Annotated in this window: 50 protein-coding genes, 1 other RNA gene and 1 pseudogene (2 of these 52 cut by a window edge); 15 read left to right on the top strand and 37 right to left on the bottom strand. The window is 65.7% G+C overall.

The genetic code is table 11. From position 1 onward, the window contains the following. On the top strand, positions 1-71 hold the 3' end of the coding sequence (locus AC1PLS_RS00970) for an indolepyruvate ferredoxin oxidoreductase family protein (protein WP_481104095.1). 3637 nt of this gene lie to the left of the window's left edge; only the last 71 of its 3708 coding nucleotides appear in the window; its start codon lies beyond the left edge, outside the window; the stop codon is at positions 69-71. Positions 72-324: 253 nt separating this feature from the next. Here the strand turns inward: AC1PLS_RS00970 and AC1PLS_RS00965 are convergent, their stop codons facing one another. The 3 genes from AC1PLS_RS00965 to egtB are packed head-to-tail and all read right to left on the bottom strand — an operon-like array spanning position 325 to position 2882. Next, positions 325-594: a DUF3253 domain-containing protein gene (locus AC1PLS_RS00965; RefSeq protein WP_166771503.1), complete on the bottom strand. Its 270-nt coding sequence runs from the start codon at positions 592-594 to the stop codon at positions 325-327. A gap of 15 nt (positions 595-609) precedes the next feature. Continuing rightward, positions 610-1596: an L-histidine N(alpha)-methyltransferase gene (egtD, locus tag AC1PLS_RS00960; protein ID WP_104576570.1), complete on the bottom strand. Its 987-nt coding sequence runs from the start codon at positions 1594-1596 to the stop codon at positions 610-612. Further along, positions 1593-2882, bottom strand: coding sequence for an ergothioneine biosynthesis protein EgtB (gene egtB / locus AC1PLS_RS00955; RefSeq protein ID WP_164740847.1), 1290 nt, complete (start codon positions 2880-2882; stop codon positions 1593-1595). The genes egtD and egtB overlap by 4 nt, the downstream gene beginning before the upstream one ends. Before the next feature lie 65 nt (positions 2883-2947). Between egtB and AC1PLS_RS00950 the strand changes: the two genes are divergently transcribed. Further along, complete coding sequence (locus AC1PLS_RS00950) at positions 2948-4129, top strand: aminotransferase class V-fold PLP-dependent enzyme (RefSeq protein WP_481104094.1); 1182 nt, start codon at positions 2948-2950, stop codon at positions 4127-4129. A gap of 9 nt (positions 4130-4138) precedes the next feature. Here AC1PLS_RS00950 and AC1PLS_RS00945 read toward each other — a convergent pair whose 3' ends face one another. The 4 genes from AC1PLS_RS00945 to AC1PLS_RS00930 are packed head-to-tail and all read right to left on the bottom strand — an operon-like array spanning position 4139 to position 7990. Then, a complete protein-coding gene (locus AC1PLS_RS00945) occupies positions 4139-5611 on the bottom strand; it encodes an ABC transporter permease/substrate-binding protein (RefSeq protein WP_481104093.1) in 1473 nt (490 codons plus the stop codon). Beyond that, positions 5608-6345, bottom strand: a complete 738-nt coding sequence (locus tag AC1PLS_RS00940) for an ATP-binding cassette domain-containing protein (protein ID WP_481104092.1) — start codon at positions 6343-6345, stop codon at positions 5608-5610. The genes AC1PLS_RS00945 and AC1PLS_RS00940 overlap by 4 nt, the downstream gene beginning before the upstream one ends. 48 nt (positions 6346-6393) lie before the next feature. Then, complete coding sequence (locus tag AC1PLS_RS00935) at positions 6394-6738, bottom strand: EF-hand domain-containing protein (protein WP_080689449.1); 345 nt, start codon at positions 6736-6738, stop codon at positions 6394-6396. 46 nt (positions 6739-6784) lie between these two features. Continuing rightward, entirely contained in the window at positions 6785-7990 is a 1206-nt protein-coding gene (locus AC1PLS_RS00930) for a DesA family fatty acid desaturase (RefSeq protein ID WP_016901218.1), read from the bottom strand. 153 nt (positions 7991-8143) lie between these two features. Between AC1PLS_RS00930 and AC1PLS_RS00925 the strand changes: the two genes are divergently transcribed. The 3 genes from AC1PLS_RS00925 (at position 8144) to AC1PLS_RS00915 (ending at position 11551) form a co-directional block, all read left to right on the top strand. Then, positions 8144-8989, top strand: coding sequence for an ABC transporter ATP-binding protein (locus AC1PLS_RS00925; protein ID WP_016901219.1), 846 nt, complete (start codon positions 8144-8146; stop codon positions 8987-8989). Between the two features lie 189 nt (positions 8990-9178). Beyond that, on the top strand, positions 9179-10189 hold the full coding sequence (locus tag AC1PLS_RS00920) for a TIGR00266 family protein (protein ID WP_184432601.1): 1011 nt from the start codon (positions 9179-9181) through the stop codon (positions 10187-10189). 324 nt (positions 10190-10513) lie between these two features. Further along, positions 10514-11551 (top strand): patatin-like phospholipase family protein, encoded by a 1038-nt coding sequence (locus tag AC1PLS_RS00915; RefSeq protein ID WP_184432603.1) that lies wholly within the window; start codon positions 10514-10516, stop codon positions 11549-11551. A gap of 444 nt (positions 11552-11995) precedes the next feature. Here the strand turns inward: AC1PLS_RS00915 and AC1PLS_RS00910 are convergent, their stop codons facing one another. Together AC1PLS_RS00910 and AC1PLS_RS00905 are read right to left on the bottom strand one after the other, a co-directional pair. Next, positions 11996-14212: a TonB-dependent siderophore receptor gene (locus tag AC1PLS_RS00910; RefSeq protein WP_184432605.1), complete on the bottom strand. Its 2217-nt coding sequence runs from the start codon at positions 14210-14212 to the stop codon at positions 11996-11998. Between the two features lie 222 nt (positions 14213-14434). Next, a complete protein-coding gene (locus AC1PLS_RS00905; RefSeq protein WP_016901223.1) occupies positions 14435-14917 on the bottom strand; it encodes an Lrp/AsnC family transcriptional regulator in 483 nt (160 codons plus the stop codon). 127 nt (positions 14918-15044) lie between these two features. Between AC1PLS_RS00905 and phhA the strand changes: the two genes are divergently transcribed. Continuing rightward, positions 15045-15935, top strand: coding sequence for a phenylalanine 4-monooxygenase (gene phhA / locus AC1PLS_RS00900; RefSeq protein WP_039814301.1), 891 nt, complete (start codon positions 15045-15047; stop codon positions 15933-15935). Positions 15936-16003: 68 nt separating this feature from the next. Beyond that, the gene (locus tag AC1PLS_RS00895) at positions 16004-16648 is read left to right on the top strand and encodes a DMP19 family protein (protein WP_184432607.1); all 645 of its coding nucleotides are present in this window, start codon (positions 16004-16006) and stop codon (positions 16646-16648) included. Positions 16649-16734: 86 nt separating this feature from the next. Here AC1PLS_RS00895 and AC1PLS_RS00890 read toward each other — a convergent pair whose 3' ends face one another. The 10 genes from AC1PLS_RS00890 to AC1PLS_RS00845 all read right to left on the bottom strand — a co-directional run bounded on the left by AC1PLS_RS00890 (position 16735) and on the right by AC1PLS_RS00845 (position 27888). Then, positions 16735-17853: a cupin domain-containing protein gene (locus AC1PLS_RS00890; protein ID WP_184432609.1), complete on the bottom strand. Its 1119-nt coding sequence runs from the start codon at positions 17851-17853 to the stop codon at positions 16735-16737. Between the two features lie 275 nt (positions 17854-18128). After that, positions 18129-18791: an RpiB/LacA/LacB family sugar-phosphate isomerase gene (locus AC1PLS_RS00885; RefSeq protein WP_184432611.1), complete on the bottom strand. Its 663-nt coding sequence runs from the start codon at positions 18789-18791 to the stop codon at positions 18129-18131. A 217-nt stretch (positions 18792-19008) separates the two neighbouring features. Then, a complete protein-coding gene (gene kduD, locus AC1PLS_RS00880; protein ID WP_016901228.1) occupies positions 19009-19764 on the bottom strand; it encodes a 2-dehydro-3-deoxy-D-gluconate 5-dehydrogenase KduD in 756 nt (251 codons plus the stop codon). Between the two features lie 146 nt (positions 19765-19910). Beyond that, the gene (gene kduI, locus AC1PLS_RS00875) at positions 19911-20765 is read right to left on the bottom strand and encodes a 5-dehydro-4-deoxy-D-glucuronate isomerase (RefSeq protein ID WP_016901229.1); all 855 of its coding nucleotides are present in this window, start codon (positions 20763-20765) and stop codon (positions 19911-19913) included. Between the two features lie 430 nt (positions 20766-21195). Beyond that, positions 21196-22254 carry a LacI family DNA-binding transcriptional regulator gene (locus AC1PLS_RS00870; protein WP_024939515.1) on the bottom strand — a complete coding sequence of 353 codons (1059 nt, stop codon included), beginning with the start codon at positions 22252-22254 and terminating at the stop codon, positions 21196-21198. A gap of 141 nt (positions 22255-22395) precedes the next feature. Continuing rightward, a complete protein-coding gene (locus tag AC1PLS_RS00865) occupies positions 22396-23979 on the bottom strand; it encodes a family 43 glycosylhydrolase (RefSeq protein ID WP_053051811.1) in 1584 nt (527 codons plus the stop codon). A 236-nt stretch (positions 23980-24215) separates the two neighbouring features. Then, positions 24216-25499, bottom strand: coding sequence for a TRAP transporter large permease (locus tag AC1PLS_RS00860; protein ID WP_016901232.1), 1284 nt, complete (start codon positions 25497-25499; stop codon positions 24216-24218). Further along, on the bottom strand, positions 25499-26020 hold the full coding sequence (locus AC1PLS_RS00855; protein ID WP_016901233.1) for a TRAP transporter small permease: 522 nt from the start codon (positions 26018-26020) through the stop codon (positions 25499-25501). Before AC1PLS_RS00855 ends, AC1PLS_RS00860 begins: the two co-directional genes overlap by 1 nt. Before the next feature lie 10 nt (positions 26021-26030). After that, positions 26031-27029 carry a TRAP transporter substrate-binding protein gene (locus tag AC1PLS_RS00850; RefSeq protein WP_047124526.1) on the bottom strand — a complete coding sequence of 333 codons (999 nt, stop codon included), beginning with the start codon at positions 27027-27029 and terminating at the stop codon, positions 26031-26033. A gap of 37 nt (positions 27030-27066) precedes the next feature. After that, positions 27067-27888 (bottom strand): 2-keto-4-pentenoate hydratase, encoded by an 822-nt coding sequence (locus tag AC1PLS_RS00845; protein WP_039514172.1) that lies wholly within the window; start codon positions 27886-27888, stop codon positions 27067-27069. 140 nt (positions 27889-28028) lie between these two features. Here AC1PLS_RS00845 and AC1PLS_RS00840 point away from each other — a divergent pair, with 140 nt between their 5' ends. The 3 genes from AC1PLS_RS00840 (at position 28029) to AC1PLS_RS00830 (ending at position 31816) form a co-directional block, all read left to right on the top strand. Then, positions 28029-29099: an alpha/beta hydrolase gene (locus AC1PLS_RS00840; RefSeq protein ID WP_481104091.1), complete on the top strand. Its 1071-nt coding sequence runs from the start codon at positions 28029-28031 to the stop codon at positions 29097-29099. Then, positions 29096-30718 (top strand): carboxylesterase/lipase family protein, encoded by a 1623-nt coding sequence (locus AC1PLS_RS00835; protein WP_481104090.1) that lies wholly within the window; start codon positions 29096-29098, stop codon positions 30716-30718. Before AC1PLS_RS00840 ends, AC1PLS_RS00835 begins: the two co-directional genes overlap by 4 nt. Before the next feature lie 165 nt (positions 30719-30883). Continuing rightward, on the top strand, positions 30884-31816 hold the full coding sequence (locus AC1PLS_RS00830) for a rhamnogalacturonan acetylesterase (protein ID WP_481104089.1): 933 nt from the start codon (positions 30884-30886) through the stop codon (positions 31814-31816). Between the two features lie 78 nt (positions 31817-31894). Here the strand turns inward: AC1PLS_RS00830 and AC1PLS_RS00825 are convergent, their stop codons facing one another. The 9 genes from AC1PLS_RS00825 to AC1PLS_RS00785 all read right to left on the bottom strand — a co-directional run bounded on the left by AC1PLS_RS00825 (position 31895) and on the right by AC1PLS_RS00785 (position 45273). Continuing rightward, positions 31895-33043, bottom strand: coding sequence for an aldo/keto reductase (locus tag AC1PLS_RS00825; RefSeq protein WP_104543656.1), 1149 nt, complete (start codon positions 33041-33043; stop codon positions 31895-31897). A gap of 253 nt (positions 33044-33296) precedes the next feature. Further along, a non-coding RNA gene (locus AC1PLS_RS00820) (sX9 sRNA) lies at positions 33297-33373 on the bottom strand. 106 nt (positions 33374-33479) lie between these two features. Then, positions 33480-33947 (bottom strand): metallophosphoesterase family protein, encoded by a 468-nt coding sequence (locus AC1PLS_RS00815; protein WP_184432620.1) that lies wholly within the window; start codon positions 33945-33947, stop codon positions 33480-33482. Positions 33948-34102: 155 nt separating this feature from the next. After that, a complete protein-coding gene (locus tag AC1PLS_RS00810) occupies positions 34103-35668 on the bottom strand; it encodes a PepSY-associated TM helix domain-containing protein (RefSeq protein ID WP_184432622.1) in 1566 nt (521 codons plus the stop codon). Continuing rightward, positions 35665-35937: a hypothetical protein gene (locus AC1PLS_RS00805; RefSeq protein WP_026064062.1), complete on the bottom strand. Its 273-nt coding sequence runs from the start codon at positions 35935-35937 to the stop codon at positions 35665-35667. The genes AC1PLS_RS00810 and AC1PLS_RS00805 overlap by 4 nt, the downstream gene beginning before the upstream one ends. Beyond that, complete coding sequence (locus AC1PLS_RS00800; RefSeq protein WP_184577775.1) at positions 35927-36226, bottom strand: hypothetical protein; 300 nt, start codon at positions 36224-36226, stop codon at positions 35927-35929. The genes AC1PLS_RS00805 and AC1PLS_RS00800 overlap by 11 nt, the downstream gene beginning before the upstream one ends. Before the next feature lie 388 nt (positions 36227-36614). Continuing rightward, positions 36615-38798, bottom strand: a complete 2184-nt coding sequence (glgB, locus tag AC1PLS_RS00795) for a 1,4-alpha-glucan branching protein GlgB (protein WP_102250732.1) — start codon at positions 38796-38798, stop codon at positions 36615-36617. 11 nt (positions 38799-38809) lie between these two features. Continuing rightward, positions 38810-42160: a maltose alpha-D-glucosyltransferase gene (gene treS / locus AC1PLS_RS00790; RefSeq protein WP_054592003.1), complete on the bottom strand. Its 3351-nt coding sequence runs from the start codon at positions 42158-42160 to the stop codon at positions 38810-38812. Beyond that, positions 42157-45273 carry a maltotransferase domain-containing protein gene (locus AC1PLS_RS00785; protein ID WP_481104088.1) on the bottom strand — a complete coding sequence of 1039 codons (3117 nt, stop codon included), beginning with the start codon at positions 45271-45273 and terminating at the stop codon, positions 42157-42159. Before AC1PLS_RS00785 ends, treS begins: the two co-directional genes overlap by 4 nt. A 350-nt stretch (positions 45274-45623) precedes the next feature. On the opposite strand from AC1PLS_RS00785, the gene AC1PLS_RS00780 reads away from it, so the two are divergent. After that, positions 45624-45878: a hypothetical protein gene (locus AC1PLS_RS00780; RefSeq protein ID WP_481104087.1), complete on the top strand. Its 255-nt coding sequence runs from the start codon at positions 45624-45626 to the stop codon at positions 45876-45878. A 173-nt stretch (positions 45879-46051) separates the two neighbouring features. On the opposite strand, the gene AC1PLS_RS00775 is transcribed toward AC1PLS_RS00780, so the two are convergent. Beyond that, on the bottom strand, positions 46052-46672 hold the full coding sequence (locus AC1PLS_RS00775) for a DUF4142 domain-containing protein (RefSeq protein WP_184432628.1): 621 nt from the start codon (positions 46670-46672) through the stop codon (positions 46052-46054). A 284-nt stretch (positions 46673-46956) separates the two neighbouring features. Here AC1PLS_RS00775 and AC1PLS_RS00770 point away from each other — a divergent pair, with 284 nt between their 5' ends. The 3 genes from AC1PLS_RS00770 (at position 46957) to AC1PLS_RS00760 (ending at position 50129) form a co-directional block, all read left to right on the top strand. Then, positions 46957-47622 (top strand): hypothetical protein, encoded by a 666-nt coding sequence (locus AC1PLS_RS00770; protein ID WP_184432630.1) that lies wholly within the window; start codon positions 46957-46959, stop codon positions 47620-47622. Positions 47623-47926: 304 nt separating this feature from the next. Next, positions 47927-49162 carry a hypothetical protein gene (locus AC1PLS_RS00765; RefSeq protein WP_481104086.1) on the top strand — a complete coding sequence of 412 codons (1236 nt, stop codon included), beginning with the start codon at positions 47927-47929 and terminating at the stop codon, positions 49160-49162. Between the two features lie 235 nt (positions 49163-49397). Beyond that, entirely contained in the window at positions 49398-50129 is a 732-nt protein-coding gene (locus AC1PLS_RS00760; RefSeq protein ID WP_184432632.1) for a carbon-nitrogen hydrolase family protein, read from the top strand. 124 nt (positions 50130-50253) lie between these two features. Here AC1PLS_RS00760 and AC1PLS_RS00755 read toward each other — a convergent pair whose 3' ends face one another. Next, positions 50254-50823 carry a hypothetical protein gene (locus AC1PLS_RS00755; RefSeq protein ID WP_260300074.1) on the bottom strand — a complete coding sequence of 190 codons (570 nt, stop codon included), beginning with the start codon at positions 50821-50823 and terminating at the stop codon, positions 50254-50256. A gap of 361 nt (positions 50824-51184) precedes the next feature. Between AC1PLS_RS00755 and AC1PLS_RS00750 the strand changes: the two genes are divergently transcribed. Continuing rightward, entirely contained in the window at positions 51185-51430 is a 246-nt protein-coding gene (locus AC1PLS_RS00750; RefSeq protein ID WP_172454355.1) for a hypothetical protein, read from the top strand. A gap of 492 nt (positions 51431-51922) precedes the next feature. On the opposite strand, the gene AC1PLS_RS00745 is transcribed toward AC1PLS_RS00750, so the two are convergent. The 7 genes and pseudogenes from AC1PLS_RS00745 to AC1PLS_RS00715 form a co-directional block, all read right to left on the bottom strand. After that, positions 51923-52312 (bottom strand): DUF6869 domain-containing protein, encoded by a 390-nt coding sequence (locus AC1PLS_RS00745; RefSeq protein WP_102255345.1) that lies wholly within the window; start codon positions 52310-52312, stop codon positions 51923-51925. 98 nt (positions 52313-52410) lie between these two features. Beyond that, entirely contained in the window at positions 52411-52728 is a 318-nt protein-coding gene (locus tag AC1PLS_RS00740; RefSeq protein WP_481104085.1) for a MafI2 family immunity protein, read from the bottom strand. Positions 52729-53409: 681 nt separating this feature from the next. Next, positions 53410-53919 carry a hypothetical protein gene (locus AC1PLS_RS00735; protein WP_184432634.1) on the bottom strand — a complete coding sequence of 170 codons (510 nt, stop codon included), beginning with the start codon at positions 53917-53919 and terminating at the stop codon, positions 53410-53412. 529 nt (positions 53920-54448) lie between these two features. Continuing rightward, complete coding sequence (locus AC1PLS_RS00730) at positions 54449-54649, bottom strand: hypothetical protein (protein WP_221237732.1); 201 nt, start codon at positions 54647-54649, stop codon at positions 54449-54451. A 555-nt stretch (positions 54650-55204) separates the two neighbouring features. After that, positions 55205-55531, bottom strand: a complete 327-nt coding sequence (locus tag AC1PLS_RS00725) for a DUF2283 domain-containing protein (RefSeq protein WP_102255349.1) — start codon at positions 55529-55531, stop codon at positions 55205-55207. A gap of 146 nt (positions 55532-55677) precedes the next feature. After that, positions 55678-56484 (bottom strand): annotated as a pseudogene (locus tag AC1PLS_RS00720) (RHS repeat-associated core domain-containing protein); the annotation flags it as partial. Position 56485: 1 nt separating this feature from the next. After that, on the bottom strand, positions 56486-56703 hold the 3' portion of the coding sequence (locus AC1PLS_RS00715) for a hypothetical protein (protein ID WP_146010772.1). It continues 220 nt past the right edge of the window; 218 of the gene's 438 nt are visible here — the last part of the coding sequence; its start codon lies beyond the right edge, outside the window — the gene reads right to left on this strand; the stop codon is at positions 56486-56488.

The raw sequence follows: 56703 nt of genomic DNA, 5'->3' as shown, positions 1-56703 counted from the left end.
AGGCACGCGAAGCGGCGCTGCTGGTGCAGTGGCGCAATCCCAAGGCCTTGCATGTGGTGCAGGCGGCGTAGGTCTGCGGATCGGCGTTGCAGCGTTAAAGCGTTGCGCGCCGATGATGGGGCGTTGCCGGTAGTGCGGCAGTGACGGGCTGGTGGGTCGTGGCACAGACGCCGCGCAACGGCCGCTGCTGCGGCGACTGATCACGTTTGCCGCATGACGGCGGTCAGTGCCGGCTGGGGCGATAGGCTGCCGGCGTTACGATCGGCCAGCCAAGGCGCTCCTGCCGCGCACGCGAGCGGTGCTGCACACGCAGCGCCCCACCCGTCATTCGAAATGCAGACCGCGTTTCAGGCGGACCGGCCCACGCACAGTTCGCACATCGACCACGTCACCACGTTGGCTGATCTGCACCACGTCGCTGCCGGCCAGATCGGCAGCAACGCTGCGGATCTGCGGCATCAGCGCGCGCCAGCGCGCTTCGTCGCCGCTGAGTGCGCGCGCGACCTCGGACGGGCAAATCGATTGCTCCGGCCGCCGGCGCGCCAGCAGCGCGCGGATGGTCGCGACGATCTGCGCATCGTCGATCCGTTGCACGCCAGAGGCCAGAACTCAGAGCGGGCGCAACACGCGCAGGCCGAACCAGTCCTTGGCATCGTTCCAGCCGTGGGTGACCTTCAGCCCCGCAGCGGCGGCAAGTTCGGCAAAGCGCGCGTCGGTGTACTTGTAGCTGTATTCGACCTGCATCGCCTCGCCTTCGGCAAATTCGAATGCCTTGCCGCCCACCTGCACGCGCTGGGCGCGCTGGCTGATCAGGAAGGTCTCGATGCGGCCGCGTTCGCGCGCATACACCGCGTGGTGGCGGAAGCCGTCCAGATCGAAGTCGCTACCGATCTCGCGGTTGAGCCGCGCCAGCAGATTCAGGGTGAACTCGGCAGTGACGCCGGCCGCATCGTTGTAGGCGGCCTCGATCAGTCCGGCATCCTTGTCCAGATCGATGCCGATCAGGGCGCACCCGTCGCTGCCCATGGTCTGGCGCATCGCATCGAGCAACTCGACGGCGGCATCATCGGTGAAATTGCCCAACGTCGAACCGGGGAAGAACACCAGATGCCGGCGCGCCGGGCGCTGCGCCTGCGGCAGCTGCAGCGGCTTGGTGAAGTCGGTGCATACCGGCAGCATCTGGATCTGCGGGAACTGCTGCGCCAGCCGCGCGGTGCTCTCAAGCAAGGCCGTGCGCGAGATTTCCAGCGGCGTGTAGGCCACCACATCGCGCAGGCCCTGCAGCAGCAATTCGGTCTTGCGCCCGCTGCCGCTGCCGTATTCGACCACGTGCACGCCAGCGCCGATCGCCTGCGCGATCGAGGTCATGCTGGCCTCCAGCAAGGCCAGTTCGGTGCCGGTGAGGTAGTACTCCGGCTGCCGGGTGATCGCCTCGAACAACTGCGAGCCGTGCGCATCGTAGAAATACTTCGACGGCAGCGTCTTGGGCGTTTGCGACAGCCCGGCCAGCGCGTCGGCGGTGATGTCATCCGGTTGCGGGCGCAGGTCGGTCAGCGCGGCGTGCGCGCGTTGCATGGCATGGGCGGCGGCGTTCAAGGCAGATCCTTGGCAAGGCGCACGCCGGCAAACTGCCAACGCGCATCGGAGGGAAAAAAGTTGCGGTAACTGGCGCGGACGTGGCTGGCCGGCGTGGCACAGCTGCCGCCGCGCAGCACCCATTGCGCATTCATGAATTTGCCGTTGTATTCGCCCAGCGACCCGGGCCACGGCGCAAAGCCGGGATACGGCAGGTAGGCGCTGCCGGTCCATTCCCAGACATCGCCGAACAACTGCTGCAGGCCGGTATCCACCGCGTCGGCGCCGCGCGGATGCAAGGCGTCGCTATCGACGAAATTGCCCTGCACCGGCACACCGGTGGCGGCCTGTTCCCACTCGGCTTCGGTGGGCAGGCGTGCGCCGGCCCAGCGCGCGAACGCATCGGCTTCGAACAGGCTCAGATGGCATACCGGCGCATGCGCGTCGCGCGGGCGCCAGCCATCCAGGGTGAACTCGCGTCCGTCCGCGTCCCAATACAGCGGGTGCTGCCAGCCTTGCGCCTGCACCATCGCCCAGCCATCGCTGAGCCAGGCACCGGCACTGCGGTAGCCACCGGCGTCGATGAACTGCTGGAACTCGGCGTTGCTGACCACCCGATGCGCCAACGCATGCGCACCGACCAGCACGCGATGACGCGGCGACTCGTTGTCGTAGGCGAAGGTGTCGGCCTGCGGCCATGCCGCTGCGCCGATCTCCACGATCTGTTCGTCGCGTGCCTGCCAGCGCAGCGTGCTGGCGACGGCCGCAGGCGGTGCCGGCGCATCGCGGTACGCCGGCTGCAGCGGATTGCTCCACAGCGCGTGCTTGATATCGGTCAACAGCAATTCCTGGTGCTGCTGCTCGTGCTGGATGCCGAGCTGCACAATGGTGCAAGCCTGCGCGTCCAACACCCCGTCACGCAGGCGCTGCTGCATCTGCGCATCGACTGCGGCCCGGTAGTCGCGCACCTGCTGCAACGACGGCCGCGACAACACTCCGCGACGCGCGCGCGCGTGCATCGGGCCCACGCTCTGGTAGTAGCTGTTGAACAGGAAATCCCAGGCCGGGTCGAACACACGGTAGGCCGGATCGGCCTGCAGCACGAAGCGTTCGAAAAACCAGGTGGTGTGCGCCAGATGCCATTTGCTGGGGCTGGCGTCGGGCATGCTCTGCACCATCGCGTCTTCAGCGCTCAGGGGTGCGGCGAGGCGATCGCTCAGCGCGCGGGTCTGCGCGTAGCGTTCCAGCAGCGTCAGCTGCTGTTGCTGGTGGTGGCCCAGCAGAGATGAGAGTGCAGACATCGCCATATGCTTGAGGAGCGCCTGTGAACGCGCCGTGTCGGCAGCGTGGCAGCCAGCGGTAAGCTGTCGCCATGCCTTCTTTTTCCCTGTCCAGCCTGCTCCCCGCGCCCGTCGAATGGGAACGCCGCCAGCAGGCATTTGCGTTACCTGCCGACATCACCTATCTGGATGCCGCCTCGCGCGGCCCGCTGCTGCGCGCGGTGCAAGCGGTCGCGCATCAGGCGGTGGATGCGCTGGCCACCCCGTGGCAGCTGTCGTTCGATGCCTGGCTGCAGGACATCGAGCGTTTGCGCACGCTCGCTGCAGGCCTGTTCGACGTCGATGCCGACGGCGTGGCGATGCTGCCCTCGGCCGCGCACGGCCTGGCGACTGCCGCACGCAACCTGCCGCTGCAACGTGGCGAGGCGGTGCTGCTGCTGGAAGGCCAGTTCCCCTCGAACCTGCTGATCTGGCAACGCCGCTGTGCCGAGATGGGCGCGCACATCGTGGCGGTGTCCACGGCCAGTGGCGATGCCTTGACCGCGGCGGTGCTGCAGGCCATCGCCCAGACACCGGCCTTGCGCATCGTGACGTTGCCGCATGCGTACTGGCTGGATGGACGACAGCTCGATCTGGACCGCATCAGCGCCGCGGTGCACGCACGCGGTGCGGCGCTGGTGCTGGATCTGAGCCAGAGCCTGGGCGTGCTGCCGACCGACCTGCCGCGCTGGCGGCCGGACTTCGTGGTCAGCGTCGGCCACAAATGGCTGCTGGGGCCGATGGGGCTGGCCTGGCTGTGGGTGGCCCCGCAATGGCGGGCGCACGGGGTGCCGATCGAGGAACACTGGATCGGCCGCGATGCCGGCAGCAGCTGGGAATTTCCGGTCGCCCAGGCGCCGTCCTATCGCAGCGGTGCGCGCCGGTTCGATGCCGGCGGCGTTGCCGATCCAATGAGGATCGCGATGGCGACGGTGGCCTTGCAGCAGGTAGCTGCCTGGCAACCGGCGCGCATCGCGCAGGCGCTGGGCGCGCTCACCGCGCGCTGGGATGCGGCGCTGCAGGCACGCGGTCTGGGCAGTTGGTGCGCGCCCGCCCACGCGGCGCATCTGACCGCGTTGCAGCCGCCAGCCAATCAGCTGGATGCGGTGGCGACGGCGTTCGGCGCGCGCGGGGCGATCTGCACGCGCCGACACGGACGTCTACGTATCGCACCGCACCTCAATGTCACCGAGGATGCGCTCTCAGCCCTGATCGCAGCGCTGCCAGCCGCGTAACCGTCGGGCTCAGCCGCGCTGGCGGATGCGCAGTCCACGCGGGGTGACCCAGCGCTCCAGACCTTCGAACACCGCCTGCACGATCAATGCGAGCACCGCCGCAGGAATCGCGCCTTCCAGGATCAGGCCTATATCGTCCAGGCGGATGCCGGTGAGGATCGGCTGGCCGTAGCCGCCTGCGCCGATCAACGCGCCCAGTGTGGCGGTGCCCACGTTGATCACCGCCGCGGTCTGGATGCCGGCCACGATGGTGCGACGCGCCAGCGGCAGTTCCACCCGCCACAGGCGCGTCCATGCCGGCAGCCCGATCGCCTCGGCGGTCTGGCGCAACTCGCGCGGGATCGAGGTCAGCCCGGCATGTGTGTTGCGCACGATCGGCAGCAGGCTGTAGAGAAACAACGCGGCAATCGCCGGTTTGGCGCCGATGCCGAACAACGGAATCATGAAGACGAACACCGCCAGCGACGGCAAGGTCTGCAGCACGCCGGTCAACGACAGCACCACCTGCCCGAGCCGCGGCCGCCGGGCCGCCAGCACGCCCAGCGGCAACGCGATCAGCAAGGCAAAGCCCAACGAGATGCCGACCAGGGCCAGATGCTCGCGCGTATGCCGCAGCAGACGCGCCACACGCGAGTCGGCTGCCGATGCCGGCGCAACGCCCAGCCACTGCGCAGCCACCGCCGCCTCGGACTGACGCTCCAGCTTCACCTGTGCGTTGAGCCGCTGCATGGTCGCCTCGTCGATGCGCCCCTGCAGCCCCTGCAATGCCATGAGCATCGCCGGTGAGCGCTGCGCCAGGTCCTTGCGATACAGGAACACTGCCTGGTAATCGGGAAAGTAATGGCGGTCGTCGCGCAGCACCTGCAGCCGGTAATACGGAATTTCCGCATCGGTGCTGTACAGATCGGTGACCTCGATCGCCCCGCTCTGCAGCGCGCGATAGGCCAGATCGTGATCCAGCCCGGTCGCGGTCTGCGGCAGTGCATAGGCGGCGCGCACGCCCGGCCAGCCATCGGCGCGCTGCATGAATTCGTTGCTCAGCCCGATCTTGAGCGATGGATGCCGTGCCAGATCCGACATCGATGCGATGCCAAGCGCCTGCGCGCGCTCGACGCGCATGCCGAAGGCATAGGTGTTCTGGAAGCCGAGCGAGTCGGTCATCGCCAGCCCGCGCGCATCCAGTGCGGCACGCAGTTCGGCCTGGCTGGCCTTGGGCAGCTGCAGCAGTTCCTGCGCCAGCGTGCCGGTGTATTCGGCGTACGCATCGATCTGCCCGGTCTCCAGCGCGCGCCACAGGATGCGCGTGCCACCGAGCTGCGCGCGGTGTTGCACGTCCACGCCGTCGCGCTGCCCGGCGGCGGTGGCGATCTCGCCCAACAGCACGGCCTCGGTGAAGTTTTTCGAGCCGATCGTCACCTGCGCAGCCTGCGCACCGACGCTTGCGATCAGCAGGGCAACGGCCAGCAGCACGCGCGCGATCATGCGGCGTCGCCGATGCTGCGCTGCGCAGTGAGAAAGCGCTGCACGAACGAATCGGCCGGCTGTTCCAGCAAACTGCGTGCACTGCCCTGCTGCACCACCTGGCCGGCCCGCATCAGCACCAGGGTGTCGGCCAGGTAGGCGGCTTCGGCAACGTCGTGCGTCACCAGCACCACGGTCTTGCCGAGCTGGGCGAACAGCGCGCGCATCTGCGCCTGCAGGTCGTAACGCACGATCGGGTCGAGCGCGCCCAGTGGCTCGTCCAGCAGCAGGGCCGGTGGATCCAGCATCAGCGCACGGATCAAGCCCACGCGCTGGCGTTGACCGCCAGACAGTTCGGCCGGATAACGCGCCAGCAACTCCGGCGGCAACTGGCAGAGCGCGCACAGGGTCTGCAGGCGTTGGTCGATACGCTGCCGCGTCCAGCCCAGCGTCTGCGCCAGCAACACCACGTTGCTGCGTGCATCCAGATGCGGGAACAGCCCGCCCTCTTGAATCACATAGCCGATGCGCTGGCGCTGCGCCTGCAGGCCGGCGCGTTGCAGCGGCGCGCCATCGAAGGCGACCGTGCCGCTGTCCGGCCACTCCAGCCCCACCAGCATCCGCAGCACGGTGGACTTGCCAGCGCCGCTGGGGCCGATCAAGGCGGTGGTGATGCCGCTGGCGAACGGCAGGGAGACGGAGTCGAGGGCAATGGCCTGGCCGTAGCGCCGGCTGACCTGGTCGAGAGTGAACATGCGCTCGAGCTTGCCGAACGCAGCGTCAGACGCGCGCGAAGGTACGCATCAGCGCGGCGGCGCCAGCAACTCGCGCGCGCTCAGGTAGCCGTCGCCGTTGGCATCCTGCCGCGCGAAGCGCTCGATCAGCGTGGCACGATGCGCGGCACGGGTAATCGGCTTGCCGCGTCGGCCAGGCAGCTCGTCGCCCTGCAGCACGCCGTCATGGTCCAGGTCGCGCTGCTCGAAGGCATAGCTCATCCAGGCCAGATATTCATCGCGGCTGACCCGGCCATCGCCATCGGTATCCATGCGTTGCAGATACTGCTGGCTGTCCTGCACCTGGGCGTGCGCCTGCGCGAACACAGCCGGCCCGCACACACAACATGCCAGCAGCAGGCCGCGCGCGATCAAGCCATACGATCCACGCACACGCACAGCAGCACGCGTGCCCCGACGATTACGACCCACTCAGCGCATAACCCTTCAGCCGCGCCGCATAGGCCTGCAAGGCGGCATTGCCGCTGGCTTCGGCTTCGTGACACCACTGCTGCAGGTGCTTGAGCCGTTCGGACGCATCGTGGCTGCGCGCCTCCAGCACCGCAGTCAGGCGTGCGCGGTACTCGACCAGCGTGCGCATGCGCGGGCGCTCGGCCACCCAGTGCTGCAGTTGCGCGCGCGCATCGGGCTTGAGCCACCGCCCGTCGTCGACCAGGCCCTTGCGCAGCCGCCGCGGCAACAGCTGCCGCAACTTGGCGCCGGTGGCCGCGGCCTCTTCGCGCAGCGCCGGGGTGAACACATTGCGCTGGTAATCGGTCATCGCCTGGAAGCGATGCGAGAGCAGGGCCTTGAGCGTGTCGGCATCGGGCACGGCGATGTTGGGGCGGATGTCCAGCGACGGCGCCACCCGCAGCACCTTGGCCAGGCCGATGGCCTGCAGCCCGCGGATGGCGACCCAGCCGATATCCAGCTCCCAGCGCCGCATCGAAAACCGCGCCGAGCTCGGGAACGCATGGTGGTTGTTGTGCAGTTCTTCGCCACCGATCCACAGCGCCCACGGCGTCAGGTTGGTGGAGGTGTCGGCCGACTCGAAATTGCGATAGCCCCACCAGTGGCCCAGGCCGTTGACCACGCCGGCGGCCCAGAACGGAATCCACGCCATCTGGATCGCCCACAGCGCGATGCCGGGCAAACCGAACAGCACCGCGTTGATCACCAGCAACGCGATCGGGCCGGCATTGGCATGCGGGGTGTACAGATGCCGCTCGATCCAGTCGGTGGGCGCGCCCTTGCCGTATTGCTCGATGTCGGCACGCTGCGCACGCGCTTCGCGGTACAGCTCCACGCCACGCCAGAACACCTGGCTGATGCCCTTGGTCTGCGGGCTGTGCGGGTCTTCCTCGGTCTCGACCTTGGCGTGATGCTTGCGATGGATTGCCACCCATTCGCGGGTGATCATCGAGGTGGTCAGCCAGGTCCAGAAGCGGAAGAAGTGCGCCACCACCGGATGGAAGTCCACACCGCGATGGGCCTGGCTGCGATGCAGGTACAAGGTCACCGCGAAGATGGTGAGCTGGGTGAACACCAGCAGCACCGCCAGCATGCCCCATACGCCCAGCCCGGCCACGCCGGAAGTCAGAAGGTCGATGATCGGGTCGGACAACATCGGCATTTCCACAGCGGCGCCATCGGGTTGGGTCGATGGAGACATGATGGGGGCGATGGCGGCAAACTTCACCCTCCGGATGCGTAGGGTGCGCCCTACATTTCTAAAGCGGTTCACACGCTCCCCTTCCCCACTGCGCCTGATGTCACCCGTATGACGGTTACTGCCGAGATGTCCACCGATCCTGCTGCTGTTGCCAACGCCATCCCGTTGATCGAGCTCGACCAGGCCAGCGTGATGCGCGGCCAGGTGCGCGTGCTGCATGCGCTCAGCCTGCGCATCGCGCTGGGGCAGCACACCGCCATCCTCGGCCCCAACGGCTGCGGCAAGTCCTCTTTCATCAAGCTGATCACCCGCGAGCTGTATCCGCTGGTGCGCGCCGACGGCCAGGCCGCGGTGAAAGTGCTCGGGCAGGTGCGCTGGCAGGTGGATCGCCTGCGCTCGCAGCTGGGCATCGTCACCGGCGACCTCAGCGTCAACCTGGCCGACATGCCGGGGCTGGATGTGGAAAGCGCGGTGCTGTCCGGTTTCTTCGCCAGCTATGTGGTGCCACCGCATCGCGAGATCAGCGACGACATGCGCGCGCGGGCACGGGAGGCCTTGGCCCTGGCGCGCGCGCTGCCGTTGCTGGACCGGCAATTTGCCGAACTGTCGGCCGGCGAAACCCGCCGCGTGCTGATCGCGCGCGCATTGGTCAACCGCCCGCAGGCGCTGCTGCTGGACGAGCCGTCCACCGGCCTGGACCTGGTGGCGCGACAGCACCTGCTCGACACCATGCGTCACCTGGCCCGGCAAGGCATCACGCTGATCCTGGTGACCCATCACATCGAGGAAATCGTGCCGGAGATCGCGCGGGTGATCCTGCTGCGTGCCGGCACCGTCGTGGCCGATGGTCCGCGCGATGCGCTGCTCACCGACGCCAGCCTGTCGGACGTGTTCGGTGGCCCGGTGCGGGTGCAGCGCGACGGCGAGCGCTATTGGGCGACGGTGGGCGAGTAAGCGCCATCCGCCCCACCGCGCACGCAGCCCGGAGTCTTGCGCAAGCTGCGCGACGACAGCCGGCAGCCACGCGCTCCTTACAGCCCACAACCGCGCCCGACCGCACCTTCCGGGCATGACCTTGGACACGGGACGCCGTCACCGCGGCTGCGCTTAGACTCGGCGCACGCACAGACAGGAGTCGTCCCGATGGCCCAGTGGTATTTCCATGTTCCCGGACAGGCCGATCGCATCGGCCCGCTCGACGATGCCAGCGCCCGCGCGCATGCCCAGCGCCAGCCCGACGCGCTGGCCTGGCGCGACGGACTCGATGACTGGACGCCGGCCCGCCAGCTGGCCGAGCTGCAGGGCGGCAGCGGCCTGCCGCCGCCGCTGACCGGCGCGGCCGGGCGCGCCGACGAGATCGACTACCGCATCGTCGGCAACGACATGCAGTTCGTCGAGGTCGAGCTGGACCCGGGCGAAAGCGCCATCGCCGAGGCCGGCGCGCTGATGTACAAGGACGCCGCGGTGCAGATGGACACCGTGTTCGGCGACGGCTCGCATGCCGGCCAGAGCGGCGGCGGCGGGCTGATGGGCAAGCTGCTGTCGGCCGGCAAACGCGTGGTCACCGGCGAGAGCATGTTCACCACCGTGTTCACCCATGCCGGCAGCGGCAAGGCCAGGGTCGCATTCGCCGCGCCCTATCCGGGCACGGTGCTGGCGCTGCGCCTGTCCGAGCATGGCGGGCAACTGATCTGCCAGAAGGACAGCTTCCTGGCCGGCGCGCGCGGCGTGTCGCTGGGGATCGCGTTTCAACGCAAGATCCTCACCGGCCTGTTCGGCGGCGAGGGCTTCATCATGCAGAAGCTCGAAGGCGATGGCTGGGTCTTCGTGCATGCCGGGGGCACCGTGGTGGAACGCGAACTCGGCCCCGGCGAACGCATCGATGTGGACACCGGCTGCGTGGTCGCCTACCACGCGGGCGTAGACATGGACGTGCGCCGCGTCGCCGGGCTGAAGAGCATGTTCTTCGGCGGCGAAGGCGTGTTCCTGGCCACCCTCACCGGCCCCGGCAAGGTGTGGCTGCAATCGCTGCCGTTCTCGCGCATGGCCGGCCGCATGCTGCAGGCCGCCCCGCAGGCCGGTGGACAGCAGCGCGGCGAAGGCTCGGTGCTGGGCGGCCTGGGAAGGTTGCTGGATGGCGACAACCGGTTTTGATTTGGTGATGCGGCAGGCGGGTGTGCGGACACCCTTCTCCTGCCGGGAGACGGTGGCGCGTCGCGCCGGATGAGGGGACCGGCGAAGCCTGCTGCGATCCCATGTGGCCTCGCTCCTTACCCTCACCCCCCGCTCCGCGCCCCCGGCCCGTGCAGGTGGCTGCGGTCATCGCCCGAATGAACGGCTCGCCCTTCTTGCCGGGACAAGGCAGTGCAATGCCTGCAAACGATGCCGTTCTGAACAATCTCCACGCACGCCAACCATCAGCGCCACCGTGACGGCACGCGTGTATTCTCCCTCGCCTTTCCCATCGACGTTTTCGCCATGACTGCGCTCCGCCGCCCACGCTCGCTTGCCCTGTTGTCCATGCTCGGTCTGCTCTCGGCCTGCGGTGGCGAGCCGCGCCCGGCAGCACCGCCGCCGGTGGTGCAGGCACCGTCTGCCGGCGCGGTCAAACCGGTGAAGATCGGCGTGGCGCTCGGTGGCGGCGCGGCCAAGGGCTTTGCGCATATCGGCGTGATCAAGATGCTCGAGGCCAATGGCTTTGCGCCGGTGGTGGTGTCGGGCACCAGCGCCGGCAGCGTGGTCGGGGCGCTGTATGCCAGCGGCATGGATGCGTTCCAGATGCAGGAAAAGGCCGTCGCGCTCGACCAGACCAGCATCCGCGATGTGCGGATCTTCTCCGGCGGCCTGGTGCAGGGCCAGAAGCTGCAGGACTACGTCAACGAACAGCTCGGCGGCAAGCCGATCGACAAGTTGCGCAAGCCGTTCGCGGCGGTCGCCACGCGGCTGGAAGACGGCGAACGCACCGTGTTCGTGCGCGGCAATGCCGGCCAGGCGGTGCGCGCATCCAGCAGCATTCCCGGCGTGTTCGAGCCGGTGACCATCGGCCAATACCACTATGTGGACGGCGGCGTGGTCAGCCCGGTGCCGGTGGATGCCGCGCGCCAGCTCGGTGCGGAATTCGTGGTGGCGGTGGATATCTCCAGCAAGGCCAGCGGCAAGAATCCCGGCGATCTGCTCGGCACCGTCAACCAGTCGATCTCGATCATGGGCCAGCGCCTGGGCGAGGCCGAACTCAAGCGTGCCGATGTGGTGATCCGCCCCAAGGTCAACGACATCGGCTCGGCCGATTTCAACCAACGTGGCGCGGCCATCCTGGAAGGCGAGCGTGCGGCGATGGCGGCGATGCCGCAGATCCGCGCCAAGATCGCGCAGTTGCAGGCGCAGCGCAGCAGTGCCACCCGCACCGCCGCCGAGCAGGCTGCCGCCGCCAAGGCGGAAGCGTATCGGCGCTGCCTGCAAGAGCGCTCGCGCTGGCAGAAACTGCGCGGCAAGGACGAGGCCTGCGTGGCGCCGTGAGGCAAAGGCGGTGCGAGGCGATGTGCAGCTGATGCGCAGCTGATGCGGGTGCCGCGCGAGGTCATGCGGAGCTGAGCGGGCATGGGCGCATGTTTCGAGACGCGCGCGTTTTTTAAAGCCGATGCGTAGGGCGACTGCGTTGTTGATGCCTTGGGTTGATGCACCGAGGGTGTGCCGGACAAGGTCGCGGCCGGGGCGGCGGTTCTTTTCGGGTGCACTGAGATGTGCCGCGGAGGGGGGCGCGGCCTGGGCCGCTCCTACGACGGCGGGGCATTTTTTTCAGGTGCGCTGAGGCGGGATGGGGTCGCGGCCGGGTCCGCTCCTACGATGGCGGGGCGGTCTTTGGGTGTATTGGGTAACGTCGGCGCGGCCAGCACCGCTCCTGTAGGAGCGGCCCTGGCCGCGATGCCTTACCGGTAACGCATCCGCTTCATCGGCAACGCCTCAATAGCGCCAACGCAACGACAGGCTGACAAACCGCGGCTCGCCGTAGTTCTGGTAATCCAGGTTGGCCCAGTAGGTCTTGTCGAAGGCGTTGCGTACCGCCAGCGTGGCGGTCCATTGCTCGCTGATGAGGTAGTTGGCGTTGAAGTGCACCAGTGCATACGGGTTCTGCACCACGGTCACCGGCGTGGTGGCGCCGGTGCCGTCGCCGGTGGGGCGCTGGATATTGAAGCCGCGCACCGCGCTCTGCCAGCTGACGCCGCCGCCGATGCTCAGGCGCTCCCAGGCGCCGGGCAGGCGCAGCTGCGTGGACAGCTGCAGGTAATCCTCGGGCAGGTTGGCGTAGATCGCATCGGTGGGAGGGCGCGTCACCTTGACGTGGGTAAAGCCGGCATTGACGGTCCAGCCGGGCAGGAGTTCGCCGTTGAAATCCATTTCCCAGCCCCGGCTCTTGGTGCCGTTGATACCGATGTAGGCCGAATTGCCGTCCGGCAGCGAGGATTCCGGCTGGGTCATGTCGCGCACGGCGAAGTTGTCCTGCTTGGCCTCGAACACGGCGGCGGTGGCCATCGCACGGCCGTCGAACAACTGCGCCTTGATGCCGGCTTCCAGGTTGGAACCTTCCACCGGGGCGAGCAGGTTGTTGTCCTTGTCGCGGTAATTCTGCGGGTTGAAGATCTCGGTATAGCTGGCGTAGAGCGACACATCCGGCACGATGTCGTAGACCAGTCCCACATACGGGGTGACTTCGTCGCTCACCTCGTACCGGCCGCTGGTGCCGGTGTAGGCGCCGCTGGCATTGAAGGCCTGGGTGCGGGTTTCCCAGGAGCTCAGGCGTGCACCGGCGATCAGCGACAGCGGGTCGGCCAGACGCAACCGGGTGGAGGCATACACGCCGCGCTGCGTGGTGCGCGCTTCGCTGCGGCGGCCGGTCCGCGCATAGGTCACTTCGGAAATATCGCCATCCCAGTTGCGGATATTGGGGATGAAATAACAGCGCTCGGGCGGGCCAAAGTCGTTAGGGCAGCTCGCCCAGTCATCGGGATAGGTCTGCGCGACGCCGTAGGAGGTCGACTGCAGATCCTGCCAGCTGCCGCCGACCACCACATCGTGCTGGCGGCCGAACAACGAGAAACCGCCGGACAGGTACACGTCCACGCCATCGCGCGCGTCGCTGGTTTCGCCGGCGCCGGTGCGCAGAAAGATGCCGCTGCCATCGGCGGCCGGATAGCCGGTGCCGTAAACGCGCAGGCTCTGCACATCGCCCTTGGTATGCGCGTAGTTGACGCGCAGCAGCCAATCCTCGCCGAAGCGTTGTTCGAGGTTGGCGAAGGCGGTGCTGGTCTCGCGCTGCCAGCGGCTCCACTTGGCCGCCATGTTGGTCGAGCGCGGCAGGTTGGCCGGCGAACCGTCGGCGGCGAAGAACGGCACCGTGCCCCAGGTCGAGCCGACGGGGGTGTTGTCCTGGCGCTGATAGCCGACGGTGAGCGTGGTGCTGTCGGTCAGGTCGCCTTCCAGCACCGTCATGCCCGACATCTTGTTGTCGTGGTAACGGTCGTAGTAGTAATCGCGGTCCTGCCAGGCCGCGACCACGCGGCTGCGCCAGCGCCCGTCTTCGGTCAGCGGCGCATTGACGTCGGCCTGCATGCGGCGGAAATCCCAGGTGCCGGCACTGACTGCGAACGAGGCATCGAAGTCCTTGCCCGGGCGCTTGCGCAGCAGGTTGACCGTGGCCGAGGGAATGCCGGCGCCGGTGAGCAGGCCGTTGGCGCCGCGGATCACCTCGATGCGGTCGTAGAAGACCGTGTCGTATTCCTGGTTGGTCGCACCGCTGTAGGTAGGCAGGCCATCGACCTGGAAGTCGGTGATCTGGAAGCCGCGCGCGAAATACAGCGGGCGCTGGGTGTCGTAGAACGACACGTTGACGCCGGTGACGTTGCGCATCACATCGTCGATGCTGAACAGCGATTGCTCTTCCAGCCGCTGCAGCCCGATCACGCTCACCGACTGCGGCGTTTCCTGCAAGGTCAGCGGCAGGCGTGTGGTGGTGGCCGGCTGCGCGCGGCTCACCGCACCGTTGACGTTGACCTGGTCCAGCGTCTTGGCATCGCGTGCATCGGCGGCGGCATTGTCGGCACGGGCAGCGCTGGGCGTCAGCGCCAACGCGCATAGCAAGGCAGCGGACAACGTGGCCAGGGGGGCGGAAATCGCGGGCATTGGAGGGTTCTCGTCGATCGGTGCGGGACGCGCGGCGTCACCGGGCAAAAAACGCAGGCATGCGCGGCGCGTCCCACTCGGGCGACGAGCTGGCTGGCCCTGTCGGGCTGGCGGATCGACGAGAAGACATGCCGGGCGCAGCCGGATGTTACGCAAATGTAAATCGTTATCGTTTGAGAGGCAAGTCACAGTGCACGCGTGCCTGCCTCGCAGCCCGCCGGATCAGCCCAGATGCGAGAGCGGCAGGCCTTCCGGTGCCTTCACCGTGCGCAGCACGAAGCTGGAATTGACGTCGGACACGCCGGTCGCATTGAGCAGGCGGTCGAGCAGGAAGCGCGAGAAATGCTCCAGGTCGCGCACCTGCACCTGCAGCAGGTAATCCATGTCGCCGGTGAGCGCCCAGCAGGCCACCACCTCGTCCCAGCCGCGCACGCCGTCGGCAAAATGTTCGATATCGGCCTGGCCGTGCTGCTCCAGCTGCACGCGCACGAAGGCCTGCAGCCCCAGCCCCAGCGCCTTGGCATCCAGGCGTGCGCCGTAGCCGGCGATGATGCCGGCCGCCTCCAGCCGCTGGGTGCGGCGCAGGCAGGCCGAGGCCGACAGATTGACCTGCACCGCCAGCTCCGCATTGCTGCTGCGGCCCTGCGTCTGCAGCAGGGCGAGCAGGCGTAGATCGGTGCGGTCCAGGGCGATTGGCTGGTCCATATGTTGCGCAGCAGCAGAGGATGACGCACGAATCTTGCGCCCGGAAGCATCGGACACGCAAGATTCGCAATCCCGTTGCGCGACCATCCGGCTAAGGTGAGCGCTGATCATCGGGAACCGCCGCCGCATGAACATCGCACCGCAACGCGTCGAGAATCAGCTCACCGACAAGGGCTATGTGCCGGTCTACACCACCGCCGTGGTCGAGCAGCCGTGGGATGGCTACAGCGCCGACGACCATGCCACCTGGGGCACCCTGTATCGCCGCCAGCGCGCGCTGCTGGTCGACCGCGCCTGCGACGAGTTCCTGCAGGCGCAGGATGCGATGGGCATGGGCGAGACCCACATTCCGCGTTTCGATGCGCTCAATGCGGTGCTGCAGGCGGCCACTGGCTGGACCCTGGTCGGCGTGCAGGGCCTGCTGCCGGAGCTGGATTTCTTCGAGCATCTGGCCAACCAGCGCTTCCCGGTGACGTGGTGGATCCGCCGCCCCGATCAGATCGACTACATCGCCGAACCGGACCTGTTCCATGACCTGTTCGGGCACGTGCCGCTGCTGATGAATCCGCTGTTTGCCGACTTCATGCAGGCCTATGGCCGTGGCGGGGTCAAGGCGCACGGCATCGGCGCGGACGCGCTGCAGAACCTCACCCGCCTGTACTGGTACACGGTGGAATTCGGCCTGATCGCCACACCGCAGGGGCTGCGCATCTTTGGTGCCGGCATCGTGTCGTCGAAGGGCGAATCGCTGCATTCGCTGGAATCGCTGGCGCCCAACCGGATCGGCTTCGACCTGCAACGCATCATGCGCACGCGCTACCGCATCGACAGCTTCCAGAAGACCTACTTCGTCATCGACAGCTTTGCGCAGTTGATGAGCGCCACCGCGCCGGATTTCACCCCGATCTATGCCGATCTTGCGCAGCAGGCGCAGGTGCCGGCCGGCGAGGTGCTGGACACGGATCGGGTCATCCAGCGCGGCAGCGGCGAAGGCTGGAGTACAGACGGCGACGTGTGAGGCCGCACCGACTCGACACCATCGCCGACGCAGACTATGGTCAAACCTCCCCATACCGCCTTCGCTCAATGGACCTGACGCAGCTTCGCATCCGGCGCTTGGAGCTGGACGACACCCGCCTGCTGTTCACCCTGGCCAACGGCATCCGTATCGACGAGCCGATCAAGGCGCAGCGGCTGTTGTTGAAGGCAACGCCGCCGCAACGCGCGCAATGGCAGCTCACCGACGACGGCTTCGGGGTGAACTGGCCGGCGGTGGCGCCGCCCACGGATGAGGGGCTGCTCAACATGCCCGATTTGCTGTGGCGCCGACGCAGCGCACGCGCGCAAACCAAACTGACCGCGCTGCGCGGACGCATGGATGCCTTGTCACCGGGCGAGCGCGAACTGGTGGCATTGGCGCGGCTGGATGCGGACATGAGCGAGAGCGGCTATGCACGCTACTTCGACCGCTGGGACGCCGCTACCCGGCGTGACGCATTGCAGGGGCTGGGCGCGATGGGCGCGGTGCAGGCGCGCCAGGCGATCGAAGGCCTGGGCACGGTATTCGAACGCCTGGAAGAAGACCCCAACCTGCTCAGCATCGAAGACATTCTCGACGCGATGAGCGAGACCGATCGCCAGCGCGTGGATGGCTGGGAAGAGGTCTACTACCGCCGCTCCGGCGAACTGGCCCGGCTGGGCCTGACCCACTACGGGGTCGACAAGGCGTAAGCACGCGTGCAATGACGCGCATGGCTCACAGCCGGCATCGCGCATCGTCCACACCCGCAACGCGCTACCGACGCACCGGGCCTATCTCAGCCTGCCGGCTTGGCGAGATAGGCCAATAGCAGCACCAGTGGCTCATCGCCGGTCTGCTGCAAGGCATGGGTGCTGCCCGGGCGCGTCAGCAGCGCATCGCCGGCAGTGACCTGGTACTGCTTGCCATCCAGCGCGTACAGCCCGCGCCCGCTGACGATGTAATAGATCTCGTCCTTGTCGTGCAGATGCAGGCCGATGCCGGCGCCCTTGTGCAGCACGCGCTTGCGCAGCACGAACGGCAACTGCGGTGCGTCGGCGAAGAACGGATACGCCATGGTCGGCCCGGCGCCGCCGTGCGGGCCGGGTTGCGGGCGTGCGAGATCGCGTTCGTGCACCACCAACGAGGGATGCGCCTGCGCCGCGCGTTGGATGGCGGTGTCGGGAGCGGCGCCGCAATCGGCATCGCGGCGCAGCTGTGGCGTGAGAGCGGGTTGCAGCTGCATCCAGCCATGCACGACCAGGCACGCCACGGCAGTGGCGCCGGCGCGGCTGAAGTGGGTGCCGTCGGCTTTGCCTTGTTCGGGAACGAACAGGAAGTACGGCCTGGCCGCCTGTTCGCCGAGGGCGCGGATCCAGTCGCTGGAACTGGCGTTGAGATCGATCAGGCCCACGTGTTCCTGCGCGGCGAGTTGCTGCATGGCCAGGGTGTAGCGGCCGTGGGTGTCGAGCAGCGCGCCGAAGTCGTAGAGCAGACGGGCGGCCGGCGTGATCAGGATCGGCGTGGCGCCCTTGTCGCGCGCGGCGATGATATAGCGGCGCAGGAACTGCTGATAGTCGCCCTGCGGGTCGGTGTAGCGGGTTGGATCTTCGTGTTTGGCGTCGTTGTGGCCGAACTGGATCAGCAGCACGTCGCCGGCACGGAGGTCCTTGGCGATGGCGTCCAGGCGCCCTTCGGCGATGAAACTGCGGGTGCTGCGGCCGCCCTTGGCGTGGTTGCGCACCTGCCATTGCGCCGGGTCGAACCACTCCTGCAGCATCTGGCCCCAGCCTGCCTGCGGCGCACGTTCGGCACCGTATTCGGCGGCGGTGGAATCGCCGGCGATGAAGATGCGGTGTGGGTCGGCGCGGGCGCCATTTGCGCAGAGCAGCAGCAATGCGAACAGCAGCAGACGCATGGTGGGCTCCGGTAAAAATGCTGAGTGCGCGACGCTGTTCCTTCTCCCATCGGGAGAAGGTGCCCGAAGGGCGGATGAGGGTGCGGCGGCACAGGAAATGTTGGACGGCCGTACTGTCGTCTCAAGCCTTTCAAGCCTCCCCTTTCAGGGCAGGCCGCGGCCTCACTTCCCCGCTCCGCGCCCCGGCCCGCGCCGGCAGCGCGGGCTCCAAGGCACGCGCGCCAGTGGCGCGCGAACAGTGCCCTCTCACCCCGCGGGAGGAGGGCTTTAGGCCGTTATGCTGCTGCGGCGGCGGCTTCGGGCTTGCCCAGCACGCCGGCGACGAAGTTGCGGATCTCGGCGTCCTGCGCATTGTCGAAGAAGCACTGCTGGAAACGCTCGCCGCCCACGGCCTGCTTGATCAGCTCCGGGTCGATGGCGCGCAGGCCGTCGAGGTAGGACTTAGCGGTGGCCTGCTTGACATGGGTCAGGATGCCGGCATTGGCGGCCTGCGATTCGCGACGCTCGGCCGGGTAGCCCATGCCGCGCTCGCCGCTGAAGGCCTTTTCGAAGATGTAGCGCACGTTGATTTCCGCGCCCCAGCCGTAGCCCTTGGCGAATGCCAGCGACAGCGCGTTGCCGTTGTTGACCTGGGCGAACAGGTAGGCGTCGGTCGGCTCGATGCAATAGCCGCAGAACACGCCCGGATGCGCGTTGAGCGACATCATCGCGCCCTGGCCGGTGCCGCAGCCGGCGACGACGAAGTCCACGGCCTTGGAGTTCAGCAGCAGGCTGGCGACGATGCCCAGGTGGATGTAGGTCAGGCGGTGGTCGTCGTCGCCGTCCATGCCGACGTTGAAGACGCTGTGGCCCTGCTCGCCGGCGACGTCGTTGAGCTGCTGCAGGATCACCGGGTTCTTGCCGGCCTGACTGAACTCATTCATGAGTGCGATTTTCATGGGGATGCTCCGATTGGTTTGGGGAAGTTGTGTCGACTGTGGAGTTGATTGGTGTGCGCGCCTGGATGCGGTCTTGCTTCGCTTTTCAGGTGCCTTGTCGGTGAGCGATCAGGTGCTGAAGGTCTTGTCGGAGCTGCGGCACGCGTCTGGTCATGTACGTGCCTGCCGGCCCTCATCCGCCCTTCGGGCACCTTCTCCCTGAGGGAGAAGGTTTGACTCAGCGTGCCAGCCAGCCGCCGTCGACCGGGATGATGGCGCCGTTGACGTAGTCCGAGGCGCTGCTGGCCAGGAACACCGCGGTGCCGCCGAGGTCGGCCGGCACGCCCCAGCGCGCGGCCGGGATGCGGTCCAGGATGGCCTTGTTGCGGTCCTGGTCGGCTCGCAGCTGGGCGGTGTTGTCGGTGGCCATGTAGCCGGGCGCGATGGCATTGGTGGTCACGCCCTTGCTGGCCCATTCGTTGGCCAGCAGGCGGGTGATGCCGGCGATGCCGGACTTGCTGGCGGTGTAGGACGGCACGCGGATGCCGCCCTGGAACGACAGCATCGAGGCGATGTTGATGATCTTGCCGCTGCCCTGGGCGATGAAGTGGCGGCCGGCGGCCTGCGCCATGAAGAAGGCCGATTTCAGATTGACGTTCATCACGTCGTCCCAATCCTGCTCGCTGAAATCCACCGCGTCGGTGCGGCGGATCAGGCCGGCGTTGTTGACCAGGATGTCCAGGCGACCCAGGCCGTCCAGCGTTTCCTTGAGGATGCGCTCGACCGGTTCGACGCTGATCAGGTTGGCCTGGATGGCGACGAAGCGGCGGCCCAGTCCCTTGACCAGTTCCTCGGTCTCGGTCGGCGCCTGGATGCCGGCGGCGGCGATGTCGGCGCCGGCCTGCGCCAGTGCCAGCGCGATGCCCTGGCCCAAGCCCGTGTTGGCACCGGTGACCAGTGCGACCTTGCCTTCGAGACTGAACGGATTGCTCATTACCTTATCGCTCCTGCTGGGTGTGCCACGTTGGATGAGTGCGTGCGTCCGCGCGATGCGCGGCCGCTGGCATGGGGTGGAACTGGCGCGTCGATGGCGCTAGCGCATCGACGCGGTGAGTGCGGTGCTGCCCGGCACGCATGGCCTTACTTGAGCTGGCAGATGTCCAGCACGTGCATGTCGGTGTAATCCAGGTTTTCGCCGCCCATCGCCCAGATGAAGGCGTAATTGCTGGTACCGGCGCCCATGTGGATGGACCATGGCGGCGACACCACCGCTTCGTTGTTCTGGATCACGATGTGGCGCTGCGCGTCCGGCTCGCCCATGAAGTGATAGACGCGGTCATTGGCGCCGAGATCGAAGTAGAAATACACCTCGCTGCGGCGGTCGTGCAGATGCGGCGGCATGGTGTTCCAGACGCTGCCCGGCTTGAGCACGGTCAGGCCCAGCAACAGCTGCGAGGACTGGCAGGTGGTCGGCACGATGTACTGGTAGATGGTGCGCTCGTTGCTGGTTTCCAGCGCGCCGCGCTCCAGCGCCACGGCATCCTTGATCGACAGTTGCTTGGTCTCGAAACGCGCATGCGCCGGTGTCGAGGCCAGATAGAACCTGGCCGGGTTGGCGGCATCGTCAGAAGCGAAGCTGACATCGGTGCTGCCCATCGCCACGTACAGGCCGTCCTTCGGCCCGAGCGTGTAGACGGTGCCGTCCACGGTCACGCTGCCGGTGCCGGCGCCGACATTGAGGATGCCCAGCTCGCGGCGCTCCAGGAACGGATGGCCGGCGGCAGACGCCGGTTCGGTCTGCCTGGGCAGTTCCAGCGTGGTGCCGAGCGGTGCTGCGCCACCGAGCACGAAGCGCTCGTAGTGGGTGTATTTGAGCGTGACCGCATCGTCGACGAACAGGCCATCGAGCAGATAGAGCTCGCGCAGGTCGTCGTTGCTGGCGCCCTTGATGGCGTCGGGATGGGTGGCGTAGTGGGTCTTGCAGTACAGGGACATGCGCGATCTCCGGTGCCAAGCGCGGGGGGATTGGCTTGCACCGGGCCATTCTACCGACTCTGGTTAACCGGTGTCATTGCGCAGTGCACGATAGCCGCATGGCGGCGTGGCAGCGTGGGAATCCCTTCTCCCCTCTGGAGAAGGTGGCGCATTGCGCCGGATGAGGGGACGAGGCTGCGCGCGGTGTTGGATGCGGGGCTTGATTGGTCGGGTGGAGGCTTATGTGCCCTCAGCTCATGGCTGAGCTTTCTCAGATGGCTGTCTGCCGCCCCAACCCCCGCCCCGCCCCGCCCCGCGCCCCGGCCCGCGCTGGCGGCGCGGGCGCTCCAAGGCACGCGCGCCCATGGCGCGCAAGCCGTGCCTTCTCGCCCCGACGGGAGAGGGGCTTTGTTGCTCGCCTGGCGTCCCCTTGCCTGGGCTTTGACCTCGCTCAATCCTCCGGCGGTTGGCAGGAGTCGCGCACGATCAGGTGCGGGCGCACGCTGGCGGTGGGCAGTTGCGGGGCGTTGTCGGGCTGGATCAGCATCGCCGCGGCGGTGCGGCCGGTGTCGCGGGTGTGGCGGCGCACCGAGGTCAGCGGCGGCCACAGGCGGGAGGCCAGCGAGCTGTCGTCGTAGCCGATCACCGACAGCTGGCGCGGGATGCTGATGCCGGCGCGCAGCGCGACCTTGTAGATACCGGCGGCCATTTCGTCGTTACCGGTGAAGATGGCGGTGGGGCGCTTCTTGCCCAGCAGCAGCTTTTCGGCCGCGGCCACGCCCGATTCGAAGGTGTAGCCGGCTTCGACGATGCGCTCGGGCGGCAGTTCGATGCCGCGCCGGGTCAGCGCGTCGGCAAAGCCGGAGGTGCGCTCGATCGAGGAACGGTAGGCACTGGGGCCGGTGACCAGGGCGATGTCACGGTGGCCGAGCGAGAGCAGGTAATCGGCGGCCTCAGCGGCGCCGTCGCGGTCGTGGGTGATCACCGTCTGCGAGGTGGTGTCCAGCGCGACCGAAGCGATGCGGGTGTAGCGGCAGCCGATCTCGGCCAGCATGTCGGCCAGCGCCTGGTCCTCGGAGGCGCGCGGCACCAGGATCACGCCATGCAGCTTCTGCGCCTGGGCGAAGCGGCGCACGCCTTCGATGTAGCCGGGGCTGCGGCTGTCGCAGGGGTGCACCACCAGCTCGAAGCTGGAGCCGCGCAGCGCGTCCAGCGCGCCGTACTGCATGTCCACGATGTACTGCGCGGTGGGGTTGTCGTAGACCATGCCGATCAGGAACGAGCGCCGGAACGCCAGCCCGCGCGCCAGCGGGTCGGGCGCGTAGCCGACCTCGCGCATCAGCGCCTCGACCTTTTCGCGGGTGTCCTGCCGCACCAGCGGCGAGTTGTTGATGATTCGCGACACGGTCTTCTTGGACACGCCCGACATCCGCGCGATGTCGTTGATCGTGGCTACCTTGCCCTTCGGCAGGCCGGGCATTCCCTCTTCAGGCATCTTGCGGGCGGGCATAGCGGTCAACCAGTGAAGTTGATTGGATTCTACCGGCCAGACGGCCGGCAGACCTGAGCGAAGCCTGCCGCCACCCCGAACCCGCCGTGCAGGACGCGCCGCAGCCGGCAGCACGGCGGCATGCCCGGCGATGCAGAACGGTCAGTCCAGGGCGCGGTAGCGGAAGTTGCGGAACTCCACCTGGCCCTGCCCGGCGGCATACAGCGCCGGCTTCAAGGCCAGGAACTTGCCGGCCACGTTGTGGTGGTAGCCGGACACTTCCATCTGCACCGGGTACTTGGTCCAGGTGGTGCCGTCGGTGCTGCTATGGATGGTGACGATGTGGCGGTTGTTGGTGACCCGCAGCCACAAGGTGCCACCGGTCGCACTGGGGGCCAGCGTGCCGGGGCGTTCCTCGCCGTAGCGGTGCATGACGAAGTTCTCGCCATTGCTGCCCACGCCGGCATAGAGCTTGTCGCTGTAGAACAGCAGCGCCCCGCCCTGCCCGCCCGGTGCCACGGTCATCTGCACCTCGAACTGGTAGGCCTGGTCGGTGGCGATCACCGTCAGCGGCGAGGCGTTGCGCGGGGCGCTGCCCTTGCCCTGCAGGCGCAACACGCCATCGCCGACCTGCAGCCGCTTGGCCTCGTCGGCGGCCGGGTTGAAGAACGCCCACTGCGGGCCCAGCGTGCTGGCGCGGAAGTCGTCCGACAGCGCCAGCCCATGCGGCAAGGCCTGCCCGCTGGGCTTTTTCAGCGGCGTGCCCAGGTCGCCACCCTTGGCGACGAACCAGCCGTCCGGGGTCCACTCGATCGGGTCCAGCAAGGCCTGCCGGCCCAGGGTCCAGTAGCCGTGTTCGTAGCCGTGGTAGAGCATCCACCAGCGCTGGTCGGTGCCTTCCACCAGGGTGGCATGGCCGCGCGACCACCACGGCTCGTCAGCGCTCCTGGTACGGGTGATCGGGTTGTTGGGCGCGTTCTGCCAGGGGCCGTGGATCGAGCGCGAACGCGCGGTGATCACCATGTGTCCGGTCGGCGGGCCGGCGGTGCCGCCGACGGCGGTGGTCATGTAGTACCAGCCGTTGTGGCGGGTGATCTTGGGGCCTTCCTGCGCGTAGCCTTCCACGTCCCAGCTTTCCGGGTATTTCCAGCCGTCGTAGACGTGCTTGGGCGTGCCGACCACTTTCAGGCCGTCATCGGAGAGCTGCACGTAATCGCCACCGCTCAGGAACAGATAGCGCTTGCCGTCCTCGCCCACTGCGTGGCCCGGGTCGATGTACTTGCCCAGGCCGATGTCGATCGGCGCGCTCCACGGGCCCTTGATGTCGTCGGCCCAGACCACGAAGTTGCTGCGCTCGCCCTGGTCGCCACGGCGCGCCGGGAAGTAGATGTAATAGCGCTTGCCGTGCTTGATCAGGTCCGGCGCCCAGATCGCGCCGACGTTCTGGGTGATGGCATGGCCCAGCGGCTGCCAGTTGACCAGATCGCGCGAATGCCAGATCGGTAGGCCCGGGTAGGCATCGAACGAGGACAGCGTGAGGTAGTAGTCCTGCCCGTCCTTGAGTACCGACGGGTCGGGGTGATCGCCGGCCAGCACCGGGTTGAGGAAGGTGCCGTCGCCCTGGTCGGCGATGCGCTGGTGCTCGATGCCGCGCTTCCAGTCGGCCGCGGCAGCGAGCCCGGCACACAGCAGCAGGCCGCCGGCCAGCAGCCAACGCAAACGGGTTGAAGCGATACGCACACGCATGCTTGCTCCTAGTCCCCGCTCGGCGGGGCGATACGACGGCCAGCGCCTGGAGCGTCGGCCGCCTGGATGAGGGCGGAACTACCTGCCAGCAGCAACGCCGGGCAGCGCGCCGGTAACGTCGCCAGGCGTTTGTCGGGCGAGGCGCGGCGCGCGGACATCGCATCGCACGCGCCGTGCAGGCCGCTGCCACGCATCGACCACGCCCACCTGACGGACGCAGTCGGGATCGCGGGCACTTACGCGCGCAGCGCGCGTGGCAACCACAGCGACAGTTCGGGGAAGAACGCCACGATCAGCAGCACGCCCAGGGCCGCCAGCCAGAACGGCCAGATGGTGCGCATGCTCTGGGCGATGGTGATCTGCCCGATCGAGGTGCCGATGAACAGCACCGAGCCGATCGGCGGGGTGATCAGGCCGATGCCGCCGGCCAGCACCATCACCAGACCGAAATGGATCGGGTCGATGCCGTAGGCCTTGACCACCGGCAGGAAGATCGGCGTGCAGATCAGGATCTTCGGCGCCAGGTCCATGAACATGCCCAGCAGCAACAGCATCACCACGATCATCAACAGCACCGTGTTCTTGCTGTCGGCGATGGCCTGCAGGAACTTCACCGCCGCCGCCGGCACCTGCAGGTAGGCCAGCAACCAGCCGAACACCGCCGCAGTGGCGATCACGAACAGGATCACGCCGGTGGTGCGCGCCGCATGCGTCACCGCGGCGAAGAACTCGGCCCACCGCAGCTGCCGATACAGCAGCGCGGTGACGATCAAGGCGTACACCACCGCGATCGCCGCGCTCTCCACCGCGGTGAAGATGCCGGCACGGATACCGATGAAGATCAACGCCACCAGGCCCAGGCCCGGCAACGCGCCGATCAGGCGCAACGCCACTGCGCGCCAGCCGGGGAACGGCTCGGTGCCGTAGCCGCGATGGCGGGCCACCGCATAACCGGTGACCATCATCGCCGCGGTCATCAACAGCGCCGGGAAGATACCGGCCGCGAACAGATCGGCGATCGACAGCCCGCCACCGGCCGCGGCAGAGAACAGGATCAGGTTATGCGAGGGCGGCACCAGCAACGCCACCAGCGCGGCGGTCATGCTTACGTTGACCGCGTAGTCGCGGTCGTAACCGCGCTTGATCATCTGCGGGATCATGGTGCCGCCGACCGCCGAGACGTCGGCGATCGCCGAACCGGATACGCCGCCGAAGAACAGCGACGACAGCACGCTGACCTGGCCCAGGCCGCCACGCACGCGCCCCACCAGCGAGGAGGCCAGCGCGATCAGGCGTTCGGAGATACCGCCGCGCAGCATCAGCTCGCCGGCGAAGATAAACAACGGGATGGCGATCAACGAGGCCGAGCCGCTGCCGGCGGAAATCTGCTGCACCAGCACCACCGTGGGCAGGTCCAGATACAGCAGCGTGGCCAGTGCGGCCGCGCCCAGCGCATACGCCACCGGCACGCCGATCAGCAGCAGCACCACGAAGGTTCCCAACAACATCGCAATGCCCATCAGCGCACTCCTCCGGCCTGGATCGGGCGCAGCACACGCCACAGCTTGTACAAGGCAAAGATCACCATCAGCGCACCGCCGATCGACAGCGGCAGGTAGTTGATGCTCTGCGGCATCTGCGCGCCGGCCATCTTGATATCCAGGCCATCGAGCAGCAGCGCTGCGCTCCACCACGCCAGCACCGCACCGATGGACATGATCATCAACGGGCGGATCAGGTCGAACACCCTGCGCACCAGCGGCGGCACGTGTTCGCCCAGCAGGTAGAAGCCGAAGTGGCGGTTGGTATGCACGCCGGCGGCCGCGCCCAGGCTCAGGGCGGTGCTGAGCAACAGCAGCGTCACCGGCTCGGTCCAGCTGGGCGAGTCGTTGAGCACGTAGCGGGTGAACACCTGCCAGCCCTGCACGACCACCAGGCCCAGCAGCGCGATGGATGCCACGCCAACGGCGGTATCGGAAACGCGGTCCAGCGCGCGCTGCAACGGCGCGACCGGGACGGCGACGGTCTCGGGTTCGGTCATCGGGTCACCTCTATGCAAAATCGCGGATGCGGCGGTAAAGCGCTTCGATCTCCGGCTGCTTGCGGTATTCGGCCAGCAGCGGCGCGGCGGCGGCGCGGAACGCCGGCATGTCGACCTGATTGAGCTTGACGCCGTAATCGATCACCTGCTTGCGCGCGACGGTCTCCGAGGCATCCCACAGAGTGCGCATCACCGGTACCGAGGCGCGTGCCAGTTCCACCACCAGGGCGCGATCGTCCGGACGCAGCGATTCGAAACTCTGCCGCGACATCACCAGGATGTCCGGCGCATAGGAATGCTCGCTCTGCGACCAGTAATGCGCGGCTTCGAAATGCCGGCTGGACTGGAAGCTGCGCATGTTGTTTTCCGCACCGTCGATCATGTGCGTTTCCATCGCCGAGAACGTCTCGCCCAGCGACATCGGGGTGGGATTGGCACCCAGCATGCGCATCAGCTTGAGGAAGATGTCCGACGAGGCCACGCGCAGTTTCAGGCCCTTGAGATCTTCCGGGCGGTGCAGCGGGTGCTTGGTGTTGTAGAAGCAACGCGCACCGGAATCGTAGATCGCCAGGCCCACCAGGTCGCGCTGCTCGAAGCTGCGCAGCACGCTGTCGCCGACATGGCCGTCGATGGCGCGGCGCAGATGCGGCACCGAGTCAAACACGTACGGCAGGCACAGCGCCTGGGTCAGCGGAAAGGTGTTGTTCAACGCGCCCGAATACACCCGGGTGATGTCGATGGCGCCAAAGCGCGCCATGTCGATCGCCTCGGACTCGCGGCCCAGCTGGCCGGAGTGGTACTGGCGCAGCTTGAGCCGGCCGTTGCTGCGTTGCTCCAGCTGCTTGCCGAACCACCGCACCGCCTCCACGGTGGGGTAGTCGCCGACATGCACATCGGTGGCGGTCAGCAGCTGCCCGCCGGGAATCGGCGTGGTGGCACCCGCGCCCAGCCAGGGGCCGGCCGCGGCGGCACCGAGCCCGGCACCGAGGAAATGTCTGCGTGTGATCATTGGCGCCCTCCCAAGCGTCTGGTCACTGGGTCCGGCGTTACTTGGCGGACACAGCCGTACATGAAATGTCGCCGATGCCGGCGAAGCGAATCAGGGCATGCTGTCCCACTTCGATGTCATGGATACCGGTGGCATTGCCCGTGGCGATGAGATCACCGCGCTTGAGCGGACGCCCGCGCCGGGCCGAACGGCTGAGCGCAAATGCGTAGGCCGCGCGCAAGCCGCCCGGCAGCGTGGTGGCCCCGCCGGTGCCGACCAGCTGGTCGTCGATCAGGGTTTCGGCGGTCAGCGCGGATTCGTCGCGCGCCAGCCAATCGGTCACTTCCGGCCCCAGGATCAGGCCGTTGTTGTTGCCGAAGTCGGAGATCACCACGCGCGGGCCCAGCTTGTTGATCGTGGCCAGCGGGCTGCTGGCGATTTCCACGCCGATAAACAGCGTGGCCGGCAGCTGCGCCGCCTGGTCAGGAGTGAAGTGGGTCTGCTCGGCCGGCGCGTCCGCGTCCAGGCGCAGCACGTACTCGGCCTCCACCGCACCGAAGCCGCCTTCGTAGATCGGGAATTCGGTTGTTCCACCGGTAGCATTCCAGAGCTTGTGCGAGAAGATCGGGCCCAGCAGGCGCTCGTCGCCCGATGCGTCGCGGCGCTCGGCGGCGATATAGCCCACCTTCCAGCCGACCACCTGGTCGTCCCACTGGCTGATGGCGATATCCTGCACCTGGTAGGCGGTGAGCAGATCGTCGGGGATCTGCCCTGGAAAGTCCGGCAGCGATGCCCCTGCACGGCGTGCCTCCACAAAGCGCTGGGCGATCTGCGACAGCGAGGATGTGGAGGATGGTGGGGTGGCGGCGTCGTTGCTCAAGGGTGTCTCCCTGATAGGTGTTTTTGTTGCACTGCCAATCGACAGTGGCACGGTGTGCTGTATATGGTAAACCGGTGTCATTGGCAATGTGCAGTGCGGCAAAACTGGCCGCAGCAACGAAGCAACCCTGGGAGGGGTGGATGGAACAGACAAGCCAGACGCGCGTGTTTGCCGCGTTTTCGAGCGTCATGCGCCGGTGCATGACGGTGGTGGTGATGGCGGGAGCGCTGCTGGCCGGGCCAGTGCTGGCGGCCGAGGTGCCCGGCGCCGATACCGCAGCCGAGCAGGCCAGCCGGATCCTGCTATGGCCCAAGGGGATGGCACCGGGGGACAAGCCGCTGCCGCAGCCACAGCGCATCGTCCAACGCAGCAGCGACCCGGCCCTGCCCGATCGCTACATCCAGCAGATCAGCACGCCGTATCTGGTGGTCTACCGGCCCAAGCGGCCGAACGGCACCGCCCTGCTGGTCACCCCCGGCGGCGGCTACCAGCGCATCGTGCTCGACAACGAGGGCAGCGCACTGGTGCCCAGCTTCGTCGACCAGGCCGGCATCACCCTGTTCGTGTTGCGCTACCGCCTGCCCGGCGAAGGCCACCCGAACGGCGCCGACGTGCCGCTGGCCGATGCACAGCGCGCGCTGCGGCTGATCCGCGCCAATGCTGCCCGTTACGGCATCGACACGCAGCGGGTCGGGGTGATGGGGTTCTCGGCCGGCGGCCATGTCGCCGCCAGCCTGGCCACCCGCTACGCCGCGCAGGTCTACCCCAAGGTGGATGCGGCCGATGCACTGAGCGCGCGGCCGGATTTTGCGCTGCTGATCTACCCGGTCATCGACATGGACAGCGCCAACGCGCACCCGGGCTCGCGCGAGCGCCTGCTCGGCAGCAGTCCAGCCGATGCGCAGGTGCGTGCGTATTCGCCGCAACTGCATGTGGATGCGCATACCCCGCCCAGCTTTCTGCTGCATGCGCAGGACGACACCGTGGTGTCGGTGCGCAACAGCCTGCTGATGCACGACGCGCTGCTGCGCGCCGGCGTGCCGAGCGAGCTGCACGTCTTCCCGCAGGGCGGCCATGGCTTTGGCACCGCCAGCGGCAGCGGCCTGACCGTGGCCGCCTGGCCGCAGCTGGCGCAGGCCTGGATCGCGCATGTCACCAAGGCACAGCCGCCGGCAGCTGCATCGGTGCCGGCTCAGGACGTGGCGCGATGACAGCGCCGTCCACGCCCGACGCGCGCCGACGCACGCTGCTGCGTGGCGGCCTGCTCGCCACTGCTGCCGCAGCGCTCCCCGGCTTTGCTGGCGCCGCCGCACCGCCGCCGCCACGCGACGCCAGCGCGCCGCTGGCACGCGTGCGTGGCGGCGCCTTGCGCGGTCATCGCGACCAGGGCATCTGCGTGTTCAGGGGCATCCCGTACGGCGGCGACACCGCCGCGCGGCGCTTCCAGGCAGCGCTGCCGGAAAGCCCATGGCAGAACGTGCGCGATGCCAGCGCCTATGCGGCGGCCGCGCCCCAGCTCAAGGCCAGCGAGCCCACCAGCGAGGATTGCCTGTTCCTCAACGTATGGACGCCGGGCCTGCGCGATGGCGGCAAGCGCCCGATCCTGTTCTATATCCACGGCGGCGGCTACACCACCGGCTCCGGCAGCGACCCGCTGTACGACGGCGTACGCCTGTGCAGACGCGGCGATGTGGTGGTGGTCACCGTCAATCACCGGCTCAACCTGTTCGGCTACCTGTCGCTGGCGCAGCTGGGCGATGCCGGCTTTGCCGACTCCGGCAATGTCGGGCAGCTGGACCTGATCCAGGCACTGCAGTGGGTGCGCCAGCACGCGGGCGAATTCGGCGGCGATGCCGGCAATGTCACCGTGTTCGGCCAGTCCGGTGGCGGCGCCAAGATCGCCACCCTGATGGCGATGCCGGCCGCGCGCGGCCTGTTCCACCGCGCCTGGACCATGAGCGGGCAGCAGGTCACCGTGGCCGGCCCGCGTGCGGCCACGCAGCGTGCGCAGTTGCTGCTGGATGCCTTGAAACTCGCGCCCGGCGAGCTTGCGCGCATCCGCACGCTGCCGGTTGCGCAGCTGCTGGCTGCCGCGCAGCTGCGCGACCCCTCGCGGGTGGAAAACAGCGCGCTGTACTTCGGCCCGGTGCTGGATGCACGCAATGTGCCGGTGCATCCGTTCTGGCCGACCGCGCCGCTGCAATCGGCCAGGATTCCGCTGGTGATCGGCAATACCCGCGACGAGACGCGCGCGTTTCTCGGCAACGACGCGAAGAACTTTGCGTTGAGCTGGGACGAGCTGCCGGCCAGGCTGGAAAGCCAGCAGTACGTCGACCTGCTGCCGCAGGTGGTGATTGCCGAATATCGCCGGCTGTATCCGCAGTACTCGCCCTCGGACGTGTTCTTTGCCGCGACCACGGCGGGCCGCTCGTGGCGCGGCGCGGTCGAGGAGGCCGAAGCGCGTGCACGCCAGGGCGCACCAACCTGGGTGTATCAGCTGGACTGGGGCTCGCCGCTGGAGGGCGGCAAGTTCGGCGCCTTCCACACGCTGGATATCCCGCTGGTCTTCGACACCATTGCGCAGCCCGGCTCGCGCACCGGCGACGGCGCCGCTGCGCAGCGCATGGCCGAGCAGATGAGCGAGGCGCTGCTCGCCTTCGCGCGCGGTGGCGACCCGAATCATCGCGGCCTGCCGCGCTGGCGCCAGTACTCGTTGCAGCACCGCGACACGTTGCTGTTCGATGTGCCGAGCCGGATGGACAACGACCCGCGCGGTGGCGAACGGCGGCTCTACCAGCAGGCGCCCTTCATCCAGCGCGGTACGTTCTGAGCGCTTTCGCTCCGGCGGGGCGATCAGCATGTGGTGTGCGGTCGACGCACGGGTGCGAACTTCCCAGACCGGCAGGTCTGCGCAGGACACGCCAATTCAGCAGCGCTGGCCGCCCCCTATTCCTGCCAGCGCGTAGCCGTGGTTCAGTCGTTTTCGAGGTGATGCATGCGTAAGGATTTCTTTATTGCACCGATGCTGCTGACAGCGCTGGCCGCTGCCTGCCTGATGTTTGCCGATGCGGCCGCTGCCGCGCCGGGCGATACGCCGCTCGCATCCAAGGCATCGACCACTACCGCCGCTGCGCCCGCGCTTGCGGCCAGCAAGATCGTGCTGGTCGGCGACTCCACCACCGCCGTGCAGGGCGGCTGGGGACCGAGCTTTTGCGCACAGCATGTGACCTCATTTCTGAGCTGCCTCAATCTGGCACGCGGCGGCCGCAGCACGTCCAACTACCGTGCCGAAGGTTCGTGGGACATCGCGCTGCACGAGCTGCGCAGCGGCGGGTATCGCCAGGTGTATGTGCTGATCCAGTTCGGCCACAACGATCAACCGGGCAAGCCGGGGCGTTCCACCGACCTGGCGACCGAATTCCCCGCCAACCTGCGCCGCTATGTAGACGAAGCGCGTGCTGCCGGTGCGATTCCGGTGCTGGTCACGCCATTGACGCGGCGGCAGTTCGAGCGCGGTCAGTTGCTGGACGATCTGGCGCCCTGGGCCGAGGCCACACGCACGCTCGCGCAGGAATTGCAGGTGCCGTTGATCGACCTGCACGCACGCAGCCGCGCCCTGGTGCAAGGCATGGGCCCGGTGCTGGCAATGCGCCTTGCGCAGCGGCCGGCCGATCCGGAGCAGGTGCTAGCCGCGCAATCGGGCACCACCATCGGCAAGACCCCGGCGCAAACCACATCGACGCCAGCCGCGCCCGCTGTCGCCGCTGCGCGTGCACAGGACAACGCCAGTGCCGAGCCGATGGGCCAGGCCAAGCTGGCATTCGATTACACCCATCTGGGTGCGGACGGCGCCGACCTGTTCGCGGCGATCGTCGCCGACGAACTGGCCAGGCAAGTGCCTGCGTTGCGGCCGCTGTTGATTCCGTGATGGGTGAGGTGATGCCTGCTGCGTGACGTGGTGCATCGCAAGCGCAGGCGTTTGCGATGCACCCACCACGCGTGAGCCTCAGCCCACAACAGGCACCGGTGCATCCGCTTCGATCACCTGCTCGCGCTTGAGCTCTTCCCATACCGCTGCCGGAATCGCCACGCGCATCGAGGCCGCATTCGCAAGCGCCTGCTCGGCCGTGCGCGCACCGGGAATCACCGCGGACACCACCTTCGGCGCAGCGGCAAACTGCAGCGACACTGTGCGCAGATCCACGCCGTGGCGCTCGCAGATGGCGAGTGCTTTCTGGCGCTTGGCCGGCGCCCATTCCGGCACGGTGCCGTCGTAGAGATATCGCTCGCGCCCGGCCAGATAGCCCGCCAGCAGCGGCGCACCGACCACTACCGACGCGCCATGCTTTGCGATCTTCGGGAAGGTGTCGTGCAGCGCCTGCGCGTGGTCGAGCAGCGAGTACTGGCAGGCCAGCAGGAAGATATCCGGATCGGCCTCCTCGATCGCACGCAGGGCCGGCTCGGGGCGATTGACGCCAAAGCCCCAGGCCTTGATCAGGCCCTCCTTGCGCATCTTGGTCAGCTCGGGCATCGCGCCTTTCACCGCTTCGGCAAAGCGCTGTTCCCACGGCATGCCCAGATCTTTCTCGTTCTCCGGCGACAGGTCGTGGATGTAGGCGATATCGATCTGCGACACGCCCAGGCGCTGCAGGCTGTCTTCGATCGAGCGACGCACGCCGGAGGCGCTGTAGTCGTAGCGATAGTCGAAGGGCGACGGCTGCTGCCACATCGTCTTCGGCGGTTTGTCGGTAGCGGTCAGCAGGCGCCCGACCTTGGTCGACAGCACATAGTCGTCTGCAGCGTGATTGTGCAAATGGTGCCCGGTACGGCGCTCGGACAGGCCCAGGCCGTACCACGGCGAGGTATCGAAGTACCGCACGCCCGACTCCCACGCCGCAGCCAGGGTCGCTTCGCTTTGCGCATCGCTGGTCGGCGCAAACCCATTGCCGATCGCCACGCCACCAAAGCCCAGTCGACTCGAGGGCCGATAGCGTGCGCCCTTGCTTGCGGGATTGGTCGGCAATGCGGATGCGGCGGCCTTGCCGCGCGTGGGCATCACGCTGCCCGGTGCGGAAGTCTGTGCCAACAACGGGGCGGCGGCCAATGCGGCGGTGCCGGCAGCGGCGGCGGAAAGGAACTGACGACGGGTATTCATGGGGAAAATCCTTGCGGCGACTCGATACACAAGGATGGTCCCGCCTGCGTGCAGACAAGGTCAGCGCAGGGGTTGCGAGCGTACACATGCAGGCAACGAACGACTCACGTGCAGGTTGGGACAAGCAGGCACGTCAGCACAGGTTGTCGGCGGTCGCTGCTGGCGGTCATCGCATGCACCGCATGCTCACGACATGCGGAAGTGGCCGGTGCACCGGTCCGATGTACTTCACCGCATGGCATTGCCTAAGAGTGGCCAACACAGCGTCGCGAGCGGTGGTCAGATGTGTGCGGACGGCACGCTAAGAACCGGAGAGTACGCGTGGTACACGCCGATTCCGAGCAGCGACCGCGCACGCATGACGGCTGTGCAATCGTTTTTTGCTGGCCGCTCCAGATCCCTGCACACGTCTCTGTTGCACGGAATCCAGCTTCCATCAGCGTATTTCCAGCAATTGCAGCTGCGCACGCGGCGGGCCATCGCCCAGCCACAGCGTGCCCACACTGATCGGCAAGCTGAAGCGACGCGGGCCGGCGCTGCCCGGATTGATGTACAGCACACCGTCGCGCGTGTGTATCGACGGCTTGTGCGAGTGCCCACTGATGATCACATCGGCAGCAACATCCGTTGCCAGCGTTTTCAGATCGTGCAACACATGGATGCGCACGCCCGCGATCAGCAGATCCAGCGTTTGCGGAAGCTGCGCTGCCCAGGGCTTGTTGTCGATATTGCCGGCGATCGCATGCAGCGGTGCCAGCGCCTGCAGCGCAGTGAGGATCTCCGGCTTGCCCACATCGCCGGCATGGATGATCGCCGCGCAGCCCTGCAATGCAGCCACGGCCTCTGGCCGCAGCACGCCGTGCGTGTCGGAGATCAGGCCAATGCGTAAGGCGACAGCCGTCATCGGGTGTGGGTGAAGGTGGCGGGCGATCAGGATGCACTGCCCGGCGATGCCGTCGCGTCAACGGGCCAGGTTGTCGGGCCAGCCGCATGGTCAGCGACAAGTGCTCCGCCGCAGCTGATGCCCGGCACACCGTCGCGTGCCAGGCATCAATCACGTCAGTGCGTCGACTCAGCGCGTTGCGCGCGCTTCCACGCCCAGACGCTGTTGGGATCGCCCTGCAGCCCGCGCCGCCTGCTCGCACGCGCCAGTTGCCAGTACGCCCATACCAATACCAAGGCGATCAGGTCCACGACCAGCACCGTTGCGTCCTGCCACGGCAGCACCACGCCACGTGCCGAAACACAGCTGGCCAGCGGAATCAGCGCCGTGAGGACAGCGCAGGCCAGCAACACCTCGTACGCACCGCGTGCTGTGGGGCGGACCAGCGCCCACACCAGCACGGCCGCAAAGACCGCGTAATAGACATAACGCTCCTGTCCTTGCGCAAGCAGGCGTGCGGCGATGAACAAGGCCGAGATGCCGGCGACGCTGCCCAGGCAGACGCCGATGGTCAGGCGCGCCATCGCGTGGGTGCGGCGCGGTTGATCCACCAGCCGACGCTTGCGGCGTGTTTCGATCCACAACAGGTTGCCGCTGTAGAACAGGAACGCACCGCCCAGCCCGAGCAGGAAATACAGCCACTGCACCGGTGCATGCCCGAAGTTGCCGAAGTGCAGCCCTTGCAGCCCGCGCAAGGCGGCGGTGCCTGTCGACATCGCCCTTGGTTCGAGCACGCGCAGGACCTGGCCGGTTGCCGCGTCCAGGGCCACGCCACCGAGTGTGTTGAGGCGGCGCTGATCGTTGTGACCATACACTTCCGCGCGTGCATTGGCATCGCCTGCATCATGGAACCCGATGCTCTCCGGTACCAAGCCCGGGCTGGCTGCGCGCGCCTTGTCCAGCAGCACCGCCAGCGGCAACACCGGCGCCGCACGCCTGGCCGGTTGCACATGTGGGGTGAGTTCGAACTCCGGTGCCAGGATCTGCATCAATTTGCCGTCGAACACCAGGAACTGGAACGGCGCCAGCAACAGCACGCCCAGGCACAACACCGCGCCGGACCAGGCAAAGATCACATGGAACGGCAGCGACAACATGCCGACCACGTTGTGCGCGTCCTGCCACAGGCGCTTGAGGTTATGCCCCGGCCGCAGCGCGAACAGGTCCTTGAAGAACACCGGCGCGTACAGCACCACCCCGCTGAGCAACGCCAGCCCGTACAGCACGCTCACCACACCGAACAGATAGGTGCCGAACACGCGTGGCAGGCCGGCGGTAAAGTGCAGGTCGTAGAGGAAATCGGCAAAGCCCACGCGCTGCGGCACTTCCAGCAGGCGGCCATCGGCGGCCTGTTGATACTGCCGCATGCCGCCACTGGCCTCGGCCTGCGGCCCATACCAGTACAGCCGCGGGGTCGGCCCGTGCTCGCCGGGCAGCAGCACCAGGAAGGAGTCGGCCACCTGCGGATGCCGGGCGATCACCGCATCCAGCAAGGTCTGCGCGGCGGCGACAGGATCTGCCGGCGCAGGCTGTGTGACAGGCGGCGTGGCCTGCCAGCCGCTCAGTTCATGCGTGAACACGGTGATGGCGCCGGCGTAGAAGGCGATGAACAAGGCCATGCCCGCCAACAGACCCATCCAGCTGTGGACCGACAGAAACGCGCGCAAAGTCGATGCTTTCATGCGCCCAGCTCCGTCCAACCCAATGCCTTGATGCCCGCAAGCGCGAGGTAGCACAGCAGCGTCAACCCGCCGAGCACGGCCCAGGCGCGCGATGCGCGACGGAACACGAACGGCAGCGCCATCGCACCCACCCAGGCCGGAAACATCAGCAGCAACCATGCCAGCGTGTAGCTCTGCTGCGGCCCCGGCAGCAACAGGGCGCACAGGCCCACCACGCCGACCGCCAGCGGCAGACCCAGCACCACTGCAGCCAGCCATCTAGCCCACATGGCGCACCTGCCTGCGTTGCGTGCGCGCCTGCCGCCAGGCATCCAGATAGGGCAGCGCCACCGCCACCAGCATCAGCGCCGTCACTGCGGCGAAGATGCCGGCCCAGGTGCCCAAGGCCTGCATGGCGCAGCCCAGCGATAGCAGCAGCAATGCGCTGGCGCCGATGCGTAGCGCGCGTGCGGACAGCCGGCGCTGCGGCCACAGGCGTTGATGCCGTGTTGCCAGATAGAACGTCAGCGCCGACGCCGCAGCGCCGAGCAGATAACACCAGGTCATCAAACCGCTCATGCCTGCGTCCGCGTTGCATCGGAGAAACGCAACACACCGAGCTGCGCTGGCCACATGCCGCCACCTTGCGCGCCGACACACGGAGAACGTGCAAGCCGCACCAGTGCATGCGCGCATCCAGCGATGCGCACACCATGGATAAACGGCTCAACCGTCGAAGAAACCACCGCCATTAAAACGCCCACACACAACACTCCCGTACACACGGTCGACGGAAGGCATGGCGGCGGCTGTGCCCGGCAGCCCTCTCCGGACCGCCTACGTAGCGGGTGACACCCCGGCTGCACCGCCCGGTGGGCGCGCGCAGCGAGGTGTTGGCCGCTCTACGGCGCGCAATCTAACAGGTGCTACAGCGCCGGACCAGCGGTCCGGCGCTGTGTGTGCTGCATCAGCCCTGCGGCGTCAGCACGATGACGCCCAGCGGCGGCAACAACAACGGCAGGGATTGCGCATGGCCATGCATGGACTGCTGCTCGGCGCTCACCACACCGCCATTGCCCAGATTCGCGCCGCCGTAGATGCCGGCATCGCTATTGAACACCTCGCGCCACTGGCCGCCTTGCGGCACGCCGATGCGGTAGCCGTGCTGCACGATCGGGGTGAAGTTGATCACCACCAGCACCGGCGCATCGCCGCGCTTTGCCTTGCGCAGGAACGCGACCACGCTGTTGGCCGCGTCATCGCCGACCACCCAGGCAAACCCGGCCGGGTCATCGTCCTGCGCGTGCAGCGCGGGGTATTCGACATACAGCCGATTCAGATCGCGCACCAGGGTCTGCACGCCACGATGGCGCGGGTCGTCGAGCAGATGCCAGGGGATGCCGCCGTCGTGGTTCCATTCGGTGGGCTGGCCGAATTCGCAGCCCATGAACAGCAACTTGCGCCCCGGGTGGGTGAACATGTAACCCAGGTAGGCACGCAGGTTGGCAAAGCGCTGCCAGTCGTCGCCCGGCATGCGGCCGAGCAACGAGCCCTTGCCGTGCACCACTTCGTCGTGCGAGATCGGCAGCACGAAGCGCTCCGAATACGCGTAGACCATGCTGAAGGTCAGCTCGCCATGGTGGTAACGGCGGTAGATCGGGTCCAGCGCCGCGTAATGCAGGGTGTCGTGCATCCAGCCCATGTTCCACTTGTAGTGGAAGCCCAGGCCGCCGTGCGCCACATCGGCAGTGACGCCGGGGAACGCGGTGGATTCCTCGGCAATCATCACCGCACCCGGGGTGTGCTCGCGCACCACCTCGTTGAGCCGGCGCAGGAAGGCGATGGTCTCGTAGTTCTCGCGCCCGCCGTGGATGTTGGGCACCCACTCGCCGGCATTGCGGCTGTAGTCGCGGTACAGCATCGAGGCCACCGCATCCACGCGCAGGCCGTCGACGTGGAAGCGCTGCAGGAACTCCAGCGCACTGGCGATCAGGAACCCGGACACCTCGCGCCGCCCGTGGTTGTAGATCAGCGTATTCCAGTCGCGGTGGAAGCCTTCGCGCGGGTCGGCATGCTCGTACAGCGCGGTGCCGTCGAAATGCGCCAGGCCGTGGGCGTCGGTGGGGAAATGCGCCGGCACCCAGTCGACGATCACGCCGATGCCTTCGCGGTGGCAGCGATCGACGAAGCGGGCAAAGCCATCCGGCGAGCCGAAGCGCGCGGTCGGCGCGAACAGGCCCAGCGGCTGATAGCCCCACGAGCCGCCGAACGGATGCTCGGTCACCGGCATCAGCTCGACATGGGTGAAGCCCATATCGGCCACGTACGGAATCAAGCGGTCGGCCAGGCCATCCCAGTCCAGGTCCACGCCTTCCTCGCGCAACCAGGAACCGGCGTGGATCTCATAGATGCTCATCGGTGCGTCGTGCGCTTGGCGGCGCGCGCGCGTGGCCATCCAGCCGTCATCGCTCCACTGGTGCGGGGTGGGGTCGGCCACGATGGAGGCGGTGCCCGGCGCCAGCTCGGCACGCCGCGCCACCGGGTCGGCCTTGGCCGGCAACTCGTTCCCATGCGGGCCGCGTAGCTGGTACTTGTAATGCGCGCCCGGGCCGACGTCGGGCACGAACAGCTCCCACACGCCGGACTGGTGCCGCAGCCGCATCGGATGCCGGCGCGCGTCCCAACTGTTGAAATCGCCCACCACCGCCACGCGCGTGGCGTTGGGCGCCCACACCGCAAAGCGCGTGCCGCGTACGCCATCGACTTCGATCGCGTTGGCGCCGAGCGCGTCGGCCAACTGCAGGTGGTGGCCTTCGCTGATCAGGTGCAGGTCGAAGTCGCTGAGCTGCGGGCCGAACGCATACGGGTCGGCGGTGTCCTGCTCGCCGCCGGGCCAGCCGATGCGCAGGCGGTAGCCGCCCTGCGCCGGCAACGCGCCGGCGAACAGGCCCGGCTCCGGGCCTGCTTCCAGCGCGATGACCTGGCCATCGTCGAGCACGGCATTGACGTAGTCGGCACCCGGTTGATAGGTGCGCAGCAGCCGACCGCTGTCGGTCGGGTGCGCGCCCAGGATGGCGAATGCGTCGCCATGGCGTGCCTCGGCCAGGGCGCGGGTTGCGCCGGGATCCCATCGATTGGTCACTGCTGTCATCACTCCACTCATCATGTGTCTCCCGCACCAGCGCGCGCGCGGTGCAGGATGCGTCGCAAGCCCTCGATCGGCACCATCAGCCAGCCGGGGCGGTTGGCAGCCTCGTAACGCACCTCGTAACAGGCCTTCTCCACCAGGAACAGCAAGGTGGCCGCGTTGAACGCTGCCGGTGCGATCCACGGGTGCGTACTGGCGTCGAGCACGGCATGGTACGCGTCCAGAAACGCCTGTGTGGAGCGGCGGCGGAACTGCACCAGGAACTCGTCCAGATGCGTGTCCACGCCCACGCCCGCACGGGCGGCGGTGCCTTCCTCGCCACGTGCCGACACTTCGCTGGCGTAATCGAGCGAGCGCAGGAAGCCGGCCACATCGCGCAGCGGGCTGGCCTTGGCGCGCCGCTCGGACAGCGGCTTGGCCGGCTCGCCTTCGAAGTCGATCAGCACCACATCGTCGAAGGCCACCAGGATCTGGCCCAGGTGGAAGTCGCCGTGCACGCGGGTCAGCAAGGAGTCGGCCAGCACGCTCGGTGCCTGGGCGAGCAAGGCATCCAGCTGCGGGCGCTCGGCCAGCACTGCCTGCAGCGCTTCGCGTTCGATCGCATCGTCGCTGCCGGCCAGGCGTGCATTGACGGTGTCCCACATCTCTTCGACCTGGCGTGCGACGCCAGCCACCACATCGTTGGCGGTGGGCAGGTCGATGCGCTGCGGGGCGAAGTCGGCGTCGTCGGTGTCGCGCGACAAGGCCTCGTGCAACTCGGCCAGGCGCTTGCCGACCACCGCGGCGAAGGCGTCGTAGCCGGCGATGGCCTCGGCACGCGATTCGTCGGTCTGCGCGGTGGCGTACTCGTCGAAGCTGCGTGCCAGATGGTCCAGCGTCCAGCGCCAGGCATCGCCCTGGTTGCGGATGAAGCCCTGCAACAGCGCGATCGTGGTGATGGTGCCCTGCGCATCGATACGGCTGACGCTGCCCAGCAAGGGCGCGGCGTTGGCGTAGCCCATCTCGGTCAGGCGACGGCCGATCTCGATCTCCGGATTGGCGCCGTTGGCCACGTGCCGCAGCAGCTTGAACACCGCCTTGTCGGCCACCACCAGCGAACTGTTGCTCTGCTCGGCCGACAGCCAGCGGATCTCCGGATCCTGCGGTATTTCCAGCGTGGCCAGCGCCGGTGTCGCCTCGAAGCGCACCTGTCCCTGCTGCGAGGCATCGTCGCCATCGCAGAACTCCAGCGCGGCGTTGTCGCGCAAGGCGTCGATCACCCCGCGCACCATCGGCTTGAGCGCGAAGGCATCGGTGAGGTAACCCACCTCGCGGCCCTGGCGCACCCGTGCCAGCGCAAGCTGCTCGGCCAGGGTGCTGGGCTGGTCGCGCTCCCACACGATGCCGACCGGCAGCATGTAGCTCTCGTGGTGGCCGTCTTCCAGCTCCACTTCCAGCTCCAGCAGGCTCATCGGCTCGGCGCCCGGCAGCGGCGTACGGCGCGAGATGCGCACGTGCTTGAGTGCCTGGTCCTTGGCCGAGAACCAGCGCCGTGCCGACAACCAGGCCGGCAGGATCTCCGCTTCCAGCGTGGGCAGATGCGGCAGCAGCGCATTGCTCTCGTCGGTGTCGCTGCGCAACACCAGCGTGCGGTAGTCCGGCAACGGCACCGGGCTGGGCACATGCCAGTCCGGCAAGGTGCCCTCGCTGACCAGCTGGAATGCGTAGAAGCCGAACGGCGGCACGGTGAGCAGATAGGTCAACCGCCCGACCGGCGGGAAGCTGCCGCCGCCGATGATGTCCACCGGTACGCGGCCCTCGAACTCGGACAGGTCCAGCTCCACCGCCTGCAGCGTATGCGACAGGTTGGCCACGCACAGCACCGTCTCGTCCTGGTAGCACCGCAGGTAGGCCAGCATGCGGCGGTTGCCCGGATACAGAAAGCGCAGGCTGCCGCGGCCGAAGGCTTGGTAGCGCTTGCGCACGCTGAGCACGCGGCGGGTCCAGGTCAGCAGCGAATGCTGGTCGCGGATCTGCGCTTCCACATTCACTGCCTGGAAGCCGTACAGCGGGTCCATCACCGGCGGCAGCACCAGCTGCGCCGGGTCGGCGCGCGAGAAGCCGCCATTGCGGTCGATCGACCACTGCATCGGCGTGCGCACGCCATCGCGGTCGCCCAGATGGATGTTGTCGCCCATGCCGATCTCGTCGCCGTAGTACAGCACCGGCGTGCCGGGCATGGTCAGCAACAGGGAGGTCATCAGCTCGATGCGGCGGCGGTCGCGCTCCAGCAGCGGCGCCAATCGGCGCCGGATGCCCAGATTGATGCGCGCGCGGCGGTCGGCGGCATAGGTCTGCCACAGGTAATCGCGCTCCGAATCGGTGACCATTTCCAGCGTCAACTCATCGTGGTTACGCAGGAAGATCGCCCACTGGCAGCTCTCCGGAATCTCCGGGGTCTGGCGCATGATGTCGGTGATCGGGAAGCGGTCTTCGCGTGCGATCGCCATGTACATGCGCGGCATCAGCGGGAAGTGGAACGCCATATGGCATTCGTCGGCGTTCTGGCCGAAATACTGCTGTGTGTCTTCCGGCCACATGTTGGCTTCGGCCAGCAGCATGCGGTCCGGGTACTCGGCATCCAGCGTGGCGCGGATCTTGCGCAGGATCGCGTGGGTTTCCGGCAGGTTCTCGTTGGAGGTGCCGGAGCGCTCGATCAGGTACGGCACCGCATCCAGACGCAGGCCGTCCACACCGCGGTCCAGCCAGAAGCGCATCACTTCCAGCACCGCTTCCAGCACCGCAGGGTTGTCGAAGTTCAGGTCCGGCTGGTGCGAATAGAACCGGTGCCAGAAGTACTGCCCGGCCACGGGATCCCAGGTCCAGTTGGATTTTTCGGTATCGCAGAAAATGATCCGCGTGCCTTCGTATTCCTGGTCGGTGTCCGACCACACATAGAAGTCGCGCTCCGGCGAGCCGGCCGGCGCAGTGCGTGCGCGCTGGAACCACGGGTGCTGATCGGAAGTGTGGTTGATCACCAGCTCGGTGACGATGCGGATGCCGCGTGCATGCGCCTGCGCCACCAGCTGCTCGAAGTCTTCGATGCTGCCGTAGTCCGGATGCACCGCCATGTATTCGGCGATGTCGTAGCCGTCGTCGCGGCGCGGGCTGGGGTAGAACGGCAGCAGCCAGATGGTGTCCACGCCGAGTTCGGCGATGTAGTCCAGCTTGGAAATCAGCCCCGGGAAATCGCCGATGCCATCGTCGTTGGAGTCGAAGAACGACTTGACGTGCACCTGATAGATGATCGCGTCCTTGTACCAAAGCTGATCTGCAACCACCGCGGACTGTTCCGCGTCGGCTTGTAACGATGGGACTGCATTCATGCGACCTCTCCTGCGCGGATGCGCCATAACGCGAACGGCCGCGTCGCCTCTAAACGGATGTGTTGCTGTTTTCCCTGCCATGTGAAGCGATGGCCGTCCCACAGGTCGTCCACCGCCACGCTGGCGTGATCGGGCAGGCCCAACTCCCACAGCGGGACTTCGATTGCGGCATCCTGCGCAGCGTTGGGGTCCAGGTTGATCGCCACCAACACCATGCTGCGGCTGCGCGACAGGTAGCCGGCATCCAGGAACTTGCCGAAGTACAGCACCTGGTCGTTGTGCGCCTGGTAGAAGCGCGTGCCCAGGTGCGACTGCAGCTCCGGGTGCATGCGGCGCAGCTGATTGAAGCGGGTGATCTCATCGACGATGTCGCCGGGCGCACGCTCGGGCCAGGCGCGCAGCTGGAACTTCTCCGAGTCCAGATACTCCTCCTTGCCCGGCGCCAACGGCGTGGCCTCGCACAGTTCGAAGCCCTGGTACATGCCCCATAGCCCCGACAGCGTGGTCGCCAGCGCGGCGCGGATCAGATGCCCGTTGCGCCCACTGGTCTGCAGGAACAGCGGATTGATGTCCGGCGTGTTGACGAAGAAATGCGGACGGAAGCACTCGCGCGGCACACCCTGGTTCAACTCGTCCACATACTCCTGCAGCTCGTGCTTGTGGTTGCGCCAGGTGAAGTAGGTATAGGACTGCGAGAAACCGCACTTGGCCAGGCGGTACATCATCTTCGGCCGGGTAAAGGCCTCCGACAGGAACACCACATCCGGCCGGCGCCCGCGGATATCGGCAATCAACCACTCCCAGAACGGGAACGGCTTGGTATGCGGGTTATCGACGCGGAACAGCGTCACGCCCTCGTTGACCCAGAACAGCACCGCATCGCGCAGCGTGTTCCACAGGTCCGGCACCGCGCCGCTGGCATAGAAGTCGACGTTGACGATGTCCTGGTATTTCTTCGGCGGGTTCTCCGCATACGGAATCGAGCCATCCGCGCGCCAGGTGAACCAGTCCTTGTGGTCCTTCAACCACGGGTGATCCGGCGCGCACTGGATGGCGAAGTCCAGCGCCACTTCCAGCCCATGCGCACGTGCGGCCTGGATCAAGCGGCGGAAGCCTTCGAGCCCGCCGAGCTCGGCATGCACCTCGGTGTGGCCGCCATCGGCCGCGCCGATCGCATACGGGCTGCCCGGCTCGCCGTCGACCGCGGTGACCGAGTTGTTGCGGCCCTTGCGATTCTTCGCGCCGATCGGGTGGATCGGCGGCATGTACAGCACATCGAAGTTCATCGCGCGGATATGCGCCAGGCGCTCGATCACATCGTCGAAGGTGCCGTGTTGCTGCGGATCGCCGCTTTGCGAGCGCGGGAACAATTCGTACCAGCTGGCGAAATGCGCCGCGCGCCGCTCGGACTCCACCCGGAAGGTCACCGGCGTCTCGGAGCGGAACGGCTTGTCGTCGGCCGCTGCCATCGCCTGCGCGGTGTCCGGCTCCAGCACGATCGCCAGCTGCTGCAGCGGCTCGCTCTGCGCGCCGATGCGGGTGAGGACGGCCTGCAGGCGCTCGGCCAAGGCACCGCTGCTGCGTGCGTGCGCGGCCTGCACCACGGCCACCGCTTCCTGCACGTCCACCGGCAGCACCGTGTTGGCGGCGCGCTTCTTTTCCAGATCCGCATGCAAGGTGGCGAACACATCGCGCCAGCCTTCCACCCGGAACTCATAGGTGCCGATGCGCTCCAGCGGGAACTCCGCACGCCAGCGATCGTTGCCCAGTGCACGCATCGGCGCGCTGGCCCAGGTCTTGGCATCGGCCGGGCGCCACAGCACCGCCACCGCGATGCGGTCGTGCCCATCGCAGAACGCATCGGCTTCCACGCAGATGCGGTCGCCCACGGTGCGCCTGACCGGGAAGCGGCCGTTATCGACCGACGGGGTCACCGACTCGATGCACACGCGCGGCCAGGCGGCCGCGGTCTGCGGGCGCGGGCGCATGCGCGGCACCGCCAGCACGTGCCGGGCCGGCACGCTGCGATAGACCCGCACCTCGCCTGGCTCCAATGCTTCCAGCGTCGCGCCGGACAGCGTGCTGCCGTCCTCGCCCACCAGCGCTTCTGCATCGCCGAGCAGGCGCAGCAGATCCGGCGCCGGGACCGGCACCACATGATCGGCATCGCCGTTGATCAACAGCAGCGACGGCAAGCCGCCCAGCGGCTCGATCGCCACCGCCGTCAGGCCGGTGCCCTCGCGCAGCAGCGGACGCAACCGCAAGCCGGCATTGCTCGGCGGCACGCCGTCGCGGGCCCTGATCGACAACGGCAATGTCTCCAGCTGCGTCTCGTCCAGCAGCCATGCTCCGCCCAGTGCCTGGGCCAGTTGCCAGTGCTGCCCGGCAGTGGCGGCACGTTTGCCATCGGGCGCGCCCACCACTGCGACAACCTGCGACGCCAACGCGCGCAGCGCCGTGTCCTCGTCGAAGAACCAGCTGCCGCGGCCGTCCCACCATGCGAGCGAGGAGAACGCCACATCGAACCCGGCACCGGCCAGTTGCTGCAAGGCCTCGATGCCCAGGCCCGGCGTCCACGCCGCAAACACCACCTCCGGTGCCTGCGCATGCACGCGAGCGATCAACTCGCGCCAGCGCTGCGCCGGCACCTGCTGCGGCTGCAGCAGGCGGAATCCGGCCGCGCCCTGCGAGGCCCAGTCCAGCAAGCGCGCGCTCCACCACTCCACCAGCGCCGCACCTTCCTGCGCATAGGTAAAGCGTGCCTCGGCCACTTCGGGCGTGGCGCGCGGCTGGCGCGGGTCCGGCACCGCCGTGCTGCGTGCCCGGAACCATTGCGGGTTGTCGCGCACCACGGCGCTGGCACCGCCCACTTCATCCAGGCGCACATCGAGCAGCAGCTTCACGCCGGCCCGGTGCGCGGCCTGCACCACCTCGCGCAGACGCTGCGCATCTTCCTCGCCGGTGGTGGCGACCTCGCTCAGCCGGCCTTCGGCGTCGCGTGCAAACGGCGGCGCGAGCACGACATGGTCAAAGCCCGCCTCACGCGCCGACTTGCAGCGCTGCTCCAGCCCGGCCTGCTCGCCGGTGGCCTCATTGAGAACACAGATCCGCATGGCGCCCCCTCAGCAGACCACGGCGCGCGCACGCACCGTGACGAAGGAAACGACGCGGGCCGACCCACCCCGCAGATCCGCCGGCGCTCGGTCACGACGCACCAGTCCAACTCCCGTCCGGATCGACCCCTGCCCACTCAAGGCCTGGTCGACCCTTCCTACCGTGACTGCACTCATGCGCAACTCCGCAACGATTCTTGACCCATGCAGTCAAGCACCCCCACTGCGAATTTCATGTGTCGGTGGAATTGACGAAAATCAAACAAGCCCGGCTGTGGTGAGGGCTCAGGCAGCGCTGGCCAACTCCCAAGGGTTGTAGGCTATGGCCTCAACCTGCAGGGAGAGCAAGGATGCGCAGCTACATCATGGCGGCACTGTTGGCCATCGCCACAGTTGCAACGGCAAAGGATCAGAGGCTGAGCCCGAGCCGTGCCGGAGAGATCGTAGGGCTTTGGCAAGACGTCAGCGTCAACGACGACATCGTCAAGGAGGACTACGCCGGCTTCGTCCAGGTCGTCGACCTCGACAAGGATGGAGTCGATAAGATCGTCTATCTGAGTTCTTCGTACTGCTGGGGTGTCAGAACCTTCGGTCGGTGCCGCTGAGCAGAAGGTTGGTTGCCATCGCGTTTACGGCAACGCGACGTGGGCTCGACCACATCGCCAAAGAACGTTTGATCGACGTCCGCGCAGGTCCTTGAAGCTCAAAATGGCGACGTCGCGCTCATTCGCCGCTTGCAGACCAGGCGTGGCAGACCGGCGATCTGCCACGCGCACGCTCACATCGCCGTCTTGATGGCTTCCGCCTTCGCCAGGTGCTGCTCGACGTGCGTCTTGGTCTCGGTCAGATGCTGCTTGACCGGCTCGGTCGACGCCACCGTCATCATCTGCGTCTCGATCAGCTGCAGCGCGTCCTTGTGCCCGGCGATCATTGCATCGATGTAGGCCGCCGCGTAGTCCTTGCCGGACTTCTGCCCCAGCGTGGACAGGTCCTGCTCGCCCTTGCTCTCCAGCTTCTTGACGTCCGGGGTTTCGGCCAGCGTCCCCAGCGCCTTGGTCTTTTCCAGGTTCTCGGTGTGCTCTTTCTCCATCATCTTGGCGTAGTCCAGCACCGCGCCGGTGACCTTCTTGTCCTGCGCCTGCTTCGCTGCGGCGATCTCGTGGTTGTCCACCGCCCCGAGCAAGCCAAGGGCGATGTCGTCTCCGGAACTCGCGCGTGCCGCGCCTTCAGGCGCCGGGCTGGCTTCGCCGACAGGCGGCGTGGTCGGGGTCGCCGCGCCACCGGTCGGCGTCGGCTCGGTGGACGCGGCAGGCGCTGCGGCCTCCTTGTCGGCATTCGGCTTGCAGCCAGCGAGCGCCAGCGCCGCGACGATGGACAGGACCAACAGTGACTGTTTCATGCTCCACTCCCTCTCGATTGGAGACAGCAGCATCTGCCTGCCCAGGTGAAGAAGGCTCATACACGTCCACTGCGTGATTCAGACATACGCATCGCCCGCGGGCGAATGCACAACGCCGCACCACGCGCGTCACCGCGCCGCAATCGACGGCCCGCGCTTGCGCGCGGGCGTGGACCTGGCCGTGGTCAGCGCGGCTGTGGCATGCGTGGCGTGTGGTGGCACGTTCCTGCTGAAAGACGGCTTGGTTTGCCGCACACTATCGCGCCACATTTCGAGTGATTGCCATGCACAATGCCTGGATGCTTGCCCTGTTGGGCGTTTCGCCACTGGTCCACGCCGCGCCGGCCGACGACGATGCCACCTGCCGCAATGGGTTGTTCACCAGCGCGCCGGTGGCGTTCTCACTCGGCAAGGTCATCCCGCCGCGCCTGTACCTGCTCAAGGACACTGATGGTTGCCCGGACACGGGCGGGGCCGCATGCCAAGGGCGCGCCTACGTGGTCAAGAACGATATCGTCCTGACGGCGCAGCGCCGCAATGCCTACGTCTGCGTGCTCTATCCCAACAAGGGAGGCGGCAATGCTGGTTGGGTCGCACAGTCGAGCCTGCAGATGCAGCCAAGCGCGGCCACGCCCACAGCGCAGGCGTGGAACGGCCACTGGCACGACGGCGACAACACGCTGCAACTGACCACCAACCCAGACGGCAGCATCACCGTCAACGGCGATGCGTACTGGCCCAGCGCCTTTCCCGACCCGGAACAGACGCCAGGCGGTCCGCACACGGGCTCGGTCACCGCGCGCGGCTATCCAGAGGGCAACCGCGTCGAGGTCAACGAAGACACGTGCAAGGTGCGCCTGCAATTGCTGGGCGACATGCTGCTGGCCGACGACAACCTGGAATGCGGCGGAATGAACGTCTCCTTCGGCGGGGTGTACCGAAAGAAGTAATCGCAAGCCTAGCCACCTTGGTGCGCCGCACGCCTGCAGTGGCAGGCGCATCGAGGCAGGCACGCTATCGACCACCACGCGACATAAAAGTCGATGCGAGGCAGCGCGTTGCGGTTTACGGTGGCCAGCAACGACCACAACGAATTTGGCTCGCTCGACACCGCAGCGGTACGGTGGATGCTGATAGCAGCAGGACGCGCCAGAAGACCCTGTCAGGGGTGACGCACCGCGTAGACCGGCGTCATCTATCATTGCCGATTGCTGTTTTGAAGGAATTGCGTTGAGACGTTCCGCCACGCGTTTGATGCGCGCACCGCTGCTTGCTGCCATGGCGTTGCTTGCCGCTTGCAGCACAACCAACACCACCAACAAATCGTTGCTGCCGTCAGCGGACAATCCCGTCAACACCAGTTACTGCATCGGGCGTCTTGCCGTGACGACCGATGTGCCCCTGCACTTTCTGGGGAGTTCCGCGCAGTTTTATTGGGGCGACATCGATACCTACCGCGAAGACGCGGCCAGCTATGCGCAGCGCCTGCTGACCGCACAAGCATCGGCCAGCGATGGCAAGGTGCGCCAACTGATCAAGCCGGTGGAAACGCTGGCACAGGATGATGGCAGGGTCATCGTCGCACACGCGGAAGACACGTTGCCGCTCGACCCGAATGTCGTACAGGTCACCGGCTTCGCCCATCGCGACGGCACCACCTTTCGTTTCCAGAAGACGGCCATCAGCCGCCTGCAGGACATCACCGAACGGCGCACCAAGGAAATCCTGGCTTCGATCACCAACAGCGCATCGCCCTTCCCGCCAGCGGCACAGTCCCAGCAGGGGTTTTGCGTCATGCACGGCACCGTCAATCTGGCACCCGGACACGACTGGCACGAAGCCTCCAGGGTCGAAGGGGAATTCACCCTGCAGGAAACGCGCTACCGTTTCAGTCTGCGTTCGCGCTACCTGCGCTCGCTGTCGTTGAACGAACAGGAAGTGACAAACCAGCGCGACCTGCTACTGGCACTGGCGGGCGCCGTACCGGGCTCCGGCCTGGCGCCGATCAGTGAACTGTCGGATGCCGCCGGCAACCCATCGCAAGGCAGTGTCCGCCTGCTCGAGATGACGACAGCCGACGGCAAGCAACAGGTCTACGAGTGGCACATGCCGGCCGTCAGCACGGCACCCAATACGCCGGCGACGTTTCTCTACATCTGGCCAGCGTCCGGGCAAGCGTCAGCCCGGGACCAGGCCAATTTCATGCGCTGGGTCGTGGCCCATCCGCAGCAGACGACACCGCTGTTGCAGATACAGCAGATGGCCAGCAGCGTTATACGGCAGCAGGCGACGCCAGCAGTAGAAGAGAGCAGGCTGGTGTACCGGATGCAGCTGCATTACCACGGCGACCAGGCTGCCGGCGGGCGCCATTACGTGATCTACAAGGATGGCCAGAAAGTTGACGATGGACGCAGCGATGCCAACGGATTCACCAAGGCACACAATGCCGACTACGACCAGGTGTGGACAACCAAGGTGCTCAACAAATGAGTCACTGCTTCAGTGCGGCGCACCCTGATCTATAACCAAGCACGCTGGAGAAGACCGGTAACCATCCGGTCAACCTATCCTCCTGACCGGCGCTGAAGATAGGCATCCAGGCAAGACGTCTCGCTTTCGAAAGTGTAGGCGTTCGAGCAGCATTTCCGGGCTTTCAAGCGCACTGGTTACCCGCCTTTCGGAATCCGCTACGCTCAAACCCCAACACGTGGACACGAGACAGGCAATGAAGCTGACAGCTGCGCAAATCCTTTCGACGCCTGGCCAAATCGAAGAGAACATCGGTAAGCACCTCGATGTCATTCGCCTGGCGGCGAGCAGGGGTGCGGATGTGCTGGTCTTTCCGGAGCTTTCCCTCACCGGTTACGAACCAGGATTGGCGCAGGCGCTGGCGGTGCAGCCCGCTGATCAGCGCTTTGATCAATTTCAGCTGGCAAGTGACCGGTACGGCATGCTCATCGCCGTTGGAGTACCCACGAAGGGGGCAAAAGGTATCGAAATCAGCATGCTCTGCTTCCAACCGGGGCTGGAGCGCACAAGCTACTCCAAACAGCAGCTGCATCTCGACGAGTTACCGTTCTTCACCGCCGGTACCGAGCAGCTTGTGCTCAGACACGGAGATCAGCTGTTGGCGCCTGCCATTTGCTATGAGTCACTGCAGGCAAGCCATGCAGAACAAGCTGCAGCGTCAGGTGCTGGCGTGTACCTGGCAAGCGTGGCCAAGTCGGAGAAAGGCGTGACATCGGCCTACAGTCATTATCCGACGATTGCAAAAATGCATTCCATGACTGTCTTGATGGCGAACTGTGTAGGCCCCGCCGACACCTTCATAGGAGCGGGTCGGTCTGCCATCTGGAGCAATGACGGTGACCTCGTTGGCAGTGCTGACGCCTTCCAGGAGGCATTAGTGGCGTACGACACGAGGGATGGAAAAGCGAGCGTCTTCAGCCTAGCTTGAGATCAGGCCAAGGCCAGTAACAGGCAGCCCTGACTGTGCGGTGGCACTCGGCAATCCCAATTGCCCGCTGCGTCGGCAGCTGCGCGAGGACATCCGCGGTGGCAGGTTTGGCCTGACTGCATTATCAGGACGCAACGACCTGAGGATATAAGCCCTTTGCGCTGTTGAGCTCAACGGCCAACTTCCCTACCTTGGACAGTAGTTTGCCGATATCCTGCTCAGGATCAGCGTAGAAATAATCGATGCAAAAGCGAAGTGACGTGCCAAACTGATCGCCGATGGGTGGAAGCGCAACGCTCCTGATCTGCATCGGCTCGCCCGCTCGTGCCGAATCGCGTACCCACCAGGAAATGAACTCGAGTGCCTTGAGGCCTTTCGGATCGCGCGCGATACCAAAGTTGACGGAGATGACAAGCTCGTTGTCCAAGCCTCCCTTTGTGCGCTTCAACGCGCCGAGCGGCAGGTCGGCATACGGAAGAAGACCGAAGTCGCTTTCCGTGACATCAGAAAGATCCACCTTACCCACCGCTGCATCGGTAATGCCGGGAATTGACGCAATGGCGTCTTGCAGTTCTTGTACTTCGGGCGGCATTGCAGCTCCAGACGAATTGCGTCGGACGATCGTCGTCGAGGCGCTGCTTGCCGTCAATTGCTCATGGTCTTGGAATTCGCCATCCACGGTGCGAAGCAACATCAGGAGATAAGATCAAATGCATACCTGTTGTCTTCCGGCATCGCCAGGGCTGTTGGCGCCGGACTCGCACGATCATCTTGAGAGATGAAGGAGCCAGGCATCACCTATCTCGTCGAAGCACAGTGGTATCGAAAGGCCTTGCGCGATGCGCATGGCAAACAGGGGCGTGGCGGCATTCCCGCTGACTTAAACGCAAATTTCTGAGTCAGCGGGCAATTTACGTCAAGGCGTATAGCCCCACTGCGCGATGATGGCTTCCAAGGTGGCTTGATTCACTGGGACCACGCCTGGGCATGTCATCAGATATGTCCGGCGTGCCGCCGCCGTGGCTGACGGGTTGAAGGCCGGGCTCCATATCTGAATGGAATGGAAGACGGCGATCGGCGCTGCACAAGCAGGACCTCCTGGCTTGCTTGGGGCGGTCATGCTGGCCATGCAAAGAAAGACCGAGCAAGGATCTCCCGCCTGGGCGCGCGCTGGGGCGCTCAAGCCAAGGCTTAAAGCTGCAGCCAATGCAAAAGTGGTGGCAATGCTACGTAGCTTCATGATGAATACGTCCCTGGTAGTGATTGAAATGACGTGCTTGTCTCTGGGCGACCTGCGTTAAGCGTGGCTCAGCGAGAAAGCCCCTGACACCGCTTGCAATGGTGTCGGCTGGGTCACCTGATGTTCCGTCTTCGCCAGAATGGCGGTGGTCAGGGTAGCATGTCGACCGCGCGCGGTGTGAGGGTTTGGCACGGCCGGCTGGCCGCCAAACGAAGGTACGCTGGGCGCTAGTCCAGTCCAGTCCAGTGGGGCGGAGGATAAATGCTTGCTCATCGCACATTCTTTGAATGCGCTGCCGCCACAGCGGCCATTCCCATCAATGACACACCGTAGCGTTGCGGGTGCTCTGCCGTGGCGACGGTCTGTCACCGTCATGGCGACTGTTTCAGACTTGAGTGCTGGAACTGCCATGGATTGCATGCGTGACCTTGCACGTCACCACGACGTCTACGAGCACCTTTCAACACGGACTCAGCGCCACTGCGAAACAAGGTCAGCTTAGCCTTATAAATGAAGCTGACACCGTTCTTGGTCGCCCGGCATCGATGAAGTGTCAGCCAGCATCTGCGAACTCCCCACGAGCTGCCACGAGCCGCGACCAGACCTCTGGCGTGCCGCTCTCCCAGGCGCCATGGAGCATCTTGCGAAAGACGGGATCGGTGCCTGCCTGCGCCTCGATGCGCTCAATGAATACTGCACCGGAGCCATCGAGCAAGTCTTCGACCAGCCCGGCGGCGACCATACCAAGCACACGCTCTGTTGGCCGGCGCCGAACTACCTCAAGAATGCCGGCCCAACATTGCTCTGCATTTTCACCGACCAGCTCCACCATGAACTCATAGGCAGCCAGATAGTCCGGGTGCGAATCATCCAGTGAAGCCTCGGCCTCATGAACGCGGATGTATGCATGCGCCCACTCTTCAATGCTGGACCATGCATGCATTCTGACCACACCATGATTCGAAGTGCGCCGTGCACCGAAATGGTGCCGACTTGAATGAATTGCCGTACGCCGCCGGATTGCGGGACACAGACTAGCCGCTAGGCAGCATGCTCAGGCTCCCAACGACGGTAGGCAATATGGGCCAACGCCGAAAGCTTGTGTGGATATGCCACGGAAACATGCTGATCATCTAAATTCCACGGCGCCGGGAAGTCAGCAATCACTTCCGTTGCAGCGCATGAGCCGCTGTCGAGCGCAGCCTTGGAAGGCTCTCCATCGTACTCAAATCGCAAACGAACAACGCCTGTCCCGGGATCAGCCTCAATCGACGCTTGTCTAAGCTGTGGATGGGTCTCACCAAGCAAAGCACGCTGGAGAGACAACAGAAGAGCAGCGCCGCAAGGCGGCGTCGACACGGATGAATTATTGAGCCTCACAACGCAGGTCCGCGAGACTCCACGGCTGCTAGTAATTGCTGCATTCGGTGCGTGGCCTGATCCAAAGGGCCGCCGCCGTAGCCCAGCTTCCGTGCTTGGCACAATAGCGAGTGCCCCTCATCGGAAGCGCCACGGGCGGCAGCTGCGGTAGCCAAGTTGGCATACGGAACCGGGTACAGATGATCTAGCGCCAATGCATGTTTCCAGGCAGCTTGTGCCTGCTCAAGCTCACCCCGCGCCGCATGAGCGACTCCGAGGTTGTTGGTCACCATGGCGGCGAGGCTTGGAGTATAGGTAGACCAGCCTAGCCAGAGCGCGAGACGCCGCCATGGCTGTGCTTGGAGCTGAGTGAGCTGGTGATTGAACTGGACCGCCGCCTCCTCAGGCTTGCCTTCAGCAAGTGCGCGCTGCCCTCGAAACAGGGGCCGCAGCAGCAAGCCCTGAAGTCTGCCAGGCATGAGGAGGAGGAGGCCGACCGCAAGTAATGCAGCGCTGGAGCCGCCTGCAGCGCGGACCACGGTATACGTCAGCGCGCTTAGTGCGCCAAGTACGAGCAAATAACCAATTCTGTATCTAGCGATGCGAGACATGCTGGTGAGCCTAACGCCTAAGTTGAGCCGCGCCGTGGAGCGGCTTCGGCTTGAATGATTGGACTAAGCCTCAAGAACCATGGCCGCATTCTTTCACTACGATTGGCTCAAGGTACTCGGGCAATGTTCCTGCAGCATTCATCTGAGTTAGCTCGTCTAGTCTCGGGATCCGGGCCGCCGGATTCGCCACAAGAAATGCTCTATAAGCCTTGAGCATGCTGCGCATCCCAGCGAGTTGTCCGGGCACAACCTTCCCCTTGTCGCTTGGGTTGCCAATTTGATGCGCGGCGCTTCCAAAAATGAACTGTACCAATAGCTCTGCGGAGTTGGGAACATCGGTCGCTAGAATTGGTGTAAGTACGCCTGGGCAAACGTAATCGACTACATCCTTGCTCTTCTTTTCCCAATCTATGAGGAGCGAGCGAATGGCCGGCGCGCTTTCGTCAAGCGGCTTTTCCTCAAGGAATCGTGTCAGGTCTACGACTTGATCTGTCTTAACCCTGAGCTTGCCGCCATGCGCTAGCGGAGCCGCAAGCAAGGTGCTCGCTAGAGCAATGGCCAGGAGTACTGCAAGTCTCATCGGAGTGCCCCGCTTAGGCCTAACGTTTGATCAAGCCTTCCCGTGAAGCGGGTACAGCTTGAGTGGATTGATAGGCTCCACTCTACAACGCCTCTGAATGCAGAGGGCGAAGATGTGGAATGGGAAACAGGGCTAGATTGATTTTTAAGTGAATCTCACCCTTCTGCGCTAAATCTGTGAAATCCCCAGCCTCAGCATCGTAGGACCGCGCACCAAGCAGGTTGCACAGCCTCTACAACATCGCAGCCTCTCTTTGACCCCCAGGCGCCTGATACGGATATGGTCCGCGGCTCCTCGCTATCCTCAGGTTCCTCGACTCGGAAATTTAGTGCAAAACTGGCATCCTCAGCGGACACGCAACTCCCGATTGCAGCCAGGACATCTGCCCTTGGACCAAGTGGCTCTGGAGCCCAGTCCTCAGGTAACTCACCCAGATCATCAGTTGCGCGCAAGATAACTCCGGTGTTTGCCCTGCAACTTCATGGGCAAAGCCCTTGATGGCTGCGCCAGCCTGATACCCTTGCATAGATCAGCGAGAAGCCTCGTAGATTGCTGTACTTACGATCATCCCGGCGATGCCGGCGGCCGCCATGAAAAATCCCCTCCGGTCCCAAGTCGAACGAAACGGCCGCTTCTCGGGCGCGACAAGAAACGCGCCCCAGCGTATCAATCCACCGGCGCCGAGCAAGAAACCGGCGATCAGCAAGCAAAGAATGTAGACGAATTTCATGGCGAGCAGGCCAAGTGGAGTAAGGGATCAGGTTTATGAGCCTGACCCCATTCTTACATGAGCAACGAGCGGGCGTAGCAGGCGGTCGAGATGGTCTAGCGTGAGATGCGAAACGACAGCTGGCTACCCCATCTGTGTGCTCCTCTGCGCGGCGAGCGGTGAGCGAACACTGCGCGGCGATCGGCGCGTTGGGCTCGGCTGCAGGTTTTTCGGGATATCGACTGCTGGGAAGAGCAGAGCGCTGATATGGATGTGAGAATGCCGCCGTACCGATGCGTCCCGCGGAAGATACCCTTGAGCCCTTATCTCGAGAAGTAAACCTGACCCCGTTTCTACAGCTCCGCTCAGCAGACGTTGGCGGCTGCCGCCTTGTGCCGTCACCCCAACCTCGGTCGTCTGGCCTTGCGCGTTGCGGACATAATCGACCGTAGTGCCGTCCGGGTAGACCATTGAGCGCAAGCGGCCACCTACCTACATCACGCCGTAGCACCGCTGTCTTGTAACATCCAAATAACTCTTAACATCTGATTATTTAATTAAGTTGATTAAATTATTCTAATTGATTGAAATTGCCACCAAATCACCGCGCTCATCAAATCCAAACTTGGCAACCGAAGTCCTTTGCATGCAATTTTCTCCAAATTTCGTTGTTATCGACATGACATCATCCTCAGGCGAGAAAATAACATCAATCGACTTAGACACCAGCCATTCCATTTCACAATTATTCGGCTGGCGCCCCGCTATATGTGAATATCCGAATATCTCAATACCAATAATTTCACCCTCCTCATTTAGATCCAAAATAACTGACTCATGCTTTTCCGAGCACGCCAGACCTCTAGTGAAATTAAAATTTTCTTTCAAATATGAGCCATTCATTTATTCACCGCCCCACGCTCCGGCCTGCCAGGAACATTATTGGCAATATAATCCACCAAGCTAATTGGAATATTGCGATCCACTCTTTCCGTTGAATAATGACGACTAAGCGGAATCCCGCTCGGAGTAGACCCGTAATTTATTCGCTATGGACATTGCTGAGATTGCCTTTGTTCGTGCTGCCGCAAGATATCCCTCAAAAAACTCGCATCTTGATTGTTGTACCTGTAACCGACGGGGCCGACCGTTTGATAGCGGAAAGTAGGCTCATAATTCTGTATTTGGCGAACTAAATATGGAACTTCGACACGCGCGAAGATCTCTTGAGTGGTCATGGGGCGAGCTGGGATAGCCCTTCTGCCCTGCAAGCCTTGCGAGTCGGAGACCAGAATTGGCGAGCTGGATGAGTACTCGTATGTAGCTATACCACCACTAAGCCCAATCGGATCGCTTTGTCCGTACCGACCAGTGGCCGCATCGTAATCGCGGAAGTAGTTCTGATTGAACCCGCTCGCTGCATCAAACCGCTGGCCTGGGAAGCGCATATCGAACACCATCGCGGTGCCGTCTCCACCCGGATCCTGGTTGGGTGCCGTGTTGCCGAAGGCTTCGACCTTCAGGCTCCAGTTCCACACGGCAACGTCGCGGGCGGCATCCACGACCACACGCGGGCTGCCTAGGTGGTCGGGTTCGATATAGTGCAGTTGACCACCGTTGGCCAACAGACCCACCGGCAGGTCATCCAGCCAGATCGCTTGTTGCTTGGGTGCACCGTTAGTGTCGTAGTCGCCGAGCCAATGGCCGGCCTCGTCGTAGAACGTATAGGTGTTGGTGGTGCCCAGGTAGCGACGTACCTGCTCGCCTCGGCCGTTGTAGCGGTAGTTCATGACTGCGACACCTGCGCGCTTGACCTGGGTCATGCGGCCCGTAGTCTCGTATAGGTACTCGCTTGCATTAGAAACTGACACCGCTCTTGGTTTTCTTGAAATTAATACTTACAACTAAACCGATCATACCTCCAACCGTCCAGCCACCAAGAACTATGGCGATCATGAAATGCAAGACAAACCAACTTCCAACTCCGCTACGTTTCATCTCACCTATCAGAGAAGTGTATCCAGATGATGCGATTGAAACAATTAGTATTGCTACCAGCCCACATAAACCACCTA

It is taken from the genome of Xanthomonas sp. NCPPB 3218, from assembly GCF_056725185.1.
This window is presented reverse-complemented; position numbering and strand designations above follow the sequence as displayed.

What these genes read in the sequence shown, in the direction of transcription:
- AC1PLS_RS00945 (WP_481104093.1), bottom strand. Translation starts at nt 5,611, where the DNA reads ATGATCGCGCGCGTGCTGCTGGCCGTTGCCCTGCTGATCGCAAGCGTC.
- AC1PLS_RS00785 (WP_481104088.1), bottom strand. Translation starts at nt 45,273, where the DNA reads ATGCGGATCTGTGTTCTCAATGAGGCCACCGGCGAGCAGGCCGGGCTG.
- AC1PLS_RS00775 (WP_184432628.1), bottom strand. Translation starts at nt 46,672, where the DNA reads ATGAAACAGTCACTGTTGGTCCTGTCCATCGTCGCGGCGCTGGCGCTC.
- AC1PLS_RS00725 (WP_102255349.1), bottom strand. Translation starts at nt 55,531, where the DNA reads ATGAATGGCTCATATTTGAAAGAAAATTTTAATTTCACTAGAGGTCTG.
- treS (WP_054592003.1), bottom strand. Translation starts at nt 42,160, where the DNA reads ATGAATGCAGTCCCATCGTTACAAGCCGACGCGGAACAGTCCGCGGTG.
- kduI (WP_016901229.1), bottom strand. Translation starts at nt 20,765, where the DNA reads ATGTCCCTGTACTGCAAGACCCACTACGCCACCCATCCCGACGCCATC.
- AC1PLS_RS00760 (WP_184432632.1), top strand. Translation starts at nt 49,398, where the DNA reads ATGAAGCTGACAGCTGCGCAAATCCTTTCGACGCCTGGCCAAATCGAA.
- AC1PLS_RS00905 (WP_016901223.1), bottom strand. Translation starts at nt 14,917, where the DNA reads ATGGACCAGCCAATCGCCCTGGACCGCACCGATCTACGCCTGCTCGCC.
- AC1PLS_RS00750 (WP_172454355.1), top strand. Translation starts at nt 51,185, where the DNA reads ATGGAATGGAAGACGGCGATCGGCGCTGCACAAGCAGGACCTCCTGGC.
- AC1PLS_RS00840 (WP_481104091.1), top strand. Translation starts at nt 28,029, where the DNA reads ATGGAACAGACAAGCCAGACGCGCGTGTTTGCCGCGTTTTCGAGCGTC.
- AC1PLS_RS00780 (WP_481104087.1), top strand. Translation starts at nt 45,624, where the DNA reads ATGCGCAGCTACATCATGGCGGCACTGTTGGCCATCGCCACAGTTGCA.
- egtB (WP_164740847.1), bottom strand. Translation starts at nt 2,882, where the DNA reads ATGGCGATGTCTGCACTCTCATCTCTGCTGGGCCACCACCAGCAACAG.
- AC1PLS_RS00735 (WP_184432634.1), bottom strand. Translation starts at nt 53,919, where the DNA reads ATGAGACTTGCAGTACTCCTGGCCATTGCTCTAGCGAGCACCTTGCTT.
- AC1PLS_RS00745 (WP_102255345.1), bottom strand. Translation starts at nt 52,312, where the DNA reads ATGCATGCATGGTCCAGCATTGAAGAGTGGGCGCATGCATACATCCGC.
- AC1PLS_RS00830 (WP_481104089.1), top strand. Translation starts at nt 30,884, where the DNA reads ATGCGTAAGGATTTCTTTATTGCACCGATGCTGCTGACAGCGCTGGCC.
- AC1PLS_RS00895 (WP_184432607.1), top strand. Translation starts at nt 16,004, where the DNA reads ATGGACCTGACGCAGCTTCGCATCCGGCGCTTGGAGCTGGACGACACC.
- AC1PLS_RS00885 (WP_184432611.1), bottom strand. Translation starts at nt 18,791, where the DNA reads ATGAAAATCGCACTCATGAATGAGTTCAGTCAGGCCGGCAAGAACCCG.
- AC1PLS_RS00890 (WP_184432609.1), bottom strand. Translation starts at nt 17,853, where the DNA reads ATGCGTCTGCTGCTGTTCGCATTGCTGCTGCTCTGCGCAAATGGCGCC.
- AC1PLS_RS00910 (WP_184432605.1), bottom strand. Translation starts at nt 14,212, where the DNA reads ATGCCCGCGATTTCCGCCCCCCTGGCCACGTTGTCCGCTGCCTTGCTA.
- AC1PLS_RS00805 (WP_026064062.1), bottom strand. Translation starts at nt 35,937, where the DNA reads ATGTGGGCTAGATGGCTGGCTGCAGTGGTGCTGGGTCTGCCGCTGGCG.
- AC1PLS_RS00925 (WP_016901219.1), top strand. Translation starts at nt 8,144, where the DNA reads ATGACGGTTACTGCCGAGATGTCCACCGATCCTGCTGCTGTTGCCAAC.
- AC1PLS_RS00825 (WP_104543656.1), bottom strand. Translation starts at nt 33,043, where the DNA reads ATGAATACCCGTCGTCAGTTCCTTTCCGCCGCCGCTGCCGGCACCGCC.
- AC1PLS_RS00870 (WP_024939515.1), bottom strand. Translation starts at nt 22,254, where the DNA reads ATGCCCGCCCGCAAGATGCCTGAAGAGGGAATGCCCGGCCTGCCGAAG.
- AC1PLS_RS00770 (WP_184432630.1), top strand. Translation starts at nt 46,957, where the DNA reads ATGCACAATGCCTGGATGCTTGCCCTGTTGGGCGTTTCGCCACTGGTC.
- phhA (WP_039814301.1), top strand. Translation starts at nt 15,045, where the DNA reads ATGAACATCGCACCGCAACGCGTCGAGAATCAGCTCACCGACAAGGGC.
- AC1PLS_RS00765 (WP_481104086.1), top strand. Translation starts at nt 47,927, where the DNA reads ATGCGCGCACCGCTGCTTGCTGCCATGGCGTTGCTTGCCGCTTGCAGC.
- AC1PLS_RS00920 (WP_184432601.1), top strand. Translation starts at nt 9,179, where the DNA reads ATGGCCCAGTGGTATTTCCATGTTCCCGGACAGGCCGATCGCATCGGC.
- AC1PLS_RS00850 (WP_047124526.1), bottom strand. Translation starts at nt 27,029, where the DNA reads ATGATCACACGCAGACATTTCCTCGGTGCCGGGCTCGGTGCCGCCGCG.
- AC1PLS_RS00800 (WP_184577775.1), bottom strand. Translation starts at nt 36,226, where the DNA reads ATGAGCGGTTTGATGACCTGGTGTTATCTGCTCGGCGCTGCGGCGTCG.
- AC1PLS_RS00755 (WP_260300074.1), bottom strand. Translation starts at nt 50,823, where the DNA reads ATGTTGCTTCGCACCGTGGATGGCGAATTCCAAGACCATGAGCAATTG.
- AC1PLS_RS00950 (WP_481104094.1), top strand. Translation starts at nt 2,948, where the DNA reads ATGCCTTCTTTTTCCCTGTCCAGCCTGCTCCCCGCGCCCGTCGAATGG.
- AC1PLS_RS00860 (WP_016901232.1), bottom strand. Translation starts at nt 25,499, where the DNA reads ATGGGCATTGCGATGTTGTTGGGAACCTTCGTGGTGCTGCTGCTGATC.
- AC1PLS_RS00865 (WP_053051811.1), bottom strand. Translation starts at nt 23,979, where the DNA reads ATGCGTGTGCGTATCGCTTCAACCCGTTTGCGTTGGCTGCTGGCCGGC.
- AC1PLS_RS00730 (WP_221237732.1), bottom strand. Translation starts at nt 54,649, where the DNA reads ATGAAATTCGTCTACATTCTTTGCTTGCTGATCGCCGGTTTCTTGCTC.
- AC1PLS_RS00810 (WP_184432622.1), bottom strand. Translation starts at nt 35,668, where the DNA reads ATGAAAGCATCGACTTTGCGCGCGTTTCTGTCGGTCCACAGCTGGATG.
- AC1PLS_RS00815 (WP_184432620.1), bottom strand. Translation starts at nt 33,947, where the DNA reads ATGACGGCTGTCGCCTTACGCATTGGCCTGATCTCCGACACGCACGGC.
- kduD (WP_016901228.1), bottom strand. Translation starts at nt 19,764, where the DNA reads ATGAGCAATCCGTTCAGTCTCGAAGGCAAGGTCGCACTGGTCACCGGT.
- AC1PLS_RS00940 (WP_481104092.1), bottom strand. Translation starts at nt 6,345, where the DNA reads ATGTTCACTCTCGACCAGGTCAGCCGGCGCTACGGCCAGGCCATTGCC.
- AC1PLS_RS00855 (WP_016901233.1), bottom strand. Translation starts at nt 26,020, where the DNA reads ATGACCGAACCCGAGACCGTCGCCGTCCCGGTCGCGCCGTTGCAGCGC.
- AC1PLS_RS00930 (WP_016901218.1), bottom strand. Translation starts at nt 7,990, where the DNA reads ATGTTGTCCGACCCGATCATCGACCTTCTGACTTCCGGCGTGGCCGGG.
- glgB (WP_102250732.1), bottom strand. Translation starts at nt 38,798, where the DNA reads ATGACAGCAGTGACCAATCGATGGGATCCCGGCGCAACCCGCGCCCTG.
- AC1PLS_RS00835 (WP_481104090.1), top strand. Translation starts at nt 29,096, where the DNA reads ATGACAGCGCCGTCCACGCCCGACGCGCGCCGACGCACGCTGCTGCGT.
- AC1PLS_RS00915 (WP_184432603.1), top strand. Translation starts at nt 10,514, where the DNA reads ATGACTGCGCTCCGCCGCCCACGCTCGCTTGCCCTGTTGTCCATGCTC.